This is a genomic window from Paraburkholderia sp. C35 (genome assembly GCF_003121405.1).
Taxonomy (GTDB): Bacteria; Pseudomonadota; Gammaproteobacteria; order Burkholderiales; family Burkholderiaceae; genus Paraburkholderia.
Genome location: NZ_QBUY01000081.1, coordinates 1 through 41,326, shown reverse-complemented (window position 1 = coordinate 41,326; position 41,326 = coordinate 1). Strand labels below are relative to the sequence as shown.

Here is a 41,326-nt window from a genome sequence, read left to right as displayed (position 1 = left end):
GCAGTGACCGGAGTGGGTGGTGTTAGCCCGCTTTCTTTTGCCTACTTTTCTTTGCGGCGGCAAAGAAAAGTAGGTGCCGCCCCGCACAGGGGCAACCCAGGCAGACCACTAACAAAAAGCGGATGCAACCAACAAACCCAACAACAACCACTACAAACAGAAAAAAGCAGAAAAAAACAAATCAACACTGCATCCTGCGCTGCGCACGATACTCCGTCGGCGAAGTCTTCATATGCCGCCTGAAACTACGCGCAAGATGATCCCCACTGGTCAGCCCAGCCCGCTTAGCAACTTTATCGACAGGCAAATCAGTCTCCACCAGCAGATTACACACAACCTGAAGCCGCGCATGCATCAGATAATCCGACGGCGTCATCCCAAGCTCACTGCGAAAGTGCCGCAGCAGACTACGTTCGCTCATCGCCGCAACCTGCGCTGCGTCCTCGATCGTCACCTGGCGGCGGCAATTATCCTGCAGCCAGTGCGCAGCGGCGCGCACTTTCTCCGCCGGCGTATTGCCGACCACGTCTTCGAAGATCGCATTGAGCATGTCGCGCGAGCAGACGGACAGACGTTCAGCCACGCGACGCGCCATACCGTCTCCCATGTCGCGGCGGATCAGCTTCAATGCACCTGTGAGCGCATCGTTGAGGCTTTGCGATCTCGTCTTGCAGTCGCCCGAGCGGTGCGTGACATCCCGACGCGTGTCCTCCTCGTGCTCGCACGGTTCGCGATACGCGTGACCGTCGAGTCCGGGAAGCGGCGCACCCACCAGCCGCACGTCGGCAGCCTTGGAACGCGCCCGGTTGATCCACGCGATCAGCGGGACGGCGCGCGAATCGATACACGCATCTGCGCCGACAATCGCGAAGATCGCATCGAACTCTTGTCCAACGTGGGCTTCGAAAGTTTCCGAACTGACCAGCAGTGCAGCAGAACTGGCGATATAGCCGTCATGGTCGGACAGCGTGGTGATCGGGTAGACCCATTGAACGGGACCGCGCGCCGACAACTCACTCGCGATCTCCAGAGCGTTCGCGATCACGCTGGCACTCAGCAGATCGAAGCCGTCGAACAGTACGACGGCAACCTGTCGCACTCGCTGGGGAACGATGTCTGTGGCTTCGGAATCCTTGCTTTCGAGTCTTTGAGGCGGATGCATCGACATCATGTTCTTCCCCAACCTGAATGAACTGGTCCAGCACTCGAAGCCCCGGAATTGCAACGATAAGCATGCTGCGCAGTCTCGCCGCATGGAAGATCACAGTTCGCCCGCCAGGCATTTATGCTGCGCCGATAATTCGATCCGCGAAAGTGGGCGAACGCACGTAACCGTTGTATTTACGCAGTATGGCAGTGCTTCCACATCGACAGCCCGACGCGTGTTGCGCGCACGGCTGCAATGTGCAGATCACATGCTGACAGTTGGCTGACGTGCCGTTCAGTGCTCTGGAGAGACGCTACTCGCGCGTTGCGTCGCCATGATCTCGACGAGCATCGCGCGATAGGTGGAATGACATCGGTCGGCGGCCTGAAAGATCTCAGCCAGTGCGGCACGCGCGGACGTGGCGTCGTGGCGGCGTGTCGTATCCGATAGTGCGAGGATGGTTCGCAGCGCATCGCGTTGCTGGCCTAGCAGCAATCGCAGCGCGCTCTCGAAGGTGTCCTCGTGTTGGCCTGTCGTATTCATATCGACCCCGTCGGGCGTGTGTGCAGCAAAAAGACTAATGGCAAGCGGGTGAAGCTCGGTCTGTGTACCCAGACTCACATCGATGATTCGTTGCTCTTCCAGCCGGCTATCGATGAATCGGCTGCCGTGCCGCGCGTTTCGCAAACAGCCTGCGCGATCTTCAGGTAGCTCTCGGCGGTGTCGTGCAACGTGTAGCCATCCAGCGGGCGAAACGCACGCCGCGCGTGCAATGCGCTGAGCAAGGCGCTTGAATAGGCCGAAACATTCCTGGTATCGACGAGCGACACACCGGCAAAATCGCGGGCGAACTGGAATGCTGCAATGCGGCTTGCCACAACGGGAATACCTGAAGCGAGTGCCTCGAGAAAACCAATGCTATGCGCCTCCATATGCGATGGCATGGCAAAGACCTGTGAGCTCCGTAATATGGCCGCCACATTTGATGCAGGGCCGCATAGCGTGACGCGTTCCTCGAGTTTCAAACGATGCACGAGATTCATGGCGTTGTCGTGATAGGCGAGATCTTCTACCACGCCATACAGCACGAGCCGCGCATCGGGTTCCTGCTGCAGCACCGCTTCAAACGCATGTATGGTTTCGAGTTGCCCCTTGTCGACGACATAGCGGCCCAATTGCACGATCTGCTTCGACGCGGCCGGCATGACGTCGGCCCATCCGGAAGGCGCGTTCTGGAAGCGCGGCAGATCCACGCCATTCGGAATGACGGTGACGCGTGGATGCGGTCCGACTTCGTGCAGATAGTCAAAGGTATTCTGCGGAGAGACGCCTACCACTGCTTTCGCGCGATGCGAGAGCATGCGCTCGGCCCACTTCAGTTTTGGATTGGCGAAATCGTTGGAGCCTGAGTGCATCACGTAGACAACGGGTGCGGCGGCAGGAAGAAGGCGTACGTAGAGTGCGGCGAGTGTGGCGTGCGCGATGATCACATCAGGCCGAAACTGCCGCACGGTGCGCCACAGATGCGTGAGGCGTCCGATTCGCCCCTGCCGCGAAGCAGGGAATCTGCACAGCACACCGGCCGCATGGAGTTCGCTGCGGCTGTGGTCGAAGTCGGCAAGCTGCGGTTGCATCGACGCAATGCAGACCTCATGGCCACCCTCCCTGTGCTGGATCGCGAGACCCTTCGCGAGGATCTCCGCACCCGACAAACGTGGCGCATAGACAACCTGTAGTATCCGCACGTGTCACCGTCTTGAATGGGCGTAATCGTAGAGAAGCGATCTGCCGGAGCGCGTCTCTCTTGTTTGTTGCAGCCTACGGTTGCGCAGGTCTGCCGTCAATTGTGGTGATCGATATATGTGGCTATACGATAGGCAATCGATGCATGCAGATTCGGTCAAGCACTAGTCATTGATCGACACAGGTACTCGATCCGGCAATTCGTATTGAACGTATTCGTCATTCGAATACGACTGCAATGCCGCTATTGCATCAATCGGTCGAGCCAGAGCGTTTCCGAGTAAACGACGGGCAATGGGAAAGCTTCCATCGGGACACCTTTTATTTCGTTCCCATCGAGCGTGAATCGAACAAGCTCAGAGGCGCCGGCGGAGAACTGTGTGTTATTCAGTATCGCGTCAGTACGCTCGTAGAAGAATAGTGCTGAGTGGCTGGCTTCGCGCAACACGAACGGTGCGGCATCCTGCCAGCGAAGATCGCGCAGATAACCCATCAGAACGGGTGCTGTATTGCCACGCGCGACGCTCCATCTCCATACGTCGACACCGCCCGGTTCTGCGAAATGCGGCACGCTCATGACAAGCGATGCATCGGCACTGGTATCGATGGAAAAGCGTGTCGAGTCCCGTTTGAACTGCGGCGGAAGAAGAAAAGTAGCGTCGACGTTCCAGCGTTCTTTTTCGACATCGAGTGCGGAAATGGAAATGTGGTGTTGACTATCGGCAGACTGGATTGCCATAAACGACGCCGCACTTTTGCGAACGCTTCTCAGAAATAGAAGTTGTGTATCCGGACTCAATGTACCTGTTCCGATGATCTTCGCCTGCTGGATATGGCCGTTCTCGTCGGCGCCTATTGTCCAAAGCTCCAGTGCGTTGTCTGATCTTTGTACTGAAACCAGAACTTTGTCGCGCGCGCTCCCTGGGTTCGAATAAGCAAGGTACTGCTGCGTGTTTTCACCAGGTATCTTTTCGTCGCTTTGAAACCACAGAACGGGAGCAGTGAATTGCTGACCATTGCTGCGCAGCAGCCAGAATGCCGTACCGCCGTTTCTCGGCGTGGCGACCATCAGATCTGCGCGGCCATTGCCATCGAAATCGCCGACCATAAAACGGGCACTGTCGAAACATAATGTATCGGCAGTGCAGGTACTGTGTGTTGCGCGGCTATCAAAAGGAACGACATTGGCATACCACTTCTGGGGCTGATCGGGTTTGCCCAGTATCGAGTTCTGCACATAGACATCGAATCCGGGACCGTCGGCGCGTCGTTGTACATAAATAGCCGAGGGAGTGCCTTTTCCTGTCACATCGCCGTACATCGCGCCCGTGAGGCGCAAGTCGGTAGGCCACGCGGGACGCAACGTCGACCATCGGTAGCGTGTCGTCAATGACGCGCATCCTCGAATATAAAGGCGGTTGTTTTCTTCTCCGAGACAACGCCGTGACGGCGTAAATATCAGACCAAAGTCCCACGGCGTCCAACGTTGCGACGCGTCCCATTCTTCACACGGTTCTTCTTCGAGTGTGCCTTCGTGCTCGGCAACGCATTGTCCCGTCGATACGGAAACGAGTGCTGCATTGTGCTGATTACCCGCATACGTTGCGCGAGGTTCCCATTTCCATTGCTGGCTGGGTGATTCGTCGCACGGCGCGAGTTCCGGGCTACGTGCTTTGCCTTGTGACGTCAGGCACTGCGCCGAGCCGGTATTGAACAGGACAGAGGGAATGGCGACGAAATCGGCTTTGACATCGCGCGTGGTGTCGTTGTGTACATAGTTGCGTAAAACCCAGTTGCCATCCCACTGGTACTCGCCGAAGACATGAGCGAAATCGCCGCCATCGACTGAGAAGTAAGTGGCCGCCACATCACGCTTGCGTTGTGCCGTGTCGCCGAAAAGCGTGGCGGGCCAGTTTCCCATGGGATAAGTGACGTAGAACGCGATGGGCACGTTGCGGCCCAGGGTCTGTGCTACGTGGCGCGTGATACGGGCCGTGTAGATGTGATCCGGATGCTCGATGAAGGGCGCGGTATCCGGGTTCAAGGTCGCGATACGGGTGGCATCCTGCAATATCGCGCTGAGCACGCTGGACAGCGAATCACGGTTGTATCGCGCTGCCGGTATCTCGCCATGACCCATCGGATAACTAGTCAGCGTGGCGCCCTGATCCCACAGCAAGGCAAGCGGCACGCGTCCGCCGCGCACCGCGCCGCCGGGTAGCCGCAGTTCGAGAAGGCGTACGCGCGGCTGTGCCTTCAACGTCAGTTGAAGCACGGGCTTACCGGCGATGCGTATGGTCGACTCATCCCATTCATTGGCGACACCCGCAAGACGCGCATACGCAAGCCGCGAACCCTCTTCGCGCTTTTGCACGTAGGCGAAATTCGCGCCGTTTGCCCCGCCGATCAGATGCACGGTAGTCACGCACCAGCCAGCACGAAGCCGTTCGCTGATAGCAGGTTCGACGAACAGCAGATCGTCGTCGAGATGCGCGACCACGGTGACGAGTGTGCCTTTGCTGCAATCCGCAGACGACGCACGAGCAGGCGTAATGAGCAGGTTGCAGAGGAAAAGAACCGCGAGGGCGTGGCGAAGCAACCCGACAAACGCAAATGGCGACGTATTCATATGATTGCAGCCGTCCCTTTTCTTCTTGGTGTTGTTACCGAGAGCCTCGATTGATCCAATGAAGTAGCCTCGGTTTGTTCACGTCCGGTTTGAGGAGTTGATTCTCTTACGGTTTGAAAGGCTAATGCGTTTTATACGGAAGCAAGTTTTGAAGCGTTCACTTCCCGTTATTCGTCCAGAGCAGTCTATATTTGTGAGCCGTTTTTTAATAGAGCGTAGTGGTCCATGGTTAAGGGCTGATTGCAAGGCTGCATACAGCCTTTAATAGACAGAGTGCAGTCCTCAGTGGCAATACATACAAACGTAATCAGACACACGTAATAAAGTGAGGGCGGCTGGCGCTGCGTTCGCCAGTGGTCTGAGCAATCAAGAACGATTCATAGTGGCATCCCGACGGGTTAGCGCGTCGTGCGTTTCTGCCAATAGCAGTGTTTGAGGACGTCATGCGGATGCTGTTCGTTATCGGTCACCTGGGTGACTATCACGTGCCGCGCTACGAAGCGTTGATGCGGCTCGCGACCCGGCGCGGCGACGAAGTCCGTCTCGTCGAAGTATTCGGACGCTCGGGTTTCTACGCGTTTCCGCAGACACGCCGTGCGTCGTTTTTTGCACAGCGTCATGAACGCGTCACTACGCTGGAGAAGGATGTTAGCGATGCAGGCGGTCGCTGGCTCAGCGTTTTCTCGCGTCTCACGGCAATTGTGCGGCGCGTGGAGCCGGATGTCGTCGTCACGTTGGGCTACGACACGCCGTACTCGTTGTGGCTATGTTTCGTCAGAAGGTTCACGAGACCGTTCGGCTTGATCTACATGTCGGATTCGAAGGCCGATGATGGCCCTCGCAGCAGTGTCAAGGAATGGCTCAAGCGTCGGTTGGTGAAGCGCTTCGATGGCGCGCTGGTCGCTGGAGAACGGCACCGCGATTACGCAGAGTTTCTGGGTATTCCGCGCTGGCGTTCACGCGTCGGTTTCGATGTGATCGACGTCGACCAGTTCTCGCACCGCGCGGCGGCCGCTCATGAATCCGCCGATGAGGTGCGTCGTCTGCGCGGCTTGCCGCGGCGATACGTGCTATGTGTCAGCCGCTTCGTCGCCCGCAAGAACGTGAACGTTGTCATCGACGCGTTTGCTCGTTCCTGTCTCGCAGACCACGCAATCGAACTGGTGCTGATCGGGCAGGGAAGCGATGAACCGAGATTGAGAACCCTGGTATCGGAACTCGGACTCGACGATAGCGTGCGCTTTCTCGACGCATTGCCGAACGCCGAAATGCCCGCGATCTATAGCCTTGCCGACTTCGTGGTGCTCGCCAGCGAATTCGATCAATGGGGTTTGTGCATCAACGAAGCTTTTGCGGCATCGCGCACGGCGATTGTCACACACACATGCGGTGTGGCAAGCGAGCTTGTCGCGAATGGCGTGAACGGGTACATCATCGAGCCGGGCAATGCGGACATGCTGGCGTCGCGCATGCGGACGCTCGCACTGGACGACATGCTGCGTGAGCGGCTATCAGCACGCGCGCGGCTCGCGGTCGAGCAATGGAAGCCCACGGTATTCGCAAGCAACCTGATGGAACTCGCCGATAGCGTGCTCGATTCCGATCAGGTCGTTTCACCAGCCGAACATGAATAGCGCTGAACGCGATGCATCACATGCGGGGAGAGAATCATGAACGAGTCGGACAGCCTTCAGACACGCGCGCCATTTCTTCTGTGCATGCAGGCAGAGGAACAGGACGAGGCACTGACGGATATGATGGCGCTCGCGAAGCAGCATGGCGAAATCGATCTGAACCGTGCGGTGGAAGCGCTCGCTGAAATCCACGAACTGGCGAAGAGCTATCTCGACGCCTGAGCCGGCAACTGGGCCGAGAACATCCGGCAGATGGCGTCACGCAGCCAGGCAATGCCGGGATCGGCGGAAAACTGCATATGCGTGTGCACCTGTATTTCAATGGGCGGCAATGAAAAAGGCAACGGCAAGATTCTGAACGCCTTGTTCCTGTTGAAGCGCAGCGCAATGCTTTTCGGAAAGATCACGGCAAGATCCGTGTTCTGCACGATCTCAGGTGCAACCACGAAATGCGGCAATCGCAAGACGATGTCGCGCCGCAAGTTCAATTCCTCCAGCCATTGCTCGACCATCCGGTGACCGGTTGCGTTCGTGCTCGCATAGACATAGCGCAACGCGGCAAGATCTTCTTTGGTCGGATTGCGTCTGCGCAGTGGGTGTCCTGCCCGCACCACGCACACATGTTCATCGACGAATAGCGTCGTGCTGATGCACGCAGCGTCCAGTCCTGGCACATAGCCGAGTGCAAGATCGATCTCGCCGCTGCGCATCGCGGTGCTGACAGAATCGACGGAGAAGTTGACGACTTCGATGCGTATGCCGGGCGCCGTGCTGTCGATCATCGCGAGCAGAGGCGGCAGGAAATAGAACTCCGACATGTCGGACATCGAAACACGAAACACGCGGTGTGCTGTCGCCGGATCGAACTTCGCCAGTTGTTGGACGGCCAGGTTGATGATGCCGAAAGCCTGCGTGAGGGGCGCGTGCAAGCGGAGGGCAGCGTCGGTGGGCACCATGCCAGTCGGCGTGCGGACGAACAGGGGATCGTCGAACAGCGTGCGTAGCCGCCGCAATGCATGGCTGACGGCTGGCTGGGTAAGTCCGAGCCGTTCACCTGCAGCCGTCAGACTGCGCAGATCTGAAATGGCCAGGAACACACGCAGAAGATTCAAGTCTGTGATGCCTGGGGGCGTCTTTGTCATGTCGCACAGTATTTGGCCGTTTGGGCGCTCCATGCAGCAGCGCTCATTCAAGCATGCGATTGAACCGAACGCGCATGCCCGCGCCCGGCGCTCTTACTCGCGCGTCAGATTACCGTAAATGCTGCGCATCGGGTAATGCGGCGTGGAACCGCTATAAGGTGGAAACGACTCGAAATCCTCTTTCATGCGCGCACGCACGGGCGACGCGAGCGCGGCATCGAGTGCGGCGATGTCGTCGAATACGACCTTGTTGCGTTGCATGGCCGTCGCGCGATCATGCTTCAAAGGCGAGCGATAGTCGATGCGCGTGTAGATCTCGAGTTCGCGGATACCCGGAAGCTGTGTCATCAGCGGCGGGTGCCAGGTCAGATAGTGCGTGAGCCATGCGTTGAAGTCATCGGCTTCGCCGTCGTAGCTGACGAGATAGGTGCAGCGTTCGTCGACAGCATTGGACAACTGCTGATGTGGCATCGAGAACCTGCGCACGGCCATGGCCTGCTGACGCAGCGTGCCCTGACTCACACGCGCTTCGATATGCTCCGCCACCGCTTGCACAGCGCCGCCGGGGCATAACGCGGCTTCGAGCAGATCGAGATCGTCGAAATACCATTGCATGACGCAGAAAGGTGCGGCAGCGTTGCGCTCATCGCTGGTAGCAGGAAGATGCAACACGAAGCGCCGCAGCCCGGCTGCGTCACGCGCTGCGGACTGTATATGCGCGATGCCGGATCGATCGAACACATTGCGCGCGTCGCCGCCCTCGCCAATCAGAAAGAAGCAGACTTCCACGCTCACCTCGCGCAATCAGCCGTGGCGCTCGCCTGCGCAACAGCAGGGCGCGTCAGGCGATGAAACTGCCGCGCGAAATAGATCAGCCCGTCGCCATCGGTACGAACAGAAATGTCGTCGATGCGCACGAACATCACTGAATGCGAGCCGACGCTCTTCAGTTCGACGATCGTGCCTTCCAGATTCGCAATCGCATCCGACAGCACAGGCACGGCCGAGCGTCCCGGTTTCCAGGCGTGGCGCGCGAAACGCTCGTCCATCGCACATGCGGTCATGCCTGCGAAGTCGCGCGCTAATTCCTGATATTCGCCGGCCAATACGTTGATGCACACGCTGCGGTTCTCGCGCAACACGTCATGCACATAACTGGTCTGGTTGATACAGACCAGCATGGTTGGCGGGGAGTCCGTCACCGAGCAGACCGCACTTGCAGTCAGGCCACAACGGCCGCTCGGGCCGTCGGTGGTAATGACATTGACGGCGGCGGGCAGGCAGGCCATCGCGTCGCGAAAGCGCCGCTTGATGTCTTCGTTCGTCATCGCATGCTCCTCACAATGGATTGCGCGTTGCATCACGGATATGGTGTGACAGGGGGAACGCCCGCGAACAGCGCGCCCGATGCGTCGTACGTGCCTTCGCCGAGAAACGCATGCTGGGTGACGACGATCGAATCGCGCACCAGGCGCTGCAAGCGGCTCTCGCGATAGATCGCCGCGATGCCCGCCATCTGATACGCCTGCATCACCACGTCGGCGCAGACATGGGCTGCATGCGTTGCGCTCAAGCGCATCAGGTTGGCCTGATCGGGCGTGACGGGATCGCCTGCAATGAGCGTGTCCCATGCGGCTTGCGACGACTCGTAGAAGAAGGCGCGCGCGCTGCGCCATTGCGCTTCTGCTTTCGAGAGTCCCGAGCGGTAATAGCCGCGGTCCGCGAGACGTGGCGCGCCCGTGGTGGTCTTCGTCGCGCCTGACATGCCCGTCACGATATCGAGCGCGGCACGCGCGAGGCCGACGTTCACAGCGGCGTGCACCTGTGCCTGATAAGCGACGGCAGGGTAGCGGTACAGCGGTTCGTCGATCAGTGCGTGGCCACCGCGCACGAAGGTCCATTGCGCATCGACGAACTTGTCGCGCAGGCGCAGATCGTGACTGCCCGTGCCTTGCATGCCGACCACGCTCCAGTTGTCGACGATCTCGACGTCGCTCGCCGGAAACACGGCCGTAAAGGGCTTGCCTGCTGCCGCTTCGCCCGAACTCGCTGGCGTGCCGCCGATGCCGACGCCGATCCAGTCTGCGCCCTTGCAGCCGCTGGCGAAGTGCCACTGCCCGCTGACCTGATAGCCGCCCGCCACCTTGACGGCCGGTTGCAGCGGATAGAGTCCGCCTGCGAATACCTGGTCCGGGCCTTTCGCATAGATGTGCTGCTGCGTTTCGATGGGCAGGGCGGCGAGATAGGTGTTGGCCGAGCCGAACGCGGCGACCCAGGCCGTCGAACCATCGGCGATTGCGATGCGTTCGAGTATCGCGAGAAATTGCGGCGGCGGCAGCGCGTCGCCGCCGAAGCGGCGCGGTGTGCTCGCACGATAAATGCCGGCGCGCTTCATCTTCGCGATCATGTCGCGCGGCACGTGCGACACCTGATCGAACTCGTCGCGGCGGCGCTCGATCTCTTCGATCAGCGTGTCGAGGGAAATGGGACCGGCATACTCGGGATACGGCTCGCTGCCACCAGCGATGCGCGGCTCATAAGCGTAGGTGGAAATGCTTTGCATGATGGATACGTGTCAGGTTGAGTGGATCAGGCGGCGACGGGTTCGGCTTCCTGCCTTGCCTGCAGCCGCGCGGCGCGTGGGAATGTTTCGGGCGCGATGCAGGTCGCGACGACGGTGACGAGTGCCAATGCGACGAGATAGATCGCGACGGGCGTCGCGCTGCGATAGTGCGCGAGCAACGCTGTGGCGATCATCGGCGAGAGGCCGCCGCCGAGTACCGAAGAAATCTCGCGTCCTATTCCGAGGCCCGAGAAACGCAGATGCACGGGCAGCAGTTCGCTGATAAAGGCAGGCTGTGCGCCTTCGAGAATGCCAAGCGTGATGCTGTTGGCGAGAATCAGCGCGGCGATGACTTTCCATAACACGCCGGAAGCCAGCAGCGTGAAGTACGGATACGCGACCAGCACCATCGCAATCGCACCGGCGAGATAAACCGGCTTGCGGCCGATCTTGTCGGTGATGTGTCCCATCAGCAGCGACACGGGAATCATCAGCAGCATCGACAGCGTCAGGCCGCCGAGAATCCACGTGGATTTGAGGCCGAGAAACTGGCCGTACGCAAGCGAGAACGCGAAGAAGATGTACGACGCGCCACCTTCGCCGAAGCGCAGGCCGAACACGGTCAGCACCTGGCGCGGACAACGGCGCAGCACTTCGACTATCGGCATGCGGCTTTCGCTGTGCGTCGCTTTGACTTCGACGAAGTCGGCGCTTTCATCGACCGAACGGCGCATCCACAGTCCGAGCACCACGAGCACGGCGCTGCACAGAAACGGCACGCGCCAGCCCCACGCGAGGAAATCGGCGGGCGTGAGGGTTTGTGCAAGCAGGAAGGCCGCCGTGGATAGCACGAAGCCGAAAGCCGCGCCGCTCGGACTCCATGCAGCGAGTGCACCGCGTCTGGAAGGCGGCGCGCTTTCATGAATCAGCAGAATGCTGCCGCTCCATTCGCCGCCCGCTGCGAGGCCCTGGAGAATGCGCAGCAGCACGAGGCCGATGGGCGCGGCAATGCCGATCTGCTGATACGTCGGCAGCAGGCCCATGCAGACGGTGGCGACGCCCATCGTCAATAGCGTGAGCATCATCACCGTCTTGCGTCCGTAGCGGTCGCCGATATGGCCGCACAGCACGCCGCCGACTGGGCGCGCGATAAAGCCCACCGTGAAGCCACCAAATGCGGCGATCGTGCCCGTCAACGGATCGCTGCCGACGGGAAAGAAAAGCTTGCCGAATACCAGCGCAGCCGCCGTGCCGTAAAGAAAGAAGTCGTACCACTCGAGTATCTGGCCGAGCACGGCTGTCGTCACTGCGCGTCGGACCGCGCTCGTCTTGCGTATCGGGAGAGAAGGGGAAAGCGTAACTGTCGCGTGAGGATTCATGGCGTTGAGTAAGCAAGACGTTGAAGTTTGCGCTTCCCGATCGTGGGGACGGTCAGGGCGACACGGCGAATCGGACAGACATGGGCAAGCCATGGTCGAAAGATAGGAGCGCGAGAAAAGACCGTCAAATTCAGGCCAAAAATGCGCGATATAAATGGCATTCATGTCGCTTGCGAGTACACCTGCGCGTGTGAATACGCAAATAAAACACGCTGATCGCGCAGGTTCTATTTGACTGATTTGACCGTGCAAAAAGGCGAACTTAGATTGCGATCCTCGCAATAGCCGCGGCGCAGTGTGAGTTCGCTGCGTCATTCAATCGAAGCAGTCGCCATGTACGGGATGACGAATCTATGAGAAGCAAACTGGCAGCCTCATTGGCTGTGTTGACGCTGGTCGAGTGTGCGTTTGCTGGGGCCGCGCACGCGCAGAGTTCGGTGACGATGTACGGCATCGTCGACGATGGTTTCAACTGGACCTCGAACGCAGGCGGCCACACGCTGTACAACGTGTCGAGCGGCGTGATGCAGGCAAGCCGCTGGGGCTTGCGCGGCAAGGAAGATCTCGGCGGCGGACTGGCTGCGCTGTTCGTGCTGGAAAACGGCTTCGATCCGAATACCGGCTCGCTCGGTCAGAAAAATCGCGGCAGTACGCAAGGGCTGATGTTCGGACGTCAGGCGTATGTGGGATTGTCGAGTGCGTATGGCTCGATGCTGGTCGGGCGGCAATACGATTCGGTGGTCGACTACGTCGGGCCGTTCGAATCCGGCGATCAATGGGGCGGCTATATCGCCGCGCATCCGGGCGATCTCGACAATATCAACAACGCGTATCGCGTGAACAATGCGCTCAAGTACACCAGCGCCAATTACGCAGGTCTCACGTTCGGCGGTGTGTATAGCCTGGGCGGCGTGGCGGGTGAAGCCACGCGCAATCAGGTGTGGTCGCTCGGCGCGGGCTACGCGAATGGTCCGCTTTCGTTAGGTGTCGGTTATTTGAATGCGCGCAATCCGAACGTGGGATTCTTCGGCGACAACGGCGCGAGTACGGCGGCGACGGCCAGCACGAACTTCGTTTCATCGCCTGTTTATAGTGGTTATGCGTCGGCGCGCACGTATCAGGTGATCGCGGCGGGTGCGGCCTATACATTCGGTGCGGCAACGTTTGGCGCAACGTACTCGAATACGCAATTCAGGAATCTCGGCGATACGGCGGAGTCCGGGCCGAATCCGCGCGGCTATCGCGGCAATGCGACCTTCAATAACGCGGAAGTGAACTTCAAGTATCAATTGACGCCGGCGTTCCTGCTTGGTGCGGCATTCGACTATACGCACGGCGGCAATGTCGATTCGTCGTCGGGAACGAATTCCGGTGCGCGTTATTATCAAGGCGCGATTGGCGCGGACTATTTTCTTTCGAAGCGTACTGACGTTTATCTGATCGGCGTGTATCAGAAGGCGTCAGGTACGGATTCGACAGGCACGGCAGCCGTGGCGGCCATCAACAACCTCACGCCATCCACCAGCGACCGGCAAAGCACGGTGCGTGTGGGCATTCGTCACAAGTTCTGAGCGCGCTTGTCATCGCGTTTAAAAGGCGCCGCTGCGTTGTGATGAACGCAGCGGCGTTGCTTCTTTTAGAAGCGATGCCGCATGCCAACAGCCATCACCACCTGCTGGTCGTTCGATGAAGGGCTTTGTCCGCTGATGTCGGCAGTGAGTCCCGAACCGTCGCTGGCAATGTGCTGATAGCTTGCCTGCACGTAGAGATCGGTTCGCTTCGACAGGAAGTAGTCCGTTTGCAGCGACACCTCATGCCACTTCGGATGATGCTGGCCTGTCGCGTTCGACATCGAACCCGATGTATACGTATACTCGCTGTTCAGTGCGACGGCTGGCGTGAGCTGGTAGCTCGCATTGAGTTCGTAGTTGCTGAAGCTCATGCCTTCGCCGTTCGCGGTAAGACCGAGGCTGTTCGCGCCGTTGATCGTCGCGAGTCCGCCGAGTTGCGTGCGAGTCCAGACCGCGCCGAAAGTCGCGGCGCCGATCGAATAGCTGCCGCCCGCGCCGTACGTGCGCTGACGCGCGGCGATAAACGTGCGGTCGGTCAGCGTCAACGCGCCGCTGGTGTTGCTGCTGCCGCCGTTGTTCGCCTGGAAGTAGCCAGCGCCGAGGCGCAGCGGACCTGCCTCATACGAGGTGCCGAAACTGTATAGACGGTTATCGTCGAAGCCGCCTGCCTCGTTCGAGAAGCCGTAGAGCGCGCCGAATTTCACACCTGCATAACTGTTGCTCGCGTATTTCACCGAGTTGTTCACGCGGAACGAGTTGTTCAGATTGTCGTTGTCGTACGGGTGTGCCGAGAGGTTATTGCCGCCGGGATGATGGCCCGTGAAGCTGAGCGGCGCAAGGTAATCGACCACGGAATCGTACTGACGACCCAGTGTCAACGTGCCGTATCGGTCATTCTGCAGTCCCGTGTACGCCTGATAACCAAACAGACGGCCGCCCTGGCGCAGCGTGCCGTTCATCACGCTGAAGCCGTTTTCCAGCTGAACGATGGCCTTGGTGCCGCCGCCGAGATCTTCGCGTGCAAGGATGCCCCAGTGGCTGCCCGTCACGTCGCCGCTGCCGGCTTGCCACGCGCTGCTGCCTTTCTGGTTGTTCGTGTACGACAGGCCGGCGTCGATCACGCCATACAGCGTCACTGAATTTTGTGCCTGCGCATGGCACGCGTAGCCTGCCACGATGGCGGCCATGACGAGTGTCTTTTTCATTTTTTCCCCTGTTGTTGATTTGAACGATGTGACGAGCCACGCCGCAGCGCGGCGCCTGCCGGATGGCAGGCGTCGTGCGTTGCAACGGATGCAGCGTGGTGAGGTGGCTGGCTGGGCCGCGTCGACGGATGTCTAGCGGCTGGCGATGCCGTCCTGAGCCGACAGACCGTCGATCAGGACTTGATGCTGGCCGCGCGAGCACGGCTCGATTCGCGCGGTGACACCGAATACTTGTGCAAGGCTGGCTTGCGTGACGACTTCGGCGGTCGGTCCGAAACCGGCAATGCGGCCTGCGTGCAGCAGCATCGCCTGATGGCAGGCGCGCATGGCCGTGTTGATGTCGTGCAGCACGACGACGCTGACCATGCCGCGTTCCCGCGTGATGTCGCGCAGTACGCGCATCACGTGAAACTGGTAGTTGAGATCGAGTGCCGACAGCGGTTCGTCGAGCAGCAGCACTTGCGGTTCGCGCACGAGTGCCTGTGCGATGCCGACGAGTTGCCGCTGGCCGCCCGACAGTTCGTCGAGCGAGCGCGACGCCAGCGCGTCGATGCCGAGGCGTTCGAGCACGGCGCGTGCGTTCGCAAGATCGTCGGCGCGGGCGGTGTGCGCGCGGAACGCGCCGCGCGTCGCGCAGCATGCGACCAGCACAGATTCGAGTACCTGCAGCTTCACACCGGCAGGCAGCGATTGCGGCAGATAGACGACGCTATGCGAACGCGCGCTCGCCGCCGACAGTTCGAGCGGCGCACCGTCGAGCGTCAGTTGCCCCGCGTGGGCACGCGTGAGTCCCGCCAGCGCCCGCAGCAAGGTCGATTTGCCGCTGCCGTTCGGACCGAGCAGCGCGGTGATCTGGCCACGCGGCAGCGGGCCGGCGTCTAGCGATCTGAGCACGGCGCGCTTGCCGTATTGCACGCTGAGACCGTGTATCGACAGGCCGTTCATTGCGCGGCTCCTTGCGAGCGCACGACGATGCCCAGAAACAGCGGAATGCCGACCAGCGCCGTGACGATACCGACGGGAATCAGCACGCCCGGCACGATGGTTTTCGATGCAATCGATGCCAGCGACAGCATCAATGCGCCGATCAGCGTGCTGCCGGGCAGATAGAAGCGATGATCTTCGCCGAACAGCGTGCGCGCGATATGCGGCGCAATCAGTCCGACAAAGCCAATCGTGCCGACGAACGATACCGCGAGCGCCGACAGCACCGACACACGCAGCAGCGTGCCGAGCCGCAGACGACGCACGTCGATGCCGAAGCTCGCGGCGCGGTCTTCACCCAGGCGCAGCGCGGTAAGCGTCCACGCGTTGCGCATCGAGAGCGGCAACGCGATGGCAAGCGCGACAGCGAGCACGCCGATCTTTGGCCAGTCAGCGCGCGCGAGCGAGCCGAGCGTCCAGAATACGAGACCTTGCAACGCGTCGGCGGAAGCGATGAACTGCATCAGCGAAACGAGTGCATGAAACGCAAACACCAGCGCAATGCCGAGCAGCACGACGCCGGATGTGTTCATGCCGCGCCAGCGCGCGACGCCATCCAGCATGAGCGCCGACATGAACGCGAACAGAAACGCATTCGCCGACACCAGCCAGCTTTGTGCGATGCCCGGCAGCGTGATGTCGAGCACGATCGCGAGCGATGCGCCGAACGCAGCCGCTGCGGATACGCCTAACGTATAGGGGCTCGCGAGCGGATTGTTGAGGATGGTCTGCATTTCCGCGCCCGACAGTCCGAGCGATGCGCCGACCAGCAGCGCCATCACCGCGTACGGCATGCGGATCTGCCAGACGATCACATTCGTCGCGGCATCGGCGGAGGTGTGATCGAACACGGCGCGCAGCAGCGTCGCAACCGGCAGGCCGGATGGGCCGGAGCGCAGATCGACCAGCAGCGAGCCCACGATCAGCAGTGCCACCGCGAACAGGCACAGCACGCGCACGCGCGTCATGCGCAGATAGCTGCGCGCACCGGCGTCCACGGCGCTGTGCGACGAGCGTGCAGTACGTGTCAACGAAACGGAATCGGACATCGCAGCCGCCGTTCAGTGCGAAGCGTCGGCCATCGGTTGCGCGAGCGGCGCATCGACCCACTCGGCACCTTGCGGCGGCACGGCGAGGAAGCGCCTGTACAGTTCGGTTTGCGTCGCGTGCACGTCGAGATCCTTGAACTGCGCCGGATAGAACCACTTCGCAAACGCTTCGATCGCCAGAATGTTGTACGGCGAGTCGTAGTAGTTGTGCGAGATGCCATGCGCGTTGCCATCGTGGATGGCCTTGATAGTGTCGAAGCCGGGGCGCGCGACCAGTTGCGCGAGGCTCGCGCGCGCATCGTGCTCGCTCGTCAAGGCGCCGACGCGCAGCGACGCGAGGCCCGGTTTCGTGCGGCTGCCCGTGGCGATGTAGACGTCGGGTTGCGCGGCAATGACCTGTTCCATGCTGATGTCGCCGAGTACGCCCGGCACGAGGCCTTGCGCGATGTTGCGGCCGCCGGCGGCCTGTACGAACTCGCCGAAGTTGCCGTTGCCTGCCGTATGGCAGCAACCGGCGTCCCACACGCCTGCGAGCAGATCGACGAATACCTTCGGACGCTGCGCTTCAGGCACGCGGTTCACGACGCTCTCCACGCGCGCCAGATGCTGCTGATAGAACTGGATGTAAGCGTTGGCCTGCTGGTCGCGATGCAGCACCGCGCCGAGCAGCTTGATGCTGGGCAGCGTGTTTTGCATCGGATGCAGACGGAAATCGACGAACACGACCGTGGTGCCCGTCGCCTCCAGTTGCTTGACGAGCGCGTTGTAGCGGCTCGGGCCGTGACCGGCAATGCTGAAGATCGCGAGATCCGGCTTGAGGCTCAGCGCCTTCTCGTCGCTGATGCTGTCTTCCGTGGCCTTGCCGATCAGCGGAATGGTCTTGATGTTGGGGAATTTCTGCGCGTAGGCGTCGTAAGTCTGCGGGTCCATCAAAGGCAGATCGCCTTGCCATCCGACGATGCGCGCCAGCGGCTTCTGTCCTTCGAGCAGCGCGACAGCCGACAACAGGCGGCTTTCACCGAGCAGGATGCGCTGCGGTTCGGCAGCAGGCACGCGCACCGTGCGGCCGGCGAGATCGGTGAAGGTCGCGGGAGCGGGCGCTGCTGCAGGCGCGCTGGCGGACGCCGCGGCGCTCGCCGGTTGCGCCGCCAGCGTGCAGGCCAGCGCGGCAGCGCAGGCCGCCAGCGTAATGGAGGACGCGGCGCGCGCCGTCGTCGACATGGCCCGCCGGCAGGCCGTGGAAAGCACGGAAATCGACATGATATAGTTGCTGGATGAGAATTATTTGCATTTACGGGCGCCACTTTAGCGGCGCGATGTAATGGCGATGTGTTGAAACGGCGCTGTTTTGTAATGGAATGTGTTGAGCCTGCCTGAGGCGCGCTCAAGGTGGACAATGCGCGCTGCGCGGCGCACGCCCTACAGCGAAGTCACGAAGAAAAAGAGTTTTGGATGGACCACATACTTGTCGTCGATGACGACCCGAACATTCGCCAGCTGCTCGGCGACTATCTGCGCAGCATGGGCTATCAGGCGACCACGGCCACCAACGGCGCGCAGATGAAGCAGATCGTCGCGGCCTCGCAGATCGATCTCGTCGTGCTCGACCTGATGCTGGACGGCGAGGACGGACTGGAACTGACGCGTGAGCTGCGCCGCGAGCGCGGCATGCCGATCGTGATCCTGAGTGCGCGCGGCGGCTTGCTCGACCGTATTCTCGGTCTGGAAATGGGCGCCGACGACTACCTGCCCAAACCGTTCGATCCGCGCGAACTGGTCGCGAAGATCAAGTCGGTGTTGCGTCGCGCGCGCAGCACGCCGGGCGCGCGTCCCGCCGATGCCGCCGCGTTCGTCCGCTTCGCGGGCTGGAAGCTCGATACGCGCATGAAGCAGATGCTGTCGCCCGAAGGCGTGGTCGTGTCGCTCGGCGGCTCGGACTACCGGACGCTGCGCACGCTGCTCGATCATCCCAACCGGCCGCTGTCGCGCGAGTTTCTGCTCGATCATGTGTTCGACAAGGAGCACACGCCTTTGGACCGCTCGATCGATGTGTGCGTCAGCCGCCTGCGCCATCATCTGAAAGACGCTGCGCGCAGTGCCGCGTTGATCCGCACGGTGCGCAACGAAGGCTACATGCTGGTCGCCGACGTGTCGTTCGAAGCATGAGCCGCACGATGAAGCTGCGTGCGTGGCCCGACTCGCTGTTTGGAAGGCTCGTGATGATTCTCGCCGTGGGCATGTTTGCAGGGCAGTTGCTCACCAGCACGATATGGTTCGAAACACACGATAACCGCACGCTGGAAATTCCTGCGCGCCTCTTTGCGAGCCGTCTCGCGGATACGGTGCGGTTATTGCAACACGCGCCCGATGCGGCGGCGCGCGATGCGATCGTCAAACAGCTGGCGGACGCGCGTTACCGGATGCAATGGACCGACACACCGCAGCCCGCGCAGGATACGTCGCTCGCGAAGCGCTCGATCAGCGATCTGATCACAGGCGTGATCCGCAGGCGTCTTGGCGAGCCCGTCGATATGCGCCTGATCGATGCCGAGCTGCGCGACGAGGAGCACAAGCATAAGGGCATCTTGAGCCTGTTCGATTCACGCATGCCGACAGGCGATTTTCACGTGCAACTGAAAGTGCCCGGTGGTGCGTGGCTCGACGTGCAGGCCAATGAAGGGCAGGCGGGCATGCAGAGCGAGCCGGGTTCGCTCGTGTTCGACTATCTGGTGCGGATCTATCTGATCCGCTTCATCGCGATCTGCGTGCTGGCGTTGATCGCCGTGCGCTTCGCGGTGCAGCCCTTGCGCGATCTCGCGAAGGCCGCCGATGCACTCGGGCGCAACATCTATCGTCCGCCCTTGCCGGTGCGTGGTCCGCTCGAAGTGCGCAGCGCGGCGATGTCGTTCAATTCGATGCAGCGTCAGTTGACGGAGAGCATGGCGGAGCGCACGCGCTTTCTGACGGCTGTATCGCACGATCTGCGCTCGCCGCTGACGCGACTGCGTCTGCGTGCCGAGATGTTGCCCGATGCGCAATGGCGCGAACGCCTGCGCGGCGATCTCGACGACATGGAAGCGATGGTGCGCGCGACCTTGAATGCAGTGCAAGGGATCGAAGTCACGGAGGAGCGCCGCGAGATCGATCTCGATTCGATGCTCGAAAGCCTCGCTGAAGATGCGCGTGAAGCGGGGCTGAAGGTGAACGTGGATGGACGGGCGCTGCGGCCTGTCGCGGGCTATCCGCGCAACCTGAAGCGCTGCTTGCAGAACCTGCTCGATAACGCGATTCGCTATGGCGGCGAAGCATCCATTCATGTCGCCGACGACGGACGCGTGGTGCGCGTAGCGATTCGCGACAACGGGCCGGGTATTCCAGACGAAGCGATGCTGACGCGCGTTTTCGAGCCTTATTTTCGCGGCAACGCAGCGGGCGTGAGCGAAGGAACGGGACTCGGCCTGACGATCGCGCAAAGCATCGCGGCGACGCATGGCGGTACGTTGACGCTAAGCAATCGTAGGGAAGGCGGACTCGAGGCCGCGCTCGTGTTGCCGCGTGAGGGATAACAGGCGCGCCTCATAAACGGACGATGCCGCCGCGCATGCATGTCTTATGCGCGGCGGCATCGTGTCAGGCGGAACTTGCAGTGACTCAGTGAGCCGGCTTGATGTCGAACTTGTCGATCGCAACGCCGAGATTGATCCCTTCGCCGGAACCGGACAGGGCCATCGACACCGTGCCCTTGGTGACAACCTGCGCCTCGCCGCTCTGCACGACACCAGCCGATGCGCCGGCTTGTGCGTAGCTGCCGTAGACTTCCTTGATGCTATAGAGATTGCTGATATCGCCTTTGCCCGTGACGCGGAACTTGCCGGCCGTGAGGCCGCCGCCGTGCATCTGGATCGTGACATTGGCGTGTTGACCGTTATCGCACGATACGCGGCCATGACCCGCAGCGTGCTGATAGATCGCGGACCATCCCGAAAGGCTGTACGTCAGATGGCATTTCAATGGCGCCGCAGCTTCTGCACTGGACATGTGCAAACCGGTCAACGCGGCGAAACCCAACAATACGGCAGTGGTCGAGCGGAAAGTTCTTTTACCCATTAAAGGTCTCCGTAAGCAAAACACAAGATGGTTTGATGCTTCTGATGGTGGTCGCACGATCAGCGAGATCATAAACGAACCACATTTCTGGCGCCTGCAAGGACGCACGCCAGTGCGAAGCCCGAGGAGCCGCCTCATCGACGCCTGCTTGCGGGTACGTGCAGGCAGGGCAATTTCATACCAAACGGCGCAAGACCGTTCAATCTTCCGGCCAGACCGGTTTCGTATGCTGCTCATGTTGTGGCGGAAGCGCGCCCAGGACCTCACCTGACAGCAGGAGATTGCATGCCCGTGCCGGGAAGGCGAAGAAGCGTATATGTGAGCGGCATCGCTGCCTTGCTGGTTTCGCTGGAAACAGGCTGCGCGTATTCGCCGTCGATGGCCGTGCTTGGTGCCTACTTTCCTGACTGGCTGTTCTGCATCGTCGCGGGCGTCGTGCTGACCGTGATCGTGTATCAGGTTGCCGCGCGCTTGCCTGCCGGTTGCCGGATCGGGCCTTCGGCCGTGGTCTATCCCACGCTCGTGACGCTATTGGCATTGATCACCTGGCTGGTCTTCTTCAAGCAATGAATCCAGGCAAGGGAGTGTCATGACGACGCCGGCAAACGCGACGGCCTCGCGCAACAGGTATTGGGTGATCGCGTTGGTCGCCGCGACCGTGTTGCTGCTCGTCTTCGTGATTCACAGCATCGATCGCGAGCCACGCACCGACGACGCCTACGTCTATGCCGACACGATCGACGTCGTGCCTGAAGTCAACGGACGCATCGTCGAACTGGCCGTGCGCGACAACCAGGCGGTCAGACAGGGCGAACTGCTGTTCCAGATCGATCCGCGTCCGTATCAGGATGCGCTGGCGCGTGCGCATGCCAGTCTCGCCGCCCTCAACCAGCAGATCGCGCTGACCCAGCGCACCGTCAATGCGCAGCAGTACAACGCGCAGTCTGCCCGTGCGGCTGTCGAGCGTGCGCGCGCTGCCGCAAACCAGGCCGCCGACACGCTGCATCGCACGGCGCCGCTGCTGTCGCAAGGCTACGTGTCGGCGCAGGACGTCGATCTCGCCCGCACCGCACAACGCGCGACGCAAGCCGAACTGGCCGCTGCCGAGTTGCAGGCGCAGCAGGCAGCTGCTGCCGTCAGCGGCGTCGATGCGCTGGTGGCGCAGCGCGCGGTCGTGGAAGCTGAGATCGCCATTGCCGAGCTGAATCTGGAGTTCGCGACGGTGCGCGCGCCGTTCAATGGCCGGGTCGTGTCGCTGAAGACATCGACGGGACAGTTTGCGTCGGCGCTCAAACCCGTGTTCACGCTGATCGACACACGTCACTGGTATGTGGTGGCCAATTTCCGCGAGACCGAGTTGAAGAACATTCGGGTCGGGACGCCGGCCAGCGTGTATCTGTTGAGCGATACAGGTCAGCGTTTTCGCGGTGAGGTCGAGTCGATCAGTTATGGCGTGCTGCCGAACGAAGGCGGTCTCGCGTTGCCAGGCGGCCTGCCGCACATCGAGCGCACGCTCAACTGGGTGCATGTCGCGCAGCGCTTCCCCGTCAGGATTCGCGTTGAGAACCCGAATGCGGCCCTGTTCCGCGTCGGCACCTCTGCGGTTGCCGTGCTGTATCCCGGCAGGCGCGAGACGCAACCGGCCGCCTCTGAGGCACGGCCATGAGCTTCACGGATCACCTGCCGCTGACGCTGCGCGATGCGGCCGCTTTCATGCGCGCCGAGCTCGCGCCGTTTCCTGGGCGCGTCAACGTCATGCTGCGTGCGCTGCTGACCAGTGCAATCGTGATCGTAACTTCGCTGACGCTCGAGGTGCCGGAACTGCCCTTGTCGCTGCTGGTGGTGTTCTATGTGACGCAGTCGAACGTCGTGGTCACGCAACTGATCGGCCTGCTGTTCATGATCGGATCGACGCTCGCGATCGGCCTGTCCATCCTGTTGCTGAAGTTCACGTTCGACTATCCGTTGCTGCGCATCGTCTTTTCCAGTGCGGTGTTTTTCGCCAGTGTCTATCTGATGCGCGTGCTGAAGATCGGCGTCGTGTTCTTCATCGTGGCGATCGTGGTCATTTATGTGCAGACCTTTGTCGATCAGACCGATCAGGCCGAATTGCTGATACGCGCCGTGCTGTGGGTATGGGTTGCCGTGAATTATCCGATCGCGTTGACGCTGCTGATCAACTCGTTGTTGCTGCCTGCCGAACCGCAACGGCAACTGGATGCGGAAATCCGGCGTCAGCTGCTTGCTGTCGATGGGCATCTGACATTTCAGATCGACGGCGGCAAGGCGCCCGCACCGATCACATCGCATGACGTCCAGCGAGGCGCATTGACGCTTCAGAAGCTGCTGAAGTTCGCTGCCATGCGCGACAAACGTTACCGCCAAACGCAGGCGTGGCATCTCGCGTTGATCGCAACAGTGACGCGCCTTCATCTGGGCGCGCTTGAACTGTCGGCGCGAGGTCAGCGCTTAACGGCGGCGCAGGGACGGGCGCTGCACACGTTGCGTGAGCACAGCAGGGCGCTCACCATCGCGCTTGCGGACAGCGCGCGTTATCGCATCGCGCCCATGTCCGTGCCGGAGACAGATAGCCTCACGGACGCAGCGGCCGGAATGGAGCGCGCACTTCAGGCGCTGAGCGATTTCTACGAGCGCGGCGAAGCCGTCAGCAAGCCACCGGCTGAAGCGCCGATGATAGCGAACGACGCCTGGCGCAACCCCGCGTACGCACGCTTTTCGCTGAAGACCTTGCTCGCGGTGCTCGTTTCCTATGTGTTTTACAACGCGGCCGACTGGCCGGGTGTCCACACGATCATGCTGACCTGTCTGATCGTCGCACTGCCGAGCCTCGGCGCATCGACACAGCGTGCGCTCCTGCGGGTGGCGGGCGCGCTTAACGGCAGCGCGCTGGCGCTGGGTGTGGTCGTGTTCGTGATACCGCAACTGGATACCGTCGTCGGGCTGTTGCTGATGGCGTTGGCGGTAGCCGCGTTTGCGGCGTGGATTGCGGCTGGCTCGGAACGTATCAGCTATGCCGGCGTGCAGTTGCTGTTCACGTTTTCGCTCGCAGTGCTCGGGCGATTCGGGCCGACCACCAACCTCACTGAAATCCGCGATCGAATGGTAGGGATACTGCTGGGTGTAGGTATTGCGACCTTCGTCCAGCTGGCGTTCTGGCGCGAAGGCGAGGGCGACGCGTTGCGCCAGAGTCTGGCGAATATGCTCCGGTCCATTTCCGGTTTGATTCGTGCGCGTTCTAACGGCGCGATAGCGGATGCACAGCAGCAATTGCAGACGTGGACGATCTTGAGCGACTGCGAAGCCATGCTCGCGCGCGTGGCGCTCGAACCAGACTGGCAGGAAGGCGAGCGGCCTGATCTGACTGTGCGGGCGCAAACCGTGCTCGCGCAGGCCCGCGAGATCATGCTGGCCAGCAACGCGCTGCACGATGGCCTGCACACTTCATTCGATGAACGTGCTGATCGCGTTTCAGGCGAAACCGTCAGCGCGCTGCGTGGCGTTGTGGAACAGGCTGCCGCACGTCTCGATCGCTATGCGGACGGACTCTCCGCGAGCCCGCCCGATGCGCGCCGGCCGGACCCGATTGCCTTGCCAGACCATGTCGCGGATGCGACGGTCCGCACGTATGTGCATCGTCTGGTTAGCGAGGTGTCGGCGCTGCCGGCTTGGGATTTCGCGGTATCGCGGGCCGATACTGCGCGTGGGCTGCCCAGGTATGACTGAACGTCTCCAATCGCGGCCGCCGCTTTTGCGGCGCAATCGTATGTGGACGAAGGGTATCGTCTCCGTGCTGATCTACCTGCTGGCAGGTTGTGCGCTGATCCATCACGACAGCGCTCCCTATACAACGATTGCGCCCAACGACATCCGGCTTGCCGACGACATTCATCTCGCGCGCGACGGCTGGCCCTCGGCGAACTGGTGGACTGCCTACGGCGACGCGCAACTCGATGCACTGATCACCCGCGCGCTCGCCAGTTCGCCCACCATGGTGATTGCGCGCACGCGCGTGTCGCAGGCGAAGTCGGAGGTCGAACTCGTCCAGGCCGGTTCCAATCTGCAAGTGGTCGCGCTGGGCTTGATCAACGAGCAGCATACGTCGTCGCATGGGTTCCTCGGCCCCTATGCGCTGAATGAACCGGCGTTGGGCTTTACCGGCCCGTGGTACACCGAGGGCATCGTCGGGTTTGGCGCGAGCCTGAACCTGGACATCTGGGGCAAGCAGCGCGCGGAGGTGGCGGCGTCGCTGGGTGTGCAGAATGCGCGGCTGGCGGAAACATCGGCGGTCGAACTGGAAATTTCAACGGATGTCGCGCAGCTTTATTACGGCATTCAGACCGACTATCAGTTGATCGGGCTGCTCGAACAATGGGAGCAGATTGCGCAGTTCTCGCTCGGCGCACATGAGGCGCGTGCTGCGCGCGGACTGGAGTCGCACACGGCAATCGAAGACTCGCGAGCGCTGGCGCTGGGCTTGCAGCAGCGGCTGGTCAACGCACGCGCGCAGGTCGTGCAATTGCGTGAATCGCTGCGTGCGCTGATCGGTGCCGGTGTCGACGATCTGCCGACGATCCAACCTGTTTCGATGCCCGCTTTGCACACCGCGTTGCCGTCCACGCTGTCGTACGAATTGCTGGCGCGCCGACCCGACTTGCAGGCGATGCGCTGGTACGTGCAGGTATCGTTTGATCGGGTGGATGCCGCCAAAGCGGCGTTTTATCCGAGCCTCGATATCAAGGCGTTTTTCGGACTCGATGCGCTTCATCTGGCGGATCTGTTCACGCGCGGCAGCCAGCAGTTCAATCTGATTCCTGGCCTGTATCTGCCGATATTCGACGGCGGTCGCCTGAACGCGAATCTGAGCGGTACGCGCAAGGCGAGCGACATACTGATCGAGCAATACAACCAGGCGGTGCTCGACGCCGTGCGCGATGTCGCGCAAACGGGTAACCGGTTGCAGTCGCTGAATACGGCGGCGCAGTTGCAAACACAGCGGGTGGCGTCTGTCGCGTTTGCACGCGACAGCGCCGAGGCTCACTATCAGCGAGGACTCGCCGACAGGCTGACGGCCATGGAAGCGCGCCAGCCGGTGATCGCCGAACAGCTTGCGTTGCTGGAGCTGGACGGACAGCGTTTGAGTCAGGACATCGCGCTGGTGAAGGCGCTCGGCGGCGGGTATCGCGCCGAGCCGCCTGTCGAGCTAAAGCCGCGCTGATTCACAAAACAACTCCGCGCGCCGCTGGTTTTCCGCGCTTCGTGACTTGTGACACAATGAAAGACGCTGCCACGGATTGTGTTTTGCGGCCATCTCCTGCGTTGGCCGCTCATTGCTCGCGGATCGTGCCATGCTTCAGAACCTCATGTCGTCGCTCAGCCGTGCGAAACTGATTTCAATCGACGAGATCCTGAGCGCGCGCCCTCAACAACCCATTGCCACCACGCGTGGGCGCGGCTGGAAGGGTGTGACAGTCGATCTGCATCGTCCGTATTTCAATTGCGCCGAAACCTATGCCGGTCTCGATCATCACCTGATCGGCTATTGCCCTTCGGGGACGGCAAAACTCATACAGACGCGCGCGGGCGCCACGCACAAGACCATCATCACGGCGGGTGCGAGCTATATCATGCCCGCCGGCTACGACTCCACCTGGGAAGGCGATTCGGGGATGTCCGCGCGTCTGCGAGTGCCGACGGCACTCGTGGATGCAGCCGCGGAGCAGTTGGGGCGCCGCAAGGCCGAAGTGGAAATCCGTAACGTGTTTCTGATGCGCGACACCGTGATCGAACGCTTCGCGCAGATGCTGCTCGTCGAACTCGACCGGCAGGTGCATCCCGTCCAGACATTGATCGTCGATTCGATTTCGACGGCTCTGGTCGCACATCTGCTGCGCAGCTATAACGAACACGAACCCGTCGAGTGTGCCGCAGAAGGTTTGCTCAGTGGGCTGGAGATTGCGCGCCTGACTGAGTTTATCGAAGACAATCTCGATCGCACGATCAGCCTCGAAGATCTCGCTTCAATCGTGCATGTGAGCCGCTTTCATTTCAGCCGTCTGTTCAAGCGCAGCACGGGTGGTACGGCCATCGGCTTTGTCGAGCAATGCCGCATACGCCGTGCGCAGGCGCTGATTACCGATACCGATCTGCCGCTGTCGCAGATTGCGCTGATGGTGGGCTTTGTCGATCAAAGCCATTTCACACGGCGGTTTCATCGGCATGTGGGCTGTACGCCCGCCGTGTTCGCGCGCGAGCGGGGGCGCAGACGTTCCGCGCGCCACGACGGCATGACACCTTAGATATGTGTTGCCCACCCGCCGGCTGCCATTGCGGCCTGGCGCAGCGCCTCCGACCACGCGGGAAACGGGTGGCAGATATGCGCAAAATCGTCGCAAAGCATGGATGCTTCCATCGCAATCGCCACTTGTGAAATCAGATCGGCTGCGCCCGGACCGATGAGATGCGCACCCGCGATGCGATTCGTGCGGGCATCGACCACCAGCTTCACGAAGCCTTCAGCGATGCCATCCATTGCGGCACGGGCGTTAGGCGCGAGTGGATGGAAGCCCACCTTGCACGGTAATCCCGCGCGCACGAATTCGTCCTCTGTCTTGCCGATCATCGCGACTTCTGGCGTGGTGTAGAGGACTTGAGGAATCAGCGAATAATCGACGAAGCCTGGCAAGCCTGCGATCCGCTCGGCGCAGGCTATCGCTTCATCTTCCGCTTTCGACATCAGCATGGGACCCGTTGCGGCGTCGCCGACCGCCCATATTGCCGGACCTTTTCCAGTGGACGCCCGCTGCAGCAACGCGCCTTGCGAGTCGGCCTGCAGACCGCTGCCCGCGAGGTCGAGGCTGTTCGTCGATGGCCGCCGGCCGATGGCGACCAGCACGGCTTCTGCATCGACCGTCGTGATTGCGCGGGATGTCGCGGTGCGTAACTGTATCGACACACCACCGGCGTGCCTGTCGATCGCGACTACCTCGCTGCGCAATCTGATCGCTATGCCTTGTCGTTTTAGCGAGCGTTCGAGGGCGGCCGTCACATCGCGGTCGTACCAGTTGCATATCCGGTCGTGCTGTTCAATCAGCGTCACGCGTGAACCGAGGCGACGCCAGATCGAACCGAGTTCGACGCCGACAGCACCCGCACCGATAATGGCGAGATGCGCAGGCACCCGGTCGAGCGATAACGCGTCGGCTGAATCGAGGATCTGCACGTGATCGAAAGCAGCAAACGGTAGGGGAATCGGCTCGGAACCCGTTGCGATGACGATGGAGGTGCCGCGCAAGATTCGCCTTGCGCCCTTCGTATGCCGGATTTCGACTCGTCCATGAGTGGCCAGTGCAGCATGCCCGTGGAGGAGTGTGATGTCGTGCTTTCGTAATAGCGTGTGAACGCGCTTCGACATCGTTTCGACGATTGCGTTCTTGTGGGCCATCATCTGCGCGAGATCGAGCGTGGTTGCACACTGAATGCCTAGCGCGTTGTAGTTTCCCTTGCGGATCCGATCGTATAGGTCGGAACTGCGTAACAGCACACGCGAAGGAATGCAGCCAGTCCGGATGCCCATTCCGCCAACGCACGATGCCCGTTCAACACAGGCAACGGACAAGCCGAGCTGGCTCGCGCGAATTGCAGCGTTATAGCCGCCCGCGCCGCATCCGATGACTACCACATCGAAATGGTCCATCAACTTTGCGCCTTTGAATCACAGCAGAGAAGATGCGTGAATGGAGAGAAGAATCGTGACCTGACCGCTGCTGCATGACTTCGACATAGAGAGGTGTTTTCAGGCTATCAGGCGCTGCAAAGACGGGATTGAACACTTGTGCTGACTTTGGTCGATACTTGACGGGAAACATCTGCTTATCGACGTTCCGATACTTCATTCAAGGGCTTCACGTCGCTGGAATATTGGCGTGATAGCATTTTTGTCGAGCTGGATTAGAAGTAACGGATTTGCAGTAACAGCGGGCTAACGGGCACTGTGACATGTCAACGATCCACCAGAGCGCAGATAACCCCGTCACGATCGATCAGATCGTTCATGTCCTGTCGCATCGTCCCACTGCGACGACTCGCGAGCGGGTGTGGTCGGGTGTGACAGTGGACATGTACGCTCCCCTTCACGATATATCCGAGCGGTATCCCGCTCTCGATCATCATCTAATCTGTTATTGCCCTTCGGGCAGTGCACGTCTCGTTCAGGGGCGCGACGGGCAAGTTCACGAAAGTCTCATTTCATCTGGCGTTTCGATGCTCATGCCTGCGGGATACGATTCGCTCTGGGAGGGCAATGCTTCCGCGACTGCGCGGCTGCGTATTCCCACTGCACTGATTGCCTCTGCCGGTGAGCAGATCGGACGACACGGTACGACGCAGATCGAGATCAGAAATGTGTTCGAGACGCGCGATCCTGTCATCGAACATATCGCCCAGGTTCTCATGGGAGAACTCGAACGCAAGCCTCATCCCACGCAAACGCTGATAGTCGATCACATGTCCGTCGCGCTCGCGGCGCATCTGATCCGAAGCTACAACGCATTCGAACCGGTGATTCCACAGGAACGATCCGCGTTGAGCAAAAGAGAAGTTGCGCAGATTACCGAATACATCGAAGACAATCTCGACCGGTCGATCGGACTCGACGAACTTGCGTGCATCGTCAATGTGGGCCGATTCCATTTCACAAGACTCTTCAAGCGCAGCACGGGGATGACGGCGATCAGTTTCGTCGAGCAGTGCCGCATTCGCCGCGCGCAGACCTTGCTGATCGAAACCAGCATTGCGCTAGCGGAAATTGCTCTCATGACGGGCTTCTCGGATCAGAGTCATTTCACGCGCCGCTTTCATCGTCATACGGGGCGCACGCCGGCAGCATTTGCGCGCGAGCATGGGCGCCGCCGAGGTGGTTCGAAAGAACCGCTGTGAGCTTGCCAGATGAGTGCGCGTCGCGCTGAAAATGCGCGCACTACGGTGAAGTTGTGCCGTTTCGTGCGTGCATGCTATGTACTATCAAATGGTCAAGCGATAGCGGGCCAGGTCCGAGCGCCATGATGCCAACGGCGAGCGAAGCCCAATACAGATGAAAATTCGCCCAGCCGTCCGGAAACACAAGCTGGATGACGCACGTCATCACCAGCAGCGCGAGCGCCACAAAGCGGGTTGCGAGTCCCAGTACGAGTAGAACAGGGAGTGTGATTTCGGCCATCGCAACGACAAGCGCGACGACATCGGGCGCGGGGAACGCATAGGCACTGCCGAAGATGTGCAGCTTGAACTGGTTTTCGAACAGATAAAGCGTAGCGGGCGAGATAGAGAGCACGCCATCCCATCGCGTGAGACCCGAGCGAAAGAACGGCAAGGCTAGCGCTATTCGCAGCAAGGGTGGCGCAACGAGCCAGCCGAACTTCCTGATCAGTTCAGCGGCCTTGCACACCATCGGCGCGAAGTGTCCTTTTGCGGTGGCTTCAAGCTGACTCATCGATACCTCGCAAGTGAGCGGAATCTGCAGCCCTCGTTTTCAAGCCGACAATCGCACCGATCGAGAACAGATCGCGCAATGCACCGGCCAGATCGAACGCGGCATGCACGGCGAGTGCGAGTGTAGTTGCGCCTTCCATCGAGTTGCCGACTGCAAGGCCACGGATGAACGCTGCCGCTCCGACGGGCAATGTGCGAACCTCGACCTCGGCATGCGCACGAAGCACGAGCGCATCTTCGCCGCCTGCTGCGATGTCGATCCCCATTGGCGGGCCTCCGTCGATGTTCATCTGCCATATCTGCACGATGGGGAAACAGGACTGAACGACACGCGCAGACGGATGCAGCGTGAGCCGCAAATGCGGAAGATGATGGGAGGCCATGTCCACAAGCAGAGCGTGACTGACGGGCGATGCTTCATCGGCGTGATAGGCCTCGGCCCACGCCCGCTCGAGTCGTGCGACGTCGCGCAGATAGGGCACGCTGCGCGCAGGCTCGAACCGCTCGATGAAATCGGGAAACGTTTTGCCATAGTCGAGCATGACGGGCGACTTCGGCGGTTCGAGTGCGACGTAGATGCGAGCCATTGCTGCAAAGAACTCTTCGCCGACTATGCGATGCACCGCAGGAAATGCAGCCTGCAAGGTGTTGACCAGTCCCGCGACGACGTTGTTGCGGTACACATTGAAGCGCTTGTCGTCGGTTCGCTGGTCGGGGCCGATCAGGCCGGATGGCACAGGCCTGGTCGGGTCCAGTAACGCCGACGCGAAGCACCGTTGCCGTTCGGATAGCGAGTGCGAATACGGGCTCACGACAGAACCGGCCGTTGTACGACATTGGTCCAGAACTGGCGAAGACTATCGACACCACCCGCCGTCGAACTCCAGAGCGTCGTGTCACTCACCAGCAAGTTGCCTGCAAACGTCTCTTTGCGCGATTGCAGTAGTGCATCGAAAGTCGTGTGCTGTTGTGCAAACGGATGCGGCGGAGCGTGCGTATCGATGCGCTGACGCACAAGCACATCGAGTTTGTCTAACGCTTCGCCAAGGCGTTCGAGTTGCGGCAGATGCGGATGCAGATTGAACGTGCTGACGTTTTGCAGCAGGCCAAGTCGATCGAGCGCCATATCGGCTTCGATCGGTGCGGGCGTGCCGTCTGCTTCGCTTGCCGGTCGCATGCCGAAGCGATTCTCGACAGGTACGCCCAGTCCGGCTAGCAGCGAGCGCGCGAAACCGCCGAACCTTTGCCGGGGCGGAATCGTTTTATCCCCGTGATGTTCGAATTCGGCTATCTGACGTGTCAACTGCTCGCTTTCCGGGAGCGCCGCGACATCGCCGATATCATGATGCGGGCAAATAAACGCGACATGGTCCGGATGATCGAGGAACGCACGGAGCGCTTCGATCTCTTCAGGCTGCGCAGACTGCATCGTTCTCAGTGAATCGAAACTGATCACGATCAGCGTGTCGATTCCATGGAGAAGTTCCGCATCTAATGACGTGATACTTCCGTCGTCTGTCACGCGCTCGATTTCGACCACACTTTGACCTGTCAGCGAAGCCGTCAGATCGATGAAAGCGGTGAAGTTACGCTTCATGATGTGATCGAGAAAACCCGCGACACTCTGGTCGAACTGATCCACATCCGCAAATTCGTGAAATCGTGGAAAGACCATTCTGCGGCTTTCGAACAGTGTCGGGAATCGATCGTCTATCACCTGAAGCGGTGCGCCTGTTTCACCAGGACGACTCCACGCGTAATAGACCATGATGTGCCGTTTGCTCATGATGTCGATACCTCCGCTGAATTGCGCTGCATTCCATTACGCGCCGTCTCCGTTTCGAGCATGCACGGATGCATAACGGCATCGTCGATGATCATGTCGGCCTGTTTCGCTTCTGCATTTAGCGTCGTCCAGTCGGGCACGTTGGCGTCCCATTCGATCAAGGTCGGAATAGGCCCTGTCTTGCCGATGACGTAGGCGAAAAGATCCCACACGTTGCGTGCAACGTGACGGTCGTGTGTGTCGATGAGCAGCGGGTTACGCTTGCCGTCGGTCTCTTGTGCGTGGCCAGCCAGATGGATTTCCTGTACGACGGCAAGCGGATATTCGTCGATATACGTGAATGGATTCCATTGCTGATTGACGGACGCGACATAGACGTTATTGACATCGAGAAGCAGACCGCATCCTGTTCGCCGCGCGACTTCCGCAATGAAACCAGTCTCCGTGTACGTGCTTTCCTCGAATGCCAGATAAGTGGATGGGTTCTCTAGCAGGATCTGCCGCCCGAGTGCTTCCTGTACTTCGTCGATATGATCGACAACGCATGTGAGGCTTTGCGCAGTGTAGGGAATGGGAAGCAGATCGTTGAGAAAGCCGCAGTCGTGACTGGACCACGCGAGGTGCTCGGAGAACACCGCGGGCTGATATCGATCGATGAGTACTTTCAGCCGTTGCAGATGATCACGATCGAGCGGCCGGTCTGCTCCAATCGACAAGCCGACGCCATGAATCGATAGAGAGTACGTCTCGCATATCGCCGACAGATACCGATGCGGCGGACCACCTGCACCCATGTAGTTCTCTGCATGCACTTCGAAAAAGCCGATGTCTGGCAGCGATGCGAGGATCACCCGGTAATGTTCAGCCTTGAGTCCAACGCCCGCTCGCGGCGGCAAGCGGGACTGGACGTTGAAAGAGCGTAGCTCCGACATGGTCAGCGTTATTCCAGAGAGAACCATGTGGCCAGACTTGCGCGGACTGGCCACATGTCGGCGTCAAGCCTTGGGAGACAGGCTGCCCGGACCGTTGGGTGTCGACATCGACGTGCACGTTCCCTTGGGAACCAGCTTGAATGCGTTGCCTTGATAGTCGGTGGTGCTGGTGCCGGCGCAGGTCGTGCCGGCGCCTGCGTAGCAATCGTTCTGCCCCTTGAGCGCGGTGCCGAAGCAGGGTTCGACCTTGCCCGATTTGACGAGCGCCGTGTGCTCCGCCTGAATCTTCTTCTGGGCAGCCGTGAATTCTTCTGCGCTTGCGGAGGCAGCCGTCAGCGCGGCGAGGGCGGCGGCAAATGCACCGACAACGAGAGTAGTGGTCTTGTAATCGCTCATACGGTTCTCCAACGTTTAACAGGGAACAGCTGTCACGACATCGCTGGTTTATCGCGTTCGATGGGCGAGCAATGAGGTGCCGCTGAATCCGCAGAATACGGAATGGAGGCCGCTGGAAGATTGCACGGGCTTGACCCGATTGGTATGGAATTGCGTGAGCTTCGTCCCATCAAGTCGTGCAAATCATCAATTAAGTAGACAAAGTTGTTGGATGAATTTACGGGAAAACCCTATAGTTAGGCATTCCCGGTCTCATCGAGCAACGCCGTCATGCCGTCCCTCACCACTCCCGATCGCAAATCGCTGCTCCGTCTCGCCGCCGTCACGGTCCTGACGGGGATCGGCGCAGGACTCGGCGGCATGCTGCTGGCGTTGCTGCTGCATGCCATCCAGCACATCGCGTACGGCTACAGCCTCGATGCCATCATCGGCGGAGAAAGCTTTCTGCAAGGCGTGGGCGGCGCGTCGCCAATCCGGCGTGTGCTCGTCATGACGTTCTGTGGCCTGATTGCGGGGTTCGGCTGGTGGGCGGTGCGCCGCTTCGGCCGTCCGCTCGTCAGCATCAAGCAGGCGGTCAAATTCCCCGACACCCCCATGCCGATGCTCAGCACGCTCGCTCACGCGCTGCTGCAGATCGTCACAGTCGCGCTTGGTTCGCCGCTGGGCCGTGAGGTCGCGCCGCGCGAAGTCGGTTCGCTGGTGGCAGGCTGGCTCTCACGCGTGGCGGGTCTGTCGGCAAATGAAACACGCGTGATGATCGCTTGCGGCGCGGGCGCCGGTCTTGCCGCCGTGTACAACGTGCCGCTCGGCGGCGCGGTGTTCGTGCTCGAAGTGCTGCTCGTTACGTTCGACGCAACTACCGTGGCGATTGCACTCGTGACGTCGGTGATCGCGGCCGTCGTCGCGTGGATGGGACTCGGCGACGAATCGCAGTACGCGATTCCCGCGTTCGCGTTGAGCGGCAGCCTGGTTGCGTGGTCGGTGGCAGCGGGGCCGGTGTTCGGTGTCGCGGCCTATGCTTTCTCGCGCTTGATGGAGCGTGCGCGCAACGCTGCGCCCGCGCCAGGCGGGTGGATGATCGTGCTCAACGTGCTGAACTTTGCCGCCATCGGCGTGCTTGCCGTGCATTTCCCGCAGTTGCTGGGCAACGGCAAAGGAACTGCGCAACTCGGTTTCGACAGTCAGTTGAGCATCGGACTCGCGGCAGCGTTGCTCGCCTTGAAGGTGGCCGTCAGCGCGAGCAGCCTGCGCGCCGGCGCACATGGCGGACTGCTGACGCCGGGGCTGACGGTCGGCGCGTTGCTGGCCATCGTGCTCGGCGGCGCGTGGAATCTGGCTGGGGCAAGCGTGCCGAGTGGTGCGTTTGCACTGGTTGGCGCGGCGGCGTTTCTCGCGTCATCGATGAACATGCCGATCACGGCCATCGTGCTGGTCGCCGAGTTCACGCATCTCGGGCACGACATGCTGTTCCCGGTGGTGTTCGCGGTAGCAGGTTCGATCGGCGCGAGCCGGGTGTGCGCGATGCTGGCAAACCGCGCGAACGCCACCGTGAAAACCGTGGCGGGCAAGGCGGTTCAGGAACGTCCCGCAGCGATCAAACTCGCGCCCGTCACGCACGAATGAAAATCGAACGGCGCATCACATGGGTCCATCGTGACACGCCGCAATTCAGAACGTCTCCCAGTCGGCCTCGGCGCGGCTGGCAGACGCTTCCGTTTTCGATGACGCAGCAGCCGGTGTCCTGACAGGCGCCGGGCTCATCTTTTTCGAAGCAGGTGCAGGTGCAAACGCGGGCCTGGCGGCACGCGCAATAGCATTGTGCCCGACAGCACTTCCCGACATCGCTGCCTGAGCATGCTGCCCGCCCGGCAGCCTGAAGACCGACACCACTTCACGCAGCGTCCCCGCCTGCGACGCCATCGACTGCGCGGCAGCCGAAGCCTGTTCGACCAGCGCGGCATTCTGCTGCGTGACCTCATCCATCTGCGAAATGGCGACGTTCACCTGTTCGATGCCACGCGACTGCTCGCTGGACGCCGCGCTGATTTCGCCCATCAGGTCCGATACCTGACGCACGGACTGCACGATTTCGACCATCGTGCGGCCCGCTTCATCGACGAGCGCGGTGCCGCTGTTCACGCGGGTCACCGATTCGTCGATCAGATCCTTGATCTCCTTGGCTGCCGACGCGCTACGCTGTGCGAGCGTGCGCACCTCGCCCGCGACGACCGCAAAGCCGCGTCCCTGTTCGCCCGCGCGCGCAGCTTCGACGGCTGCGTTCAGCGCCAGAATGTTGGTCTGGAACGCGATCCCTTCGATCACCGAGATGATCTGCGCGACCTGCTGCGAACTGCTCGAAATGCCGCGCATTGTATCGACCACGCGGCTCACCACTTCACCGCCGCGCGCCGCCGTTTCCGAGGCTCGCGTTGCGAGTGCATTGCCCTGGCTGGCGTTGTCCGCGTTCTGGCGCACGGTCGAGGTCAGCTCTTCCATGCTCGCCGCTGTTTCTTCGAGCGAGGCAGCCTGTTCTTCCGTGCGCTGGCTCAGATCGGTGTTGCCTGCTGCGATCTGCGACGAACCCGTCGCGATGCTCTCGCTGCTCGAACGCACGCGGCTCACGGTATCGAGCAGACGTTCGTTCATGTGACGCAACGCGCCGAGCAACTGGCTCAACTCATCCTTGCCATCGACATGAATCGCTGCCGTGAGATCGCCTTGTGCGACGGTCTCGGCGACTTCGACAGAGCGGCGCAGCGGCGTCACGATCGAGCGCGTGGTGATGATGGCGATGAACGCGCCTGCCAGCAGCGCGAGCGTCGACAGCAAGATGGTCCACATGCGCGCGCTGCTGAACGCGTCGGCTGCCTTGGCGACTTCATCGACTGAGCCTTGATGATTGAGCTTGATGTCGCTGTCGATCTGATCGAGCGTCGCGGTGAAACGCGTCGACGCTTCGCCTGCCGCGAGCTGGCGCGCTTGCGCCGCGGTGGATTCACCGCCACTGATCAACTGCTCGAGCTTGCCGTCGACTTCGAGATAGCTGGCCCACGCGGTTTTGATGTTGTCGAACAGCTGCTGCTCTTCCGGCGACGACACCAGCGGCGCATACGCATTCAGCGACGCAGCGAACGCCGTCATGGCCTGCGCGTGCTGGGTGCGCATCGCCTGCATCTGGCTCGGGTCGCTGCTCAGCAGTTCGCGCAGCGACAGACGGCGCACATCGTCGGCATCGGCGCGCATCGTGCCGAGCGTTTCGACGCTCGGCAGCCAGTCGTTGCCGATCCGGTGCGTGCCGTCGTAGATGCGCGACGCCTGCAGCAGTCCGACGCCGCCGACCGCGCACAGCAGAACCAGAACGATGGCAAAGCCCGCGCCGAGTCGCGGACCGATCTTGAGAGTGTTGAGAAACGTCATGGACTGTCTTTATGCAGGTTGGCTGGATAAGTGCTTGTCTTATCGACTCGCGGCCAGGCCTTCTGCAATAAAGTTTCAAATATGACGAAGAGCCAACACGGACGCTACTGGGGCATTACGGCGTGGCGCCGCGCGAAAGCTTGCGGTGACAGCGGCGCGCCTCAAGCCTTGGGCGTTTCAGTACGAGTACTGCCGGCGAACATCGACATGCGGCTCAGGATCCATTCGAGCAGTTCGTTCGCCGCCGCCGCGAGCGGCCGTCCCGACTTGACCAGCAGACGCGCCTTCGCGCCCTGAAACAGCGGGTGATCGATCGGCACGATGGCCAGTTCCTGCGCTTCCAGTTCGCGATACGCCGCGAACTCGCCGATCAGCGTTACGCCGTCGCCATGCGCGACGAAGCGCTTCAGCGCGTTCAGCGAGTTGCTGGTGAGCGTGGCACGCAATTCGATGTTCTCGGCGAATTCCAGCATGGTCGCCGCGTGGCCGATGCCGAAGGTGGCGGGCATCAGCGCGAGCGGCCATTCGAGCAGATCCTTCACGCCAGCAGGCCCGCCGCGAACGGCCAGTGGATGATCGCGCCGCACCAGCAGCACGACGGGCTGCGCCGAACTGGCGCGGTATTCGATGCGTGGATGCGGCGGCGGGTTGTACGCAAGACCGATATGCGCGCGGCTTTCGGCGACCTGATTCAGCAGATCGTCGACGGCGAGGCTTTCGATCACCACATCGAGCTTCGGATATTTTGCGCAGAAGGGCGCGATCACTTCTTCGATCAGCGGATCGACATACCCCTCGCTGACGGCCAGTTGCACCTGGCCTTGCTGCAGCCCTTTCAGCAGATGCAGCTGATCTTCGAGCTTTTCCTGCTGCGAGCGGTAGCCGCGCCAGAACTCCAGCAGATGCATCGCGGCTTGCGTCGGTTTGACGCCGCGCGCTTCGCGCTCGAACAGCGTGGCATCGAGTTCCTCTTCGAGCAGCCTGATCTGTCGCGTGATGACGGACGGCGACGTGTTGAGGCTGTCCGCCGCGCCGCGAATCGTCCCGTGCGACAACACCTCGTGAAAGTAGCGCAGCCGTTGCTGGTTGATTTCGCGCATGTCGTCTGACTCCGTGGGTGTGAGGTGCCGTTGCTCCGTGGGCAACGAAGTGTGAACTTAGTTGCTCTTGCTCACGCATTTTTACCCCGACACCATGGCGGAACGCAAGTACGGGCATCGACCCGATCCACCGGAGACGAACATGACAGCGATACAGACCCTGAAGGAGAGCGAAGCCGTTCAGGCTCTCTACAACCGGCTCAACTGGCGGTTGCTGCCGTTTCTGCTCGCCTGCTACATGTTCGCGTATCTGGACCGCGTGAACGTCGGCTTCGCCAAGCTGCAGATGCAGAGCGATCTCGGCTTTTCCGATGCGGCGTATGGCGTCGGTGCAGGCATTTTCTTTCTCGGCTACGTGCTGTTCGAACTGCCCAGCAATCTGCTGCTGCCGAAAATCGGCGCGCGCAAGACGTTCAGCCGCATTCTCGTGCTGTGGGGGCTGACGTCGGCATGCATGCTGTTCGTGCACAACGTGCCGACGTTTTATGGCATGCGCTTTCTGCTCGGCATCTTCGAAGCGGGTTTTGCGCCGGGCATGATCTATTACCTGTCGTGCTGGTACGGACCGACCCGCATGGCGCGCGCAATTGCCATCGTGTTTCTGGCCGGGCCGCTGGGCGGCATCGTCGGCGGGCCGCTGTCGGCGTGGCTGATTTCGGCGCTCTCGGGTGTGCATGGACTGGCCGGCTGGCAATGGATGTTTCTCGTCGAAGGCTTGCCGTGCATCGTGCTCGGTGTGCTGACGCTGTTCGTGCTGTCGAATCGTCCCGCCGATGCACACTGGCTGAGCGCCGATGAAAAGCAGTTGCTGGAACGTGAAACGGGCGCAGCGCAAGCGCACCAGCATTCGTTCAAGGCGGTGGCGCGCGATCCGCGCGTCTATCTGCTCGCCTTCGCGTACTTCTCGATCATCTTCCCGATCTACGCCATCAGCTTCTGGCTGCCGACGCTGATCAAGGAGCAGGGCGTGAGCGACACGCTGCGCCTCGGCTGGTATGCGGCGATTCCGTATGTCGCGGCGGGGATCGCCATGTACGTGGCGGGCCGCAGTTCGGATCGCACAGGCGAGCGGCGTTATCACTGTGCGCTGCCCGCGTTGCTCGGCGCGCTGCTGCTGGTCGCGACGATCTTCGCGCAAGGGCATCTGTTCGCGACGCTCGCGCTGCTGACGGCTGCCACGGCCATGATGTGGATGGCGTACACGGTGTTCTGGGCGATGCCGGCCGAGTACATCAAGGGACCGGCGGCGGCGGGCGGCATTGCGCTCATCAATACGATCGGTTTGTCGGGCGGCTTCTGGGGTCCTGCGGCGATCGGCTGGGCGCGCACGGCGACGGGCAATTCGCATCTCGCGCTGTTGCTGATGGCGTGCATGCCGGTGATCGCAGGCTTGCTGATACTGGCCAACCGGCAGCCACGCGCGACGGCTCGCGTCACGCCGGAACTGACGCTCAGCCCTGAATCGAACTGACCTTTCCGAACGATCCAATCGCAGCGAGTACGAGGACGACACGCATTATGAAGATCCTGATTGCCGGTTTTCAGCACGAGACCAACACGTTTGCGCCGACGAAGGCGTCGTATCGAAGCTTTATCCAGGGCGAGGGCTTTCCGCCGCTGGTGCGCGGCAACGATGTACTGACGTTGCGCGACGTCAACGTACCGATTGGCGGTTTCATCAAGGCCGCGGAAGAAGCGGGTCACGAAATGATCCCTGTGATCTGGGCAGGCGCGAGCGCGTCGGCACACGTCACGGAAGACGCCTACGAACGCATCGCGGGCGAGATCGTCGATGCCGTGCGCGCAGGTGGCTTCGATGCGATCTATCTCGATCTGCACGGCGCGATGGTCGCCGAGCATGTCGATGACGGAGAAGGCGAACTGCTGGCACGCGTGCGTGGCGTGGTCGGTGACGCGATGCCGCTCGTCGTATCGCTCGATCTGCACGCGAACGTGACTGACAGGATGCTGCAACTCGCCGATGCCATCGTCGCGTATCGAACCTATCCGCACGTCGATATGGCGGAGACGGGCGCGCGTGCCGCCGCGCTGCTCGACAGTCTGATACGCGATGCGCGCCCTTTGAAATGCGTGTCGCGGCGTATTCCGTTCCTGATTCCCGTCAACGCGATGTGCACGCTCGTCGAGCCTGCGCTCGGCATGTACGACATGCTGGCGATGCTCGAACAGGGGACGGTTGCTTCGCTGTCGTTTGCGCCGGGTTTTCCGGCTGCCGATTTTCCCGAGTGCGGCCCGGTGATCTGGGGTTATGGCTATGACGAAGACGCGTTGTCGGATGCCATCGACACGCTCTTTCAACGTGTACTCACCGATGAATCGCGCTGGGAAGTGCAGTTCCTCTCGCCCGATGAAGCGGTCACGGAAGCGGCGCGTCTCGCGCAGCATGCGGACAGGCCGGTGATCATCGCGGATACGCAGGACAATCCGGGCGTCGGCGGGGACTCGAACACGATGGGGATGGTGCGCGCGCTGCTGCGCGCTCAGGTGCAGGACGCCGCCGTCGGCGTGATCTGGGATGCCGACGCGGCGGCAGCGGCACATCGCGCGGGTGTCGGTGCGCATATCGAGCTTGCGCTGGCAGGACGCTCGGGCGTGCCGGGCGACGAACCGCTGCATGGTGTGTTCGAAGTGGAGCAGCTGTCGGACGGGCGCTTCCGTTTCGATGGCCCGATGATGAACGGCATGCAAGGCGATCTCGGGCCGGTTGCGTGTCTGCGGATCGACGGCGTGCGGATCGTGGTCAGTACGGTCAAGATGCAGATTTTCGAGCGCAACTTCTTTCGCGTGGGTGGCGACGAGCCTGCGAGCATGATGATTCTCGTGGTGAAGAGCTCGGTGCATTTCCGTGCGGATTTTCAGGCGGCTGCGCATGCGGTGCTGGTGGCGAAAGCACCGGGGCCGATGGCGGCCGATCCCGCGGATTTGCCGTGGCAGAGGTTGGGGGCGAGTATGCGGGTGGGGCCGATGGGGGGGTCGTGTGACGACTTGCTGGAGCGGCGAGGTAGTCATCGCGG

At 61.2% G+C, this 41,326-nt stretch carries 36 protein-coding genes; 14 read left to right on the top strand and 22 right to left on the bottom strand.

Annotated features, from left to right (window positions below):
- Positions 1-181 precede the first annotated feature (181 nt).
- The 4 genes from DK391_RS32390 to DK391_RS32375 all read right to left on the bottom strand — a co-directional run bounded on the left by DK391_RS32390 (position 182) and on the right by DK391_RS32375 (position 5,519).
- On the bottom strand, positions 182-1,171 hold the full coding sequence (locus DK391_RS32390; RefSeq protein ID WP_239483015.1) for a helix-turn-helix domain-containing protein: 990 nt from the start codon (positions 1,169-1,171) through the stop codon (positions 182-184).
- 270 nt (positions 1,172-1,441) lie between these two features.
- Positions 1,442-1,690, bottom strand: coding sequence for a hypothetical protein (locus DK391_RS32385; protein ID WP_109482087.1), 249 nt, complete (start codon positions 1,688-1,690; stop codon positions 1,442-1,444).
- A gap of 74 nt (positions 1,691-1,764) precedes the next feature.
- Positions 1,765-2,892: a glycosyltransferase gene (locus tag DK391_RS32380; RefSeq protein ID WP_109482082.1), complete on the bottom strand. Its 1,128-nt coding sequence runs from the start codon at positions 2,890-2,892 to the stop codon at positions 1,765-1,767.
- A 242-nt stretch (positions 2,893-3,134) separates the two neighbouring features.
- On the bottom strand, positions 3,135-5,519 hold the full coding sequence (locus DK391_RS32375; protein WP_109482081.1) for an RICIN domain-containing protein: 2,385 nt from the start codon (positions 5,517-5,519) through the stop codon (positions 3,135-3,137).
- Positions 5,520-5,968: 449 nt separating this feature from the next.
- On the opposite strand from DK391_RS32375, the gene DK391_RS32370 reads away from it, so the two are divergent.
- Both DK391_RS32370 and DK391_RS32365 read left to right on the top strand, forming a co-directional pair.
- The gene (locus DK391_RS32370) at positions 5,969-7,153 is read left to right on the top strand and encodes a glycosyltransferase family 4 protein (RefSeq protein ID WP_239483014.1); all 1,185 of its coding nucleotides are present in this window, start codon (positions 5,969-5,971) and stop codon (positions 7,151-7,153) included.
- 36 nt (positions 7,154-7,189) lie between these two features.
- Positions 7,190-7,375: a hypothetical protein gene (locus DK391_RS32365; protein ID WP_109482079.1), complete on the top strand. Its 186-nt coding sequence runs from the start codon at positions 7,190-7,192 to the stop codon at positions 7,373-7,375.
- On the opposite strand, the gene DK391_RS32360 is transcribed toward DK391_RS32365, so the two are convergent.
- The 5 genes from DK391_RS32360 to DK391_RS32340 all read right to left on the bottom strand — a co-directional run bounded on the left by DK391_RS32360 (position 7,360) and on the right by DK391_RS32340 (position 12,237).
- On the bottom strand, positions 7,360-8,295 hold the full coding sequence (locus tag DK391_RS32360; protein WP_109482078.1) for a LysR family transcriptional regulator: 936 nt from the start codon (positions 8,293-8,295) through the stop codon (positions 7,360-7,362). The genes DK391_RS32365 and DK391_RS32360 overlap by 16 nt on opposite strands.
- A gap of 93 nt (positions 8,296-8,388) precedes the next feature.
- Positions 8,389-9,084: an EthD family reductase gene (locus DK391_RS32355; protein ID WP_204117483.1), complete on the bottom strand. Its 696-nt coding sequence runs from the start codon at positions 9,082-9,084 to the stop codon at positions 8,389-8,391.
- A gap of 2 nt (positions 9,085-9,086) precedes the next feature.
- Entirely contained in the window at positions 9,087-9,623 is a 537-nt protein-coding gene (hpaC, locus tag DK391_RS32350; RefSeq protein WP_204117482.1) for a 4-hydroxyphenylacetate 3-monooxygenase, reductase component, read from the bottom strand.
- A 32-nt stretch (positions 9,624-9,655) separates the two neighbouring features.
- The gene (locus tag DK391_RS32345; RefSeq protein WP_109482076.1) at positions 9,656-10,858 is read right to left on the bottom strand and encodes an acyl-CoA dehydrogenase family protein; all 1,203 of its coding nucleotides are present in this window, start codon (positions 10,856-10,858) and stop codon (positions 9,656-9,658) included.
- A gap of 26 nt (positions 10,859-10,884) precedes the next feature.
- The gene (locus DK391_RS32340; protein WP_109482075.1) at positions 10,885-12,237 is read right to left on the bottom strand and encodes an MFS transporter; all 1,353 of its coding nucleotides are present in this window, start codon (positions 12,235-12,237) and stop codon (positions 10,885-10,887) included.
- A gap of 353 nt (positions 12,238-12,590) precedes the next feature.
- On the opposite strand from DK391_RS32340, the gene DK391_RS32335 reads away from it, so the two are divergent.
- Entirely contained in the window at positions 12,591-13,808 is a 1,218-nt protein-coding gene (locus DK391_RS32335; RefSeq protein ID WP_109482074.1) for a porin, read from the top strand.
- 65 nt (positions 13,809-13,873) lie between these two features.
- On the opposite strand, the gene DK391_RS32330 is transcribed toward DK391_RS32335, so the two are convergent.
- The 4 genes from DK391_RS32330 to DK391_RS32315 all read right to left on the bottom strand — a co-directional run bounded on the left by DK391_RS32330 (position 13,874) and on the right by DK391_RS32315 (position 18,306).
- Positions 13,874-15,013 carry a porin gene (locus DK391_RS32330; protein WP_162600964.1) on the bottom strand — a complete coding sequence of 380 codons (1,140 nt, stop codon included), beginning with the start codon at positions 15,011-15,013 and terminating at the stop codon, positions 13,874-13,876.
- A 132-nt stretch (positions 15,014-15,145) separates the two neighbouring features.
- Positions 15,146-15,958 (bottom strand): ABC transporter ATP-binding protein, encoded by an 813-nt coding sequence (locus DK391_RS32325; RefSeq protein ID WP_109482072.1) that lies wholly within the window; start codon positions 15,956-15,958, stop codon positions 15,146-15,148.
- Positions 15,955-17,046, bottom strand: a complete 1,092-nt coding sequence (locus DK391_RS32320) for an iron ABC transporter permease (protein WP_109482071.1) — start codon at positions 17,044-17,046, stop codon at positions 15,955-15,957. Before DK391_RS32320 ends, DK391_RS32325 begins: the two co-directional genes overlap by 4 nt.
- 12 nt (positions 17,047-17,058) lie before the next feature.
- Positions 17,059-18,306: an ABC transporter substrate-binding protein gene (locus tag DK391_RS32315; protein ID WP_109482070.1), complete on the bottom strand. Its 1,248-nt coding sequence runs from the start codon at positions 18,304-18,306 to the stop codon at positions 17,059-17,061.
- 192 nt (positions 18,307-18,498) lie between these two features.
- On the opposite strand from DK391_RS32315, the gene DK391_RS32310 reads away from it, so the two are divergent.
- The gene (locus tag DK391_RS32310) at positions 18,499-19,212 is read left to right on the top strand and encodes a response regulator transcription factor (RefSeq protein ID WP_109482069.1); all 714 of its coding nucleotides are present in this window, start codon (positions 18,499-18,501) and stop codon (positions 19,210-19,212) included.
- A complete protein-coding gene (locus DK391_RS32305; RefSeq protein WP_239483013.1) occupies positions 19,209-20,612 on the top strand; it encodes an ATP-binding protein in 1,404 nt (467 codons plus the stop codon). The genes DK391_RS32310 and DK391_RS32305 overlap by 4 nt, the downstream gene beginning before the upstream one ends.
- Before the next feature lie 85 nt (positions 20,613-20,697).
- Here the strand turns inward: DK391_RS32305 and DK391_RS32300 are convergent, their stop codons facing one another.
- Positions 20,698-21,153: a hypothetical protein gene (locus tag DK391_RS32300; RefSeq protein WP_109482067.1), complete on the bottom strand. Its 456-nt coding sequence runs from the start codon at positions 21,151-21,153 to the stop codon at positions 20,698-20,700.
- Between the two features lie 318 nt (positions 21,154-21,471).
- Between DK391_RS32300 and DK391_RS32295 the strand changes: the two genes are divergently transcribed.
- The 5 genes from DK391_RS32295 to DK391_RS32275 all read left to right on the top strand — a co-directional run bounded on the left by DK391_RS32295 (position 21,472) and on the right by DK391_RS32275 (position 27,470).
- A complete protein-coding gene (locus tag DK391_RS32295; RefSeq protein ID WP_239483012.1) occupies positions 21,472-21,723 on the top strand; it encodes a YtcA family lipoprotein in 252 nt (83 codons plus the stop codon).
- A gap of 19 nt (positions 21,724-21,742) precedes the next feature.
- Entirely contained in the window at positions 21,743-22,819 is a 1,077-nt protein-coding gene (gene mdtN / locus DK391_RS32290) for a multidrug transporter subunit MdtN (protein WP_109482065.1), read from the top strand.
- On the top strand, positions 22,816-24,897 hold the full coding sequence (locus DK391_RS32285) for an FUSC family protein (RefSeq protein WP_109482064.1): 2,082 nt from the start codon (positions 22,816-22,818) through the stop codon (positions 24,895-24,897). The genes mdtN and DK391_RS32285 overlap by 4 nt, the downstream gene beginning before the upstream one ends.
- 40 nt (positions 24,898-24,937) lie before the next feature.
- The gene (locus tag DK391_RS32280) at positions 24,938-26,389 is read left to right on the top strand and encodes an MdtP family multidrug efflux transporter outer membrane subunit (RefSeq protein ID WP_109482085.1); all 1,452 of its coding nucleotides are present in this window, start codon (positions 24,938-24,940) and stop codon (positions 26,387-26,389) included.
- Between the two features lie 130 nt (positions 26,390-26,519).
- Positions 26,520-27,470: an AraC family transcriptional regulator gene (locus DK391_RS32275; RefSeq protein WP_239483011.1), complete on the top strand. Its 951-nt coding sequence runs from the start codon at positions 26,520-26,522 to the stop codon at positions 27,468-27,470.
- On the opposite strand, the gene lpdA is transcribed toward DK391_RS32275, so the two are convergent.
- The gene (lpdA, locus tag DK391_RS32270) at positions 27,467-28,867 is read right to left on the bottom strand and encodes a dihydrolipoyl dehydrogenase (protein WP_109482063.1); all 1,401 of its coding nucleotides are present in this window, start codon (positions 28,865-28,867) and stop codon (positions 27,467-27,469) included. The genes DK391_RS32275 and lpdA overlap by 4 nt on opposite strands.
- Before the next feature lie 302 nt (positions 28,868-29,169).
- Here lpdA and DK391_RS32265 point away from each other — a divergent pair, with 302 nt between their 5' ends.
- Positions 29,170-30,108: an AraC family transcriptional regulator gene (locus tag DK391_RS32265; protein WP_109482062.1), complete on the top strand. Its 939-nt coding sequence runs from the start codon at positions 29,170-29,172 to the stop codon at positions 30,106-30,108.
- A gap of 40 nt (positions 30,109-30,148) precedes the next feature.
- Here the strand turns inward: DK391_RS32265 and DK391_RS32260 are convergent, their stop codons facing one another.
- From DK391_RS32260 to DK391_RS32240, 5 genes are all read right to left on the bottom strand, one after another.
- The gene (locus DK391_RS32260; protein ID WP_109482061.1) at positions 30,149-30,661 is read right to left on the bottom strand and encodes a DoxX family protein; all 513 of its coding nucleotides are present in this window, start codon (positions 30,659-30,661) and stop codon (positions 30,149-30,151) included.
- Entirely contained in the window at positions 30,648-31,472 is an 825-nt protein-coding gene (locus DK391_RS32255) for a DNA-binding domain-containing protein (RefSeq protein WP_239483010.1), read from the bottom strand. The genes DK391_RS32260 and DK391_RS32255 overlap by 14 nt, the downstream gene beginning before the upstream one ends.
- Positions 31,469-32,446 (bottom strand): hypothetical protein, encoded by a 978-nt coding sequence (locus DK391_RS32250; protein ID WP_109482059.1) that lies wholly within the window; start codon positions 32,444-32,446, stop codon positions 31,469-31,471. Before DK391_RS32250 ends, DK391_RS32255 begins: the two co-directional genes overlap by 4 nt.
- The gene (locus DK391_RS32245; RefSeq protein WP_109482058.1) at positions 32,443-33,378 is read right to left on the bottom strand and encodes a DUF692 domain-containing protein; all 936 of its coding nucleotides are present in this window, start codon (positions 33,376-33,378) and stop codon (positions 32,443-32,445) included. Before DK391_RS32245 ends, DK391_RS32250 begins: the two co-directional genes overlap by 4 nt.
- Positions 33,379-33,441: 63 nt before the next feature.
- Entirely contained in the window at positions 33,442-33,774 is a 333-nt protein-coding gene (locus DK391_RS32240) for a DUF2282 domain-containing protein (RefSeq protein WP_109482057.1), read from the bottom strand.
- A gap of 270 nt (positions 33,775-34,044) precedes the next feature.
- On the opposite strand from DK391_RS32240, the gene DK391_RS32235 reads away from it, so the two are divergent.
- Complete coding sequence (locus DK391_RS32235) at positions 34,045-35,397, top strand: chloride channel protein (RefSeq protein WP_109482056.1); 1,353 nt, start codon at positions 34,045-34,047, stop codon at positions 35,395-35,397.
- A 45-nt stretch (positions 35,398-35,442) separates the two neighbouring features.
- On the opposite strand, the gene DK391_RS32230 is transcribed toward DK391_RS32235, so the two are convergent.
- Entirely contained in the window at positions 35,443-37,191 is a 1,749-nt protein-coding gene (locus DK391_RS32230; RefSeq protein WP_109482055.1) for a methyl-accepting chemotaxis protein, read from the bottom strand.
- Between the two features lie 161 nt (positions 37,192-37,352).
- Positions 37,353-38,291 (bottom strand): LysR family transcriptional regulator, encoded by a 939-nt coding sequence (locus DK391_RS32225; protein WP_109482054.1) that lies wholly within the window; start codon positions 38,289-38,291, stop codon positions 37,353-37,355.
- A gap of 142 nt (positions 38,292-38,433) precedes the next feature.
- On the opposite strand from DK391_RS32225, the gene DK391_RS32220 reads away from it, so the two are divergent.
- Both DK391_RS32220 and DK391_RS32215 read left to right on the top strand, forming a co-directional pair.
- Positions 38,434-39,762 (top strand): MFS transporter, encoded by a 1,329-nt coding sequence (locus tag DK391_RS32220; protein ID WP_109482083.1) that lies wholly within the window; start codon positions 38,434-38,436, stop codon positions 39,760-39,762.
- Positions 39,763-39,809: 47 nt separating this feature from the next.
- Positions 39,810-41,326, top strand: a 1,517-nt coding sequence (locus DK391_RS32215) for a M81 family metallopeptidase (RefSeq protein ID WP_109482053.1), incomplete at its 3' end; no start/stop codon positions are given.

Bases quoted from the DNA above. Each gene is read 5' to 3' on its own strand.
- DK391_RS32390 (WP_239483015.1), bottom strand. From the start codon at position 1,171: ATGATGTCGATGCATCCGCCTCAAAGACTCGAAAGCAAGGATTCCGAA.
- DK391_RS32385 (WP_109482087.1), bottom strand. From the start codon at position 1,690: ATGAATACGACAGGCCAACACGAGGACACCTTCGAGAGCGCGCTGCGA.
- DK391_RS32375 (WP_109482081.1), bottom strand. From the start codon at position 5,519: ATGAATACGTCGCCATTTGCGTTTGTCGGGTTGCTTCGCCACGCCCTC.
- DK391_RS32370 (WP_239483014.1), top strand. From the start codon at position 5,969: ATGCTGTTCGTTATCGGTCACCTGGGTGACTATCACGTGCCGCGCTAC.
- DK391_RS32365 (WP_109482079.1), top strand. From the start codon at position 7,190: ATGAACGAGTCGGACAGCCTTCAGACACGCGCGCCATTTCTTCTGTGC.
- DK391_RS32360 (WP_109482078.1), bottom strand. From the start codon at position 8,295: ATGACAAAGACGCCCCCAGGCATCACAGACTTGAATCTTCTGCGTGTG.
- hpaC (WP_204117482.1), bottom strand. From the start codon at position 9,623: ATGACGAACGAAGACATCAAGCGGCGCTTTCGCGACGCGATGGCCTGC.
- DK391_RS32345 (WP_109482076.1), bottom strand. From the start codon at position 10,858: ATGCAAAGCATTTCCACCTACGCTTATGAGCCGCGCATCGCTGGTGGC.
- DK391_RS32340 (WP_109482075.1), bottom strand. From the start codon at position 12,237: ATGAATCCTCACGCGACAGTTACGCTTTCCCCTTCTCTCCCGATACGC.
- DK391_RS32335 (WP_109482074.1), top strand. From the start codon at position 12,591: ATGAGAAGCAAACTGGCAGCCTCATTGGCTGTGTTGACGCTGGTCGAG.
- DK391_RS32330 (WP_162600964.1), bottom strand. From the start codon at position 15,013: ATGAAAAAGACACTCGTCATGGCCGCCATCGTGGCAGGCTACGCGTGC.
- DK391_RS32325 (WP_109482072.1), bottom strand. From the start codon at position 15,958: ATGAACGGCCTGTCGATACACGGTCTCAGCGTGCAATACGGCAAGCGC.
- DK391_RS32320 (WP_109482071.1), bottom strand. From the start codon at position 17,046: ATGTCCGATTCCGTTTCGTTGACACGTACTGCACGCTCGTCGCACAGC.
- DK391_RS32315 (WP_109482070.1), bottom strand. From the start codon at position 18,306: ATGTCGATTTCCGTGCTTTCCACGGCCTGCCGGCGGGCCATGTCGACG.
- DK391_RS32310 (WP_109482069.1), top strand. From the start codon at position 18,499: ATGGACCACATACTTGTCGTCGATGACGACCCGAACATTCGCCAGCTG.
- DK391_RS32305 (WP_239483013.1), top strand. From the start codon at position 19,209: ATGAGCCGCACGATGAAGCTGCGTGCGTGGCCCGACTCGCTGTTTGGA.
- DK391_RS32300 (WP_109482067.1), bottom strand. From the start codon at position 21,153: ATGGGTAAAAGAACTTTCCGCTCGACCACTGCCGTATTGTTGGGTTTC.
- mdtN (WP_109482065.1), top strand. From the start codon at position 21,743: ATGACGACGCCGGCAAACGCGACGGCCTCGCGCAACAGGTATTGGGTG.
- DK391_RS32285 (WP_109482064.1), top strand. From the start codon at position 22,816: ATGAGCTTCACGGATCACCTGCCGCTGACGCTGCGCGATGCGGCCGCT.
- DK391_RS32280 (WP_109482085.1), top strand. From the start codon at position 24,938: ATGTGGACGAAGGGTATCGTCTCCGTGCTGATCTACCTGCTGGCAGGT.
- DK391_RS32275 (WP_239483011.1), top strand. From the start codon at position 26,520: ATGCTTCAGAACCTCATGTCGTCGCTCAGCCGTGCGAAACTGATTTCA.
- lpdA (WP_109482063.1), bottom strand. From the start codon at position 28,867: ATGGACCATTTCGATGTGGTAGTCATCGGATGCGGCGCGGGCGGCTAT.
- DK391_RS32265 (WP_109482062.1), top strand. From the start codon at position 29,170: ATGTCAACGATCCACCAGAGCGCAGATAACCCCGTCACGATCGATCAG.
- DK391_RS32260 (WP_109482061.1), bottom strand. From the start codon at position 30,661: ATGAGTCAGCTTGAAGCCACCGCAAAAGGACACTTCGCGCCGATGGTG.
- DK391_RS32250 (WP_109482059.1), bottom strand. From the start codon at position 32,446: ATGAGCAAACGGCACATCATGGTCTATTACGCGTGGAGTCGTCCTGGT.
- DK391_RS32245 (WP_109482058.1), bottom strand. From the start codon at position 33,378: ATGTCGGAGCTACGCTCTTTCAACGTCCAGTCCCGCTTGCCGCCGCGA.
- DK391_RS32240 (WP_109482057.1), bottom strand. From the start codon at position 33,774: ATGAGCGATTACAAGACCACTACTCTCGTTGTCGGTGCATTTGCCGCC.
- DK391_RS32235 (WP_109482056.1), top strand. From the start codon at position 34,045: ATGCCGTCCCTCACCACTCCCGATCGCAAATCGCTGCTCCGTCTCGCC.
- DK391_RS32230 (WP_109482055.1), bottom strand. From the start codon at position 37,191: ATGACGTTTCTCAACACTCTCAAGATCGGTCCGCGACTCGGCGCGGGC.
- DK391_RS32225 (WP_109482054.1), bottom strand. From the start codon at position 38,291: ATGCGCGAAATCAACCAGCAACGGCTGCGCTACTTTCACGAGGTGTTG.
- DK391_RS32220 (WP_109482083.1), top strand. From the start codon at position 38,434: ATGACAGCGATACAGACCCTGAAGGAGAGCGAAGCCGTTCAGGCTCTC.